The sequence below is a fragment of the Vibrio sp. NC2 genome (assembly GCF_025195005.1).
GTDB classification, from domain to species: domain Bacteria; phylum Pseudomonadota; class Gammaproteobacteria; order Enterobacterales; family Vibrionaceae; genus Vibrio; species Vibrio splendidus.
The window spans coordinates 1-46,330 of sequence record NZ_JANVFC010000031.1; the positions used below are offsets into that span (position 1 = coordinate 1).

47 protein-coding genes and 1 pseudogene are annotated in these 46,330 nt (G+C 44.4%); 30 read left to right on the forward strand and 18 right to left on the reverse strand.

The genetic code is table 11. The annotated features are described in order from the left end of the window. Positions 1-134: 134 nt before the first annotated feature. Both NX845_RS22345 and NX845_RS22350 read right to left on the reverse strand, forming a co-directional pair. On the reverse strand, positions 135-896 hold the full coding sequence (locus NX845_RS22345) for a transporter substrate-binding domain-containing protein (protein WP_004736414.1): 762 nt from the start codon (positions 894-896) through the stop codon (positions 135-137). A gap of 253 nt (positions 897-1,149) precedes the next feature. Beyond that, positions 1,150-1,782 carry a LysE family translocator gene (locus NX845_RS22350; RefSeq protein ID WP_260257173.1) on the reverse strand — a complete coding sequence of 211 codons (633 nt, stop codon included), beginning with the start codon at positions 1,780-1,782 and terminating at the stop codon, positions 1,150-1,152. Between the two features lie 90 nt (positions 1,783-1,872). On the opposite strand from NX845_RS22350, the gene NX845_RS22355 reads away from it, so the two are divergent. Further along, positions 1,873-2,790: a LysR family transcriptional regulator gene (locus NX845_RS22355; protein ID WP_260257174.1), complete on the forward strand. Its 918-nt coding sequence runs from the start codon at positions 1,873-1,875 to the stop codon at positions 2,788-2,790. A 33-nt stretch (positions 2,791-2,823) separates the two neighbouring features. On the opposite strand, the gene NX845_RS22360 is transcribed toward NX845_RS22355, so the two are convergent. Then, positions 2,824-3,162, reverse strand: a complete 339-nt coding sequence (locus NX845_RS22360) for a hypothetical protein (protein WP_017084570.1) — start codon at positions 3,160-3,162, stop codon at positions 2,824-2,826. Between the two features lie 237 nt (positions 3,163-3,399). On the opposite strand from NX845_RS22360, the gene NX845_RS22365 reads away from it, so the two are divergent. From NX845_RS22365 to NX845_RS22385, 5 genes are all read left to right on the forward strand, one after another. Continuing rightward, positions 3,400-4,233 carry an AraC family transcriptional regulator gene (locus NX845_RS22365; protein ID WP_029222252.1) on the forward strand — a complete coding sequence of 278 codons (834 nt, stop codon included), beginning with the start codon at positions 3,400-3,402 and terminating at the stop codon, positions 4,231-4,233. A gap of 177 nt (positions 4,234-4,410) precedes the next feature. Beyond that, positions 4,411-5,139, forward strand: a complete 729-nt coding sequence (locus NX845_RS22370) for an AzlC family ABC transporter permease (RefSeq protein ID WP_260257175.1) — start codon at positions 4,411-4,413, stop codon at positions 5,137-5,139. Between the two features lie 2 nt (positions 5,140-5,141). Further along, entirely contained in the window at positions 5,142-5,471 is a 330-nt protein-coding gene (locus tag NX845_RS22375) for an AzlD domain-containing protein (protein WP_108189044.1), read from the forward strand. Positions 5,472-5,790: 319 nt separating this feature from the next. Further along, the gene (locus tag NX845_RS22380) at positions 5,791-6,282 is read left to right on the forward strand and encodes a DUF2059 domain-containing protein (protein WP_017065236.1); all 492 of its coding nucleotides are present in this window, start codon (positions 5,791-5,793) and stop codon (positions 6,280-6,282) included. A gap of 192 nt (positions 6,283-6,474) precedes the next feature. Then, positions 6,475-7,248: a viroplasmin family protein gene (locus NX845_RS22385; protein WP_017087185.1), complete on the forward strand. Its 774-nt coding sequence runs from the start codon at positions 6,475-6,477 to the stop codon at positions 7,246-7,248. A gap of 159 nt (positions 7,249-7,407) precedes the next feature. Here NX845_RS22385 and NX845_RS22390 read toward each other — a convergent pair whose 3' ends face one another. After that, entirely contained in the window at positions 7,408-8,556 is a 1,149-nt protein-coding gene (locus tag NX845_RS22390) for a glycosyltransferase family 4 protein (protein ID WP_017100983.1), read from the reverse strand. Positions 8,557-8,849: 293 nt separating this feature from the next. Here NX845_RS22390 and NX845_RS22395 point away from each other — a divergent pair, with 293 nt between their 5' ends. The 5 genes from NX845_RS22395 (at position 8,850) to NX845_RS22415 (ending at position 12,927) form a co-directional block, all read left to right on the forward strand. Continuing rightward, positions 8,850-9,776 (forward strand): glycosyltransferase, encoded by a 927-nt coding sequence (locus NX845_RS22395; protein WP_260257176.1) that lies wholly within the window; start codon positions 8,850-8,852, stop codon positions 9,774-9,776. 16 nt (positions 9,777-9,792) lie between these two features. Beyond that, the gene (locus NX845_RS22400; protein WP_260257177.1) at positions 9,793-11,229 is read left to right on the forward strand and encodes a lipopolysaccharide biosynthesis protein; all 1,437 of its coding nucleotides are present in this window, start codon (positions 9,793-9,795) and stop codon (positions 11,227-11,229) included. Positions 11,230-11,366: 137 nt separating this feature from the next. Continuing rightward, positions 11,367-11,699, forward strand: a complete 333-nt coding sequence (locus NX845_RS22405) for a hypothetical protein (RefSeq protein WP_183091202.1) — start codon at positions 11,367-11,369, stop codon at positions 11,697-11,699. A gap of 130 nt (positions 11,700-11,829) precedes the next feature. After that, entirely contained in the window at positions 11,830-12,444 is a 615-nt protein-coding gene (locus NX845_RS22410) for a LysE family translocator (protein ID WP_260257178.1), read from the forward strand. A 48-nt stretch (positions 12,445-12,492) separates the two neighbouring features. After that, positions 12,493-12,927, forward strand: coding sequence for an N-acetyltransferase (locus NX845_RS22415; protein ID WP_260257179.1), 435 nt, complete (start codon positions 12,493-12,495; stop codon positions 12,925-12,927). A 42-nt stretch (positions 12,928-12,969) separates the two neighbouring features. Here NX845_RS22415 and NX845_RS22420 read toward each other — a convergent pair whose 3' ends face one another. The 4 genes from NX845_RS22420 to NX845_RS22435 all read right to left on the reverse strand — a co-directional run bounded on the left by NX845_RS22420 (position 12,970) and on the right by NX845_RS22435 (position 16,181). Then, complete coding sequence (locus NX845_RS22420) at positions 12,970-13,437, reverse strand: DUF3429 domain-containing protein (RefSeq protein WP_208775039.1); 468 nt, start codon at positions 13,435-13,437, stop codon at positions 12,970-12,972. Beyond that, a complete protein-coding gene (locus tag NX845_RS22425; protein WP_260257180.1) occupies positions 13,434-13,979 on the reverse strand; it encodes a glutathione peroxidase in 546 nt (181 codons plus the stop codon). Before NX845_RS22425 ends, NX845_RS22420 begins: the two co-directional genes overlap by 4 nt. 110 nt (positions 13,980-14,089) lie before the next feature. Then, on the reverse strand, positions 14,090-15,409 hold the full coding sequence (locus tag NX845_RS22430; protein WP_260257181.1) for an AarF/ABC1/UbiB kinase family protein: 1,320 nt from the start codon (positions 15,407-15,409) through the stop codon (positions 14,090-14,092). Between the two features lie 385 nt (positions 15,410-15,794). Further along, on the reverse strand, positions 15,795-16,181 hold the full coding sequence (locus tag NX845_RS22435; protein ID WP_065681147.1) for a thiol-disulfide oxidoreductase DCC family protein: 387 nt from the start codon (positions 16,179-16,181) through the stop codon (positions 15,795-15,797). A 162-nt stretch (positions 16,182-16,343) separates the two neighbouring features. Between NX845_RS22435 and NX845_RS22440 the strand changes: the two genes are divergently transcribed. The 4 genes from NX845_RS22440 (at position 16,344) to soxR (ending at position 20,141) form a co-directional block, all read left to right on the forward strand. Continuing rightward, complete coding sequence (locus NX845_RS22440) at positions 16,344-16,901, forward strand: DUF1439 domain-containing protein (protein ID WP_102320548.1); 558 nt, start codon at positions 16,344-16,346, stop codon at positions 16,899-16,901. 226 nt (positions 16,902-17,127) lie between these two features. After that, positions 17,128-18,690: a glutamate synthase-related protein gene (locus tag NX845_RS22445; protein WP_260257182.1), complete on the forward strand. Its 1,563-nt coding sequence runs from the start codon at positions 17,128-17,130 to the stop codon at positions 18,688-18,690. A gap of 324 nt (positions 18,691-19,014) precedes the next feature. After that, positions 19,015-19,536: an NADPH-dependent FMN reductase gene (locus NX845_RS22450; protein ID WP_102491498.1), complete on the forward strand. Its 522-nt coding sequence runs from the start codon at positions 19,015-19,017 to the stop codon at positions 19,534-19,536. A gap of 164 nt (positions 19,537-19,700) precedes the next feature. Continuing rightward, positions 19,701-20,141: a redox-sensitive transcriptional activator SoxR gene (gene soxR / locus NX845_RS22455; protein ID WP_004736387.1), complete on the forward strand. Its 441-nt coding sequence runs from the start codon at positions 19,701-19,703 to the stop codon at positions 20,139-20,141. Between the two features lie 16 nt (positions 20,142-20,157). On the opposite strand, the gene NX845_RS22460 is transcribed toward soxR, so the two are convergent. Together NX845_RS22460 and NX845_RS22465 are read right to left on the reverse strand one after the other, a co-directional pair. After that, positions 20,158-20,922, reverse strand: a complete 765-nt coding sequence (locus NX845_RS22460) for a carbohydrate deacetylase (protein WP_260257187.1) — start codon at positions 20,920-20,922, stop codon at positions 20,158-20,160. Positions 20,923-21,053: 131 nt separating this feature from the next. Beyond that, positions 21,054-22,382 carry a 6-phospho-beta-glucosidase gene (locus tag NX845_RS22465; protein ID WP_260257183.1) on the reverse strand — a complete coding sequence of 443 codons (1,329 nt, stop codon included), beginning with the start codon at positions 22,380-22,382 and terminating at the stop codon, positions 21,054-21,056. A 104-nt stretch (positions 22,383-22,486) separates the two neighbouring features. Between NX845_RS22465 and NX845_RS22470 the strand changes: the two genes are divergently transcribed. The 3 genes from NX845_RS22470 to NX845_RS22480 all read left to right on the forward strand — a co-directional run bounded on the left by NX845_RS22470 (position 22,487) and on the right by NX845_RS22480 (position 24,420). Continuing rightward, entirely contained in the window at positions 22,487-23,371 is an 885-nt protein-coding gene (locus NX845_RS22470) for a LysR substrate-binding domain-containing protein (RefSeq protein ID WP_017098729.1), read from the forward strand. Positions 23,372-23,447: 76 nt separating this feature from the next. Next, entirely contained in the window at positions 23,448-23,828 is a 381-nt protein-coding gene (locus NX845_RS22475) for a VOC family protein (RefSeq protein WP_017092556.1), read from the forward strand. Between the two features lie 172 nt (positions 23,829-24,000). Then, positions 24,001-24,420, forward strand: a complete 420-nt coding sequence (locus NX845_RS22480; RefSeq protein WP_029406066.1) for a globin — start codon at positions 24,001-24,003, stop codon at positions 24,418-24,420. 96 nt (positions 24,421-24,516) lie between these two features. Here NX845_RS22480 and NX845_RS22485 read toward each other — a convergent pair whose 3' ends face one another. Beyond that, entirely contained in the window at positions 24,517-25,284 is a 768-nt protein-coding gene (locus NX845_RS22485; protein WP_260257184.1) for a hypothetical protein, read from the reverse strand. Between the two features lie 137 nt (positions 25,285-25,421). Here NX845_RS22485 and NX845_RS22490 point away from each other — a divergent pair, with 137 nt between their 5' ends. Further along, positions 25,422-25,811, forward strand: coding sequence for a DUF4345 domain-containing protein (locus NX845_RS22490; RefSeq protein WP_017087160.1), 390 nt, complete (start codon positions 25,422-25,424; stop codon positions 25,809-25,811). 9 nt (positions 25,812-25,820) lie between these two features. Further along, positions 25,821-27,323 carry an arylsulfatase gene (locus tag NX845_RS22495; protein WP_017092553.1) on the forward strand — a complete coding sequence of 501 codons (1,503 nt, stop codon included), beginning with the start codon at positions 25,821-25,823 and terminating at the stop codon, positions 27,321-27,323. A 149-nt stretch (positions 27,324-27,472) separates the two neighbouring features. Here NX845_RS22495 and NX845_RS22500 read toward each other — a convergent pair whose 3' ends face one another. From NX845_RS22500 to NX845_RS22515, 4 genes are all read right to left on the reverse strand, one after another. Next, positions 27,473-28,504 carry a LacI family DNA-binding transcriptional regulator gene (locus NX845_RS22500; protein ID WP_004736374.1) on the reverse strand — a complete coding sequence of 344 codons (1,032 nt, stop codon included), beginning with the start codon at positions 28,502-28,504 and terminating at the stop codon, positions 27,473-27,475. A 263-nt stretch (positions 28,505-28,767) separates the two neighbouring features. Continuing rightward, complete coding sequence (locus NX845_RS22505) at positions 28,768-29,862, reverse strand: porin (RefSeq protein WP_004736373.1); 1,095 nt, start codon at positions 29,860-29,862, stop codon at positions 28,768-28,770. Between the two features lie 199 nt (positions 29,863-30,061). Further along, positions 30,062-31,078, reverse strand: coding sequence for a nuclear transport factor 2 family protein (locus tag NX845_RS22510; protein WP_004736372.1), 1,017 nt, complete (start codon positions 31,076-31,078; stop codon positions 30,062-30,064). Positions 31,079-31,240: 162 nt separating this feature from the next. Continuing rightward, on the reverse strand, positions 31,241-32,536 hold the full coding sequence (locus NX845_RS22515) for an MFS transporter (protein ID WP_004736371.1): 1,296 nt from the start codon (positions 32,534-32,536) through the stop codon (positions 31,241-31,243). Positions 32,537-32,884: 348 nt separating this feature from the next. Here NX845_RS22515 and NX845_RS22520 point away from each other — a divergent pair, with 348 nt between their 5' ends. Continuing rightward, complete coding sequence (locus NX845_RS22520) at positions 32,885-34,426, forward strand: sodium:solute symporter family transporter (RefSeq protein ID WP_065681158.1); 1,542 nt, start codon at positions 32,885-32,887, stop codon at positions 34,424-34,426. A 43-nt stretch (positions 34,427-34,469) separates the two neighbouring features. Continuing rightward, complete coding sequence (locus NX845_RS22525; RefSeq protein ID WP_065681159.1) at positions 34,470-35,840, forward strand: L-serine ammonia-lyase; 1,371 nt, start codon at positions 34,470-34,472, stop codon at positions 35,838-35,840. A 117-nt stretch (positions 35,841-35,957) separates the two neighbouring features. On the opposite strand, the gene NX845_RS22530 is transcribed toward NX845_RS22525, so the two are convergent. After that, a complete protein-coding gene (locus NX845_RS22530) occupies positions 35,958-36,443 on the reverse strand; it encodes an Lrp/AsnC family transcriptional regulator (protein WP_004736367.1) in 486 nt (161 codons plus the stop codon). Positions 36,444-36,565: 122 nt separating this feature from the next. Between NX845_RS22530 and NX845_RS22535 the strand changes: the two genes are divergently transcribed. Continuing rightward, positions 36,566-37,165, forward strand: coding sequence for a LysE family translocator (locus NX845_RS22535; protein WP_004736366.1), 600 nt, complete (start codon positions 36,566-36,568; stop codon positions 37,163-37,165). Positions 37,166-37,279: 114 nt separating this feature from the next. On the opposite strand, the gene ahpF is transcribed toward NX845_RS22535, so the two are convergent. Both ahpF and ahpC read right to left on the reverse strand, forming a co-directional pair. After that, the gene (gene ahpF, locus NX845_RS22540) at positions 37,280-38,872 is read right to left on the reverse strand and encodes an alkyl hydroperoxide reductase subunit F (RefSeq protein WP_260257185.1); all 1,593 of its coding nucleotides are present in this window, start codon (positions 38,870-38,872) and stop codon (positions 37,280-37,282) included. 199 nt (positions 38,873-39,071) lie between these two features. After that, entirely contained in the window at positions 39,072-39,629 is a 558-nt protein-coding gene (ahpC, locus tag NX845_RS22545; protein ID WP_004736364.1) for an alkyl hydroperoxide reductase subunit C, read from the reverse strand. 476 nt (positions 39,630-40,105) lie between these two features. Here ahpC and NX845_RS22550 point away from each other — a divergent pair, with 476 nt between their 5' ends. The 7 genes and pseudogenes from NX845_RS22550 to NX845_RS22580 all read left to right on the forward strand — a co-directional run. Beyond that, positions 40,106-40,597: a VOC family protein gene (locus tag NX845_RS22550; protein WP_029224669.1), complete on the forward strand. Its 492-nt coding sequence runs from the start codon at positions 40,106-40,108 to the stop codon at positions 40,595-40,597. Between the two features lie 280 nt (positions 40,598-40,877). Then, entirely contained in the window at positions 40,878-42,254 is a 1,377-nt protein-coding gene (locus NX845_RS22555; RefSeq protein ID WP_102456880.1) for a uracil-xanthine permease family protein, read from the forward strand. A gap of 350 nt (positions 42,255-42,604) precedes the next feature. Further along, on the forward strand, positions 42,605-43,057 hold the full coding sequence (locus NX845_RS22560; protein ID WP_260257186.1) for a septal ring lytic transglycosylase RlpA family protein: 453 nt from the start codon (positions 42,605-42,607) through the stop codon (positions 43,055-43,057). Between the two features lie 478 nt (positions 43,058-43,535). Next, the gene (locus NX845_RS22565) at positions 43,536-44,549 is read left to right on the forward strand and encodes a manganese-dependent inorganic pyrophosphatase (RefSeq protein ID WP_102456881.1); all 1,014 of its coding nucleotides are present in this window, start codon (positions 43,536-43,538) and stop codon (positions 44,547-44,549) included. A 353-nt stretch (positions 44,550-44,902) separates the two neighbouring features. Further along, positions 44,903-45,355, forward strand: a complete 453-nt coding sequence (locus NX845_RS22570) for a hypothetical protein (RefSeq protein ID WP_050712177.1) — start codon at positions 44,903-44,905, stop codon at positions 45,353-45,355. Positions 45,356-45,737: 382 nt separating this feature from the next. Beyond that, entirely contained in the window at positions 45,738-45,941 is a 204-nt protein-coding gene (locus NX845_RS22575) for a hypothetical protein (protein WP_004736343.1), read from the forward strand. 99 nt (positions 45,942-46,040) lie between these two features. Then, positions 46,041-46,258, forward strand: a pseudogene (locus NX845_RS22580) (DHHA2 domain-containing protein); the annotation flags it as partial. Between the last annotated feature and the right edge of the window lie 72 nt (positions 46,259-46,330).

Here is a 46,330-nt window from a genome sequence, read left to right on the forward strand (position 1 = left end):
AAATAAGATGCATGAAAAAAGCCAGCAACTTGCGTTACTGGCTTACTAAAATCGTCAACGTATTTTAGGACGAGACAAGCTTTCAAAAAGTGAACAACAGTTCGTGATTGGTGGTGTTCACTTTGTACATCAGCCTATTCGTAAATGCTGTATGAAAAGTATTTACTTGCGATTTTTTGATGTTGACCATTGTCGATCAGTCTTTGTATTCCACTATCGATAAGATCTTTTAATTCGTCATCTTGTTTTCTAACAGCGACTCCAATACCACGACCAAACCACTTCTCTTCTGTAAATTTAGGGCCTGTAAAGTGATAGTCCTTACCCTGATCCGTTTCAAGAAAGCCTGCGTTGAGCCCCATTGAACCACCAAACACGCTATCTAAGCGGCCGTTGAGTAAATCGGTAAAGGCTTCATCGAATGAGCCGTAACGTTTGATATCTACATCTGGATAGATCTCAGAAAGGTACTTGTCACCAATAGTTGCTCGTTGAACCCCAATTGTTAGTTCATTTAAGCTGCCGTCATCCATATTGATTTCACGCCCCTTTTCCATGACAAAACGAGTGGGAACTTTAGCGTAAGGCATAGTGAAATTAACTTTCTTTTCACGTTCTTCGGTAATGGTCATAGCCGCTATAATTGCATCGTTTTTACGGCTTAAAAGTGATGGGATAATACCGTCCCAATCAGTTTTTGAGATGATACATTTTACTTCTAATTCGATACACAAGGCGTTGGCTAAATCGACTTCAAACCCCTCTAATTCACCATCTTGCGTTGTCCAACTGAACGGTGGGTAGGCCCCTTCAACAGTAAAGCGAATTTGTTTCCAATCTTTTGCGTATGTGAACACAGAGAAAACACTGACGAATGCAACAAGTATCCATTTCATTGGTTATTTCCTTATAGTAATAATGGATATGGATAATTAACCAATTGTTAACATTTATCAATGCAAATGCATATTGATGTGAGCAAAGGCATGCAGATCAATTAGTTTGCTCCAGTTTTATTGCCAGAAGTACTGTTAGCGTATTTAAGGACGTTAACAATACTTATCCGATTAATCCGCAGGTAGCGTTACAGCAGACGATTTTTCCCCTCGAATGAAACTCAATTTATTGTTTTTCCCTTTACTGGCTCGACTATAGGTTGGAGCTGTGACTTGTTACTGCGAGTGCGATGGCTGCAGTTAAAAGCGCTGAGCCACCGATTTTATTCAGGTACGTTGGGTGATCTTGCATAAACCCAAGAAGCTTCTTGGCAGAGATGACGTAAATCATCACCCACGTAAAATCCAACACTGCCATTGTGGGGCACATCACCAACATTTGTGATAACAGGGGCTTGGTTGGGTCTATGAACTGGGGGAAGAATGCAGTGAAAAAGACAATCGCCTTGGGGTTACCCGCTGCAACGAAGAAACCACTTAAATAGAGTCTGTGGCCTGAAATCGCGGTGGGTGAATTGGTGGTTATTTGTGCATCACACTCAGGTTTATCACGCAAAATCTTGATACCCATATACAGCAATGTTGTGACTCCAAGCCACTTGATAACGGCGAACGCTAGTTCAGACGTTGACATTATGATGCCAAGTCCAACTGCAACAATGATCATCTGTATGAAGTTTGCTGAGATATCGCCTAGTGCCGTAAAAATAGCTTTATTAACGCCATATTTCATTGAATGAATGACGCCCAACAAAATGCTGGGACCTGGCGTCATGGTTAAGATAAGTGAAGCGAGGCAGAAGGTTAGCCATGTTTCTATAGTCATTTGTTTTCTCCGGGTGACTGGTATCTATTTTTCGGAAAAAGTAGTCTGCTAGCATAGAGATAGATATCAAAATAACCTGAGGTTATATAAATGGTTGAAGACTTGGAAAGCATCCCATCATTAGTTCCCAAATTACTTCTGCAGTTACTAGCGCTCGGAAGTATCACTGATGCCGCTCTGGTATTAGGAGTCAGCCAACCCGCAGCAAGCAAAGCTCTTCGACGTGCTGAAGATGTGTTAGGTTTCGCTTTAGTCCGAAGAGACAGTCGCCCCTTATTGTTAACAGAGGAAGGGAGGTTGATTGCTGAGTTCGCTAAAAAGCAGGAATTGCAGGGAGAGGTGTTATTGAGACAGCTTCGACTTATTCAAAAAGATGGCGCTGGACAGGTGAAAGTGGCTTCTTTTGGCGCATCCGCTTCCACACATATTTTACCCAGCCTAATTCATGCGATCAGCCAACACCTACCTCAAGTTAAAATTGAAATAGGCGAGTTTACTGACGAAGGAGCATTATTGGCATTGCGAGAGGGGCGCGTAGATTTTGCAATCGCGGTTGATAAAGAGTATTTGGATCTAGATATCATCCCAGTTTTTACTGACCGTATGGTGGCTTTAGTTCATGAAGATGACCCTTTATCCCAGTTGCCAGTTTTGTCGGCTGTGGATATCGAAGATCGAGATTTTATACTGAGTAAAGGGGGCAGCGAGGCGCTCATTAGAGAATGGTTTAAGCTATCAAAATCCCGCCTTAGAGAAAAACACACCATTGTTCAATTGACCTCGATACTTGCTTTCATTAGAGCAGGCTTAGGTGTTTCTATTGTTGCAGAGCTTGCCGTTCCAGAATCTCATCCCAGCGTAAATGTTATTCCTCTTGCGCCGGAGTACCCTCGTAATATTTGTGTAGCGAAAAGAAGTGGTTGTTTTTCTTCGAACGCAGCCAGGTTAACTTGGGACTTTTTGAGTAAAAATAGGTCACACAGTTACCTAAGCAAGCGAGGTCATTAAGTGCGAACAGGCGTTTAGCTGTCATTGCCTCATTTAATTCGCAGGCAACACAACGGCAGACGCTTCTTCCTCCGAATCTTCTTTGTCTTCTACTTGGTCAGCAACCCAATCAATCGTCTTTGTTAGATAAAGCTTATTGGTTTCGGTGTCACACCAACTCTTGGATAATCCTCTTCGATTGAATTCACTGCCAATTGCTGCGAGTGTCTGGTTGCTTGATCGCCCGTAATACAAGGTGTCGCACAATTGCAGGTTCGACATGGATTGAGGGTACGTATTGACCGACGAGGAGTTCATGCTCAGTGCTTTTGATTGGTTATGAGTGCACCCAGTTAGGCTCAGGAAAAAGAAAAGGATTAGCGTATTTTTCATGGTGTATCAGGTCTATTGCCGATGATTTGAAGACAGTATTGCCATGATTGCCACACTAATTTGTCAATTTTTCGCCAACTAGTTATAGACCAAGACTTTCCTCCCAGTTAGAAAGCGTTATTAAGCCAATGATAAAAACAGTATTAACAAACAAAAGAGCAATTTTGTACAAAAGCTGAAAGAGCCTATAGAGTAGACTGATAAGTCGCTCGATAATTAACAGGCTTGGGGATTGTTATGGAGAACAAGAAACGCTCTAAAGAAAAGGCCGAATATAAGATCACAGAAGAGCTCGGTGGCCTTGAAACCCTTAATGCAGAATACGAAAAGCAGAACTTCTCGCGCCACAGCCATGAGGGCTATACGCTTGGGGTTATTGAGCAGGGCGCTCAGCGTTTCTATCGAACGGGCGGACATCATATTGCACCACAAAATGCGATTATTCTGGTCAATGCCGACGAAGTTCATAGCGGTCACTCTGCCACTGAAGGCGGTTGGGCGTATCGAGCCATGTATCCACTCCCAGAGCAACTTGCCAAGATCACTCAAGAGCTTAACCTACCGAACTACGGCGCGCCTTACTTCCCAAGAGCGGTTGTTGAAGACCCTGAACTCGCTAATCAATTGAGATTAGTCTTTAACACGATTGATGAATCTGACAATCGCTTGTTAAGAGAAACCTTGATGTACGGGATGTTGGTTAAACTGATTAGCCGACACGGAAAATCGCCGCTTAACCCTCAACTCGACGGGAAAACTCAGCGCCAGCTTGTCTTGGTGAAAGAGTTCTTAGATGATTTTCCACAAGCCGATGTGTCCCTAGAAGAGCTATCTAAGCTCGCGGCATTGAGCCCGTTTCACTTAGTGCGTTCTTTTCAGAAAGAATTTGGTCTTCCGCCACATGCGTATCAGATCCAATCTCGATTAAGGCTTTCTCGTAAGTTATTGAAGCAAGGGCATACCATTTCTGATACCGCGCAAGAGTGTGGCTTTCACGACCAAAGCCATTTTCATCGACACTTCAAAAAGGCCAATGGCTACACGCCGGGGCAATACATCAAAATGCTCTAAACTTGCATGGCTAAGGCATGGCTAACTCGTGTTAAGTGCGGTTAAGTGCGGTTAAGTGCGGTTAAGTGCGGTTAAGTGTGGCAAACAGAGGGGCATGAAATCGAGCAAGTTTGTACAATCGAACCGACTCAACTCCTCTTACATTGAATAGCCAATGTGAAGAGAGAAAAGAACTATATGGATAGTGAAACAATGGATAGACGAACACAGTTATGGAAGGGCGTTTTAGCGGGAATGCCGTTGAGCATTGCGGTAATCCCTTGGGGGGTTCTGGCCGGTTCATATGCGATAGATGCCGGATTGAATCAACTTCAAGCGCAAGCGATGTCGGCTATTTTGTTTGCTGGCTCAGCGCAACTTGTCGCCGCGGGTATGTTTAAAGCGGGTATTGGTCTAGGCACCATGTTGTTGACTACCTTATTCATCACGTCTAGACACTTTCTGTATAGCGTATCGATGCGTGACAAAATCAGCCATCTTCCTGCGCGTTGGCGCCTATTACTTGGATTTTGGCTCACCGATGAGCTGTTCGCGATTTGTAGTGGGCAGTCTCAGAAAGAATTTAATCGTTGGTACGCTGCGGGTGTAGGCGGCGGTTTTTATCTCGTTTGGAATATTGCGAGCTTTGTCGGCATTGTCGCGGGAAGCCAAATTCCTTCACTCAATGAAATTGGGCTCGATTTCGCGGTCGCAGCAACCTTTATCGCCTTGGTGTTCCCATTAATCCGAACTCTACCCGTCGTAGTGTGTGTGGTGGTTTCATTGGTCACTTCGGTTGCCATGTCGGTTAACAATATTGAGGGCGGGCTAATGATTGCAGCGATTGCCGGTATGTTAGCGGGCTTTATCAGCGAATCGTTCCAAGAGCGAAACAACGGCAACAAGACAATTGTGGAGGAGAAATAGAGATGATTTGGTTAACGATATTACTCATGACTGCGATTGTTTTCTTTAGTCGGTACCTGTTTCTAGAGCCAGCAATCCCGCTTCGATTAAATCAAACCACGCGTCGCCTGTTACGCTATTCAAGCCCAGCTGTGCTTACCGCAATTTGGGGGCCGATTGTATTTGCACCAGAGCAGACATTTTGGCCAAGCCTTGAAAACCCATACTTGATAGGCGCGCTGGTCACAGGTCTGTTGATTTGGAAAACAGGCAATGTGCTACTGACTATCGGCGTTAGCATGGCGGTGTTTTTGTTCTATAACCTTGTCGCGGTTGATTACCTTTTTAACTGATACGTAGCTCAATTGATACGTCGTGTCACGCCATTAGTTATCCTCGTTTCAAGTGTATGACTCATTACTTGAAACGAGTGCTTTTAGGCTCTAGTTCTCTTGTGGTTCTTTATTCAAAAGCACTCTGTTCCTCTCTTCGCCTTCCTCATATCTGTCCAATAAACTCCTGACATTCAAATGCAATTGATTTTATATTATTTTGTACTGTTTAATTCGTTTTACTTATGGATAAAAAGTGAGTAAATTTGCAAATAATTCAATGTGTTGAGATGTTTGGAAAGATATTTCAGCTGTTTTACCAAGCTAAAGGGACCTCAAAATGTATAGATTTTTCGCAATTTTATTTCTACTCGTACCGCTGCAATTATCAGCGGCACAAGATGATAGGCAAGCTCTGATAAAAGAGCTTCTTCAGATTATGGATGTCGATTCCACGTTGGACGCGGTATACGTTCAAATGGATAGCATGATGGCTAATATGTCTAAAGACCTAGGGGTTTCAGAGTCAGAACAAGCTATTTTTGATGATTACTATCAGGGCATGAACGACTTAATGAAAGAGGAGGTTAGCTGGCAAAAGCTAGAGCCAGGAATTGTAACGATTTACAGCAATCAATTCACTGAAGAAGAGCTCAGTGCAATGATCGATTTCTACAAAACAGAACATGGAAAAAGCATTCTGAAAAAAATGCCAACCGTGACAACAGAGTCAATGATCATGACTCAGTCGTTAATGCAACAAGTTCTCCCAAAAGTTCAAAAGTTAACGACTAAACTAAAACAAGACCTTGAAGCACATAGAGGTTCTTGATCAGAAGCCGTTAGGTTTGTGATTAGAAATAACGCTCTATACTTGGTCGATAACGTAGATATTCTTGAAACACACGCTGCATTTCATGCAATGATTTATGTGTTTCAAGCGTAATCAGGCATAATTACTACCCCACAGCTGAATCATTTTAGGTGTGGGTATTGTGTATTTAGGTTTTGGTAAGGAGTTAGTTTGGCTAAGAAATATTATGTGGTTTGGAAAGGTCGCACACCGGGTATTTTTACCACTTGGAACGAGTGTAAAGCGCAAGTCGATGGCTTTGCTGGTGCGAGATATAAATCGTTTCCAACACTAGGCGAGGCTGAGTCTGCTTTCGGTGGTAAAACGTCGTCTGCGTCAGGTTCTACAGCGACAAAGCCAAGCTCTGCGGGTAAGGCGACGAAAGTGAAGGTGCCGCCTCTTTCGGAGCAGCAAATCACAGATATGCCTTTTGATATCAAGATCTTTACCGATGGTGCTTGTGAGCCAAATCCTGGTGAAGCGGGGACGGGTTTAGCGGTATACCAAAACAACCAATTAACAGAATTGTGGTATGGCTTGTATCAGCCTGTTGGTACCAACAATACCGCCGAGTTACATGGGCTTAAGCAAGCGTTTATTCTCGCGAAAGAGAAGTTAAACGCGGGTCTGTCTGTTGCGATTTATTGTGACTCTAAGTACTCAATTGATTGTATTACTAAATGGGCAACGGGCTGGGAGAAAAAGGGCTGGACTAAGTCGGGCGGCGAGATCAAAAACCTCGATATTATTAAGCCTGCGTATGCTCTCTACCAAGAACTGGCTTCAAAAATCACCATCTACCATGTGAACGGACACGTTGGTATTGAAGGTAACGAATTGGCCGATAGAATGTCGATTGTGGCTATTTCATCGAAAGAGCAGGAGCTAGCTCAATATCGTGACATCGAAGATCTTGAGTCTATTTTGGCACTTCGAGCCGGCTAGCTAGGCTTCTTAATGAAAAGCTAATAAAAGTTACTGAAAGCATAAGTTGCTATCATTAAGCAGTGCTTAGTTGAGCGCTACATTTCAAATGGATGTAGCGCTCTTTTGATCTTGTGGTGCTCAGTCGTTTTTGTGAGGCATAGCTGTCTGAGTTAATTCTTATTGAGCTGGGTTCTCTATCCAACGAGATAATTGCTGAGCTTGTTTGATCGAATTAAAACTGTCTTTCACTCTCTCACGTGCCTTTAACCCCATCGATGCTTTATCGTTACTGCTTAGCTGCGCGAAACGCTCAATCGCTTCTCTTAATTCTTCCACGTTCTTTTCGCTAACCACAAAACCTGTCTCTGGTGAGACGATCTCTTTGCATCCCATGATGTTGGTGGTAATGACGGGTGTGCCCACGGCCATCGCTTCTTTTAAAACCAGTGGCCCTGTATCCACACACCCAGTTTCGGAAAAACAGAAGGGCGCGATTAGGCTGTCATAGTTCGATAGTTTCTCTTTCACCCACTCGTGAGGTTTAGCGCCAAGAAAGGTCACGTTTCGAGTGAGCCCTTGCTCTTTGACCTGCAATTTTAATTGTTGCTCTAAATCGCCAGTACCGATGATATCGAGATGAATGTCGAGAGGTTCGGCAATCGGCGCTAAAGCATCAATAAGATGGTGGATGCCTTTTTGCTCCACTAATCGGCCAAGAAAAACGAGACGAAGTTGCTTAGCTTCGGTTTTTGGGTGTAGTTGAAATTGTTTGGTATTTACCCCACAGTGCAGGAGTTTAATGTTGCCTTTAGCCATGGTATTGAAGTCGGTGAGCATGTCTTTGCACACTGCGACCACAAAATCACTCGACGAAATCTTCTGTTCAATATCATAAGCGAACTCGTAAACATCATGACCGTGAGCAACGAACGAGCAGGTTATGTTCAGAAGCTTTGCCGCGACGATGGCGTGAGCTGTAGTGTGCTGACAGAAATGCGCATGAACGTGTTCGACGTCGTTCTCGGCGAGTTGCAGCGCCAGTTTGAATCCATAAGCGAACAGTGATTTTTTGGGCATACTAGTTTGCTTGGAAACAAAGGATACCGCCCGGAGAAAGCCAAACCAATTGATGCTGGCTATCTTACCCGCCCGAACATCCTTACCAATTTTTATGATGTCATAGTCAAATGACTTTTCACTCTCTTCTATCTCAAATGCCATCACGCAAACATCGTGTCCACAAGCTTTCACCGAGTCGACTTCTGTTTGGATGAAGGTCTCGCTGAGTACAGGATAAGTTGGTGCTATAAATGCTACTTTCTTCATTTTTTGCTCCTTTGACTAATGCTATTAAAGTCAAATAAGCAAAATACGAACCAAGATAAAATCGTAGCTTTGGAGGGCTTTCGATGGTTTTCCGAAGGTTATCCCCCCAGAAGTCGCTCATTTTCTCAAATTGATAATCAAATTGGAGTTTTGACGCTCATGTCTGATCACCCTGTTCGTCATTTTGAGAGTGTCTGCGTAGGCGACTGATCTAAAAGTGATTTCATAGCAATACACTCTCGGCATAGAACCTGCAACGTCATCCATATAACGTATAATTCTGGGGCGTCATTATGGCTAAAGTAAGTGTTGTTATCCCGACCTACAACTGTTTGGATTACCTGCCGAAGGCAATTGGCAGCGTACTGAAGCAGACACATCAAGACGTGGAGTTGATCATTATTGACGACAACAGCAACGATGGAACGTCTACTTATCTCGCGTCAATCCATGATGAACGCATCATTAAATTATCCACTTTGGGTGTTGGCGCGCCTCAAGCGAGAAACCTAGGGATTGAAAAGGCGACCGGTGAATACATTGCTTTTTTAGACGCTGACGACTTTTGGTTTCCAGAAAAAATCGAACGACAACTCGAGTTCCATCAGCGCTACTCAGATCTTGCGATGAGCTTTACTAACTACGAGCACCTCACTGAAGACTACCAAGTGATAGTCGACTGTTTTAGTTACTGGTCGCAGTTTCAAGACCAAGACGATCTGTTCATCAATATCGAGAACCCGTTGGAGTTCATCATTGAAAACAATGTGATTGGAACATCGACGGTCATGGTGAAAGCGGATGTGTTCTCTCAAACAGACAGTTTCAATGCTGACATTAAGTATGGGGAAGATTGGGAACTGTGGCTTCGAATGAGTGAAAGCCATCAGATCGGTGTGTTGAACTCCGTGCAGGTTGGTTACTTGATGAGAGCGAGTTCCGTTACCCAAACTGAAAGTCTTAAATTGAGAAATTTGCAGTCTATCGAAACCATTCTTCAACGTTACCAAGATGACAGTCTGAGATGGAACTTACGGACGTCCAGTTTCAAAATTGCAAATGCAAGAATACTAGAAGGTTACGCCGACTATTACAGAGGCTTACAACAGAACCGACGGGCCATGTCTTATAGCATCCGCTCGTTAGCGCTGGCTCCTCAAAAAAGAACCTTACGACATCTTCTTGGGGACTGTAAAAGTTTCCTAATGCCTGCATTGTAAGGAATAGGTGACTTCTATGGGTTCATTAAAACAGTCGGCCTATTACGCCATTGGCATCGTGATGATGAAAGGGATCTCGCTCGTGATGATCCCCTATATCACCCATAAGATGACGTTGGTTGAATACGGTTCTTTAGAAGCCATTGTCTTATTGGCTGACATCGGGACGATCCTATTTAGCTTTGGGATTGTTGAGGCAATGTACCGGTATGTGGGCGTCGCTGAGGGTGAAGAAAAGAGAAAGCTTGTCTCGAACTGTTTCACGTTGAGTGTCTTGGTCTGTGTGCTAGGTGGGGCTTTAATTGCTCTTAGTATGCCGTTGTTGTTACTGATGTTGCCCGTCGAGTTTCAACCTTATCAAATCCTACTTTTGCTAATACCGACCATGTTAGATGGTGCGATTTCTATCCCGCTAACATTGATGCGAATGAATGCGATGGCTAAGCGCTTTTGTATGCTCAATGTAATGAAGGCGAGTGTGCAAGCTGCTATGACGTTTGCATTGCTTGAAGCAGGTTATGGCATTGATGGTGTACTAATATCTGCCGCTGTTTCGAGTGTGTTGCTGATGCTGTGTTTACTGCGTTATCAATGGCAGGAGATGGGCTCATTTGGCAGCCTCAAGTACTCCGCTAAGATCCTAAAATTTGGATTGCCTACTTTAGTTGGTGGTGCTTCTATTTACATGATTACAGGCCTAGACCGTTGGGTGATGGCAAGCTTTGTTGGTGTTGAAGAACTTGCAATCTATGCGGTCAGTGGCAAGTTTGCATTGCTGCTTGGCTTGCTACTGCAGCCTTATGCTCTGTGGTGGTTTCCAAATCGGGTGGCCATGCTGCAACAACCTGATGGTAAGAAAGAGTGTGCGGACAGAGCGCTAGTCGGCGTTAATTTAGCCATTGTGTTGGGTTGTTTGATGATCCTCACCGTGCCGGGTTTTATTGCTTTGATTCTACCCAGCAGTTATCAATATGCGGGTACCATCGTCGTGGCACTCTTGGCCATTGGCGTGATTAAGAATGCAGGGGATTACCTTAACCTCGGTTGTTTTAGCGGTGACTCAAGTCAGTCGCAAATGTGGATACAGGGTGGTTGTGCGATCTTAGCAACCATTGGCTATCTTGTTGTGACACCGATTTATGGCGTGTGGGCCGTGGTAGTGGTGCTTTGTGGTACTTATGCCGTGAGGCTGTCACTGCTCTATATCGTGAGCCAAAAAATGGAATATTTACCTTATGATCACCGTAAATGGATAGCAGCGCTGAGTATCGCAATACTAGCCATCATTGGTGATCGAGTTCTTGGCTTGGTGCTGGTTGATGTTCATGACTTTGTTTTAGGCAGTTTTGTGGCAATAGTGACGTTAGTCGTCTTTGTTCGATACTCTGTTATTCCTGTTCCGCAAGCGCTGCTTGATAAGTTTACGCTAGGTAAGCAATCACATGTAAGTTGAACTCACTTCATCCAGATCGCGGGATATCCTGATAAGCGTCTAGAAATATATGAATTATTAATAATAAAACACTGTTCATAATTATTTTAATTAGATAGTATTTATAAATATAACGAATACTAACGATGGAAAGATATATGAATAAGTGGATGTTGCTCCTTTCTCTGTTTTCAGCGGCCTCATACAGCGCCTCTAATTTTTCAACCGAGGGTATTGCTGCTCCCGACTTCAATTCACCGGATTTCAAGCCGCCTGAAGTTTCTCGACAGGAACAAAACAATATCGTTTGTGAAAGCGTGGTCTGCAAATCAACGTCTGCACGTCAGTCGGTTCCTGTTGTTGGTGAAGTACCTGATAGAGAGCTTAATCAAACCATCGAAACCCTTGCGAGTGCTATCTATATTGTCGGTGAAATTGGCGTCGCGGAAAATTTGTCTACGCCAGAATATGAGAAATTTTTTGAGAACTAATTAGCACGGTGCGTCAGAGAATGGTTACTGCTTTCAAATGTTGCTACCAAAGATATTAAATGCTGTTATAAAAGGTAAAGTCTCGTTCAACGATTCAATCACCGCGGCACCTGGCAATTAGGAAGCACCAATGGAAATCTGGAAGTTACTGCTGTTCATCCCCGCTTGTTTTGCGCTCAACATGACACCGGGCCCAAACAATTTGTTATCAATGAACAACGCCCGTTGTTATGGGTTTCAGGCCGCCTTTGTAGCGGGCTTGGGACGAATCCTCGCTTTTTCTGGCATGATTGCTTTGGCTGCATCCGGCTTGGCTGTCGTGCTTTATACCTCTGAAACTTTGTTTTTCCTTATTAAGCTATTTGGCGCGATGTATCTGTTGTGGATCGCGTTCAACCTATGGCGCTCACAAGCCAGCCCGGTCGCGGATATCGAGCGAAATAAGAACTGGTTTGGTCTGGTTAAACAAGAGTTCGCACTCGCGGCGGGCAATCCAAAAGCGATACTCATTTTCACTGCATTCCTTCCTCAATTTGTCGATGTTTCAGCGAACGTAAATACGCAATTCTTTGTTTTAGGAAGCACGTTTCTTGTATTAGAAATGCTCGCGATTTCTATCTATGCGGCCTTTGGTTTATATCTACGAAATTGGTATTCAAAACCTCAAATGGCCAAGCGCTTCAATAAAGCATGCTCTGTGTTTCTTGCCTTATCTGGTGCTAATTTGTTAGTGAGCCGTCAGTAGTTCTTATTTTGCTTTTTAGTTTATAGTTAATCTTTTTAAGGTCGATGTATGAATGTTGTTTGTGCGGAAAAACAAGAACTGGCTGATATCTACCAGCTTGAACATGTTTTGTTTGGCGATCACGCCTATCCGCTGTTTTTCTTTTGTCAGGCATTTGATTGCTGGGGGAAGGGCTTGCTGGTGGCGAAACAGGATTCGCAGGTTGCGGGCTATGTATTGATGACACCAACCGACAAACAACAAGAGTACTGGGTGTTGTCACTGGCTGTTGATACTGCTTACCGAGGCATGGGAATTGGCCGTTCATTGATGCAGCAGGCAATAGAAACCTTGCCACAAGATTCCAAGCTGTTGCTTACTGTCGATCCAAATAACAGCTCGGCTTGTGAGCTGTATTTGTCGATGGGCTTCGTGACCATCAAAGAAGAGAGTAATTATTTCGGAGACGATGAGCCTCGTTTGGTCATGCAGCTCATCGTCTAGTTCCCGTTTCATTGTGTCTATTTAGATGCAGGCATCACGCGCTTAGGTCAACATCACGATACCGTGCATCAACACCACGCTAGAGGTCAGTCGGGTTCGCATATCAAAATAGCCATCGGGGCCTTCACTTTGATTCTCTTCTCTCATTGACCTTTCCGCTCGCCAAACCGCAATGTAGCCTAAGATCAGAATCAGAGTGGTGAGGAACTCTTGCTGCTCACCGAGTAGCACCGCTAGCCACGCTGCCAACACAATAACATTGCTTAGAATCAGAGCCTTGTTGCTGGATTGGCTTTCGAAGTTCTCTATCCCATTACCCCACAAGATACCCGACAAAAAGCTCAAGATAACCACGCTGTAGGTGATGAAGAGTGTTTCGCCGCTCAAGCTAAAGAATTGGCTGTCGGTGAGTGATAACAGTAGGCCGAATAAAAAGGGGATTAAACCCATATAACCGAGCTTGGCCATGGTGTTGCGTGTTTGAGTTGTGTCCAAGTAATCTGACCTCATAACTGTTGCTCTATTGCATTTTTGAGGGTACTACTGGTTGGCGATGTAGAACTCGGGAAGGTTGCTATCACTTTGCCTTCTTTGCTGACCAAGAACTTGTAGAAATTCCATTTCGGTTTGATACCGGCTTGTTGTTGAATTTCGGCAAAGACTGGATTTGCGTCAGGCCCAGAGAGTGAAGCGCGCGCCATCATCGGAAAAGTCACACCATAATCTAGGTAGCAGATTTTAGCGGATTGCTCCTCGCTTCCTCTGTCTTGGCGAAAATCATTACTTGGGAAACCAACAACCGTGAAGCCTTGATCTTTATACGTTTGGTGAAGCTGCTCAAGTTGTTCGAACTGAGGCGTGAAACCGCATTGGCTTGCCGTATTCACGATTAATAAAGTCTTGCCTTGAAACTCTTCACACAGCTCAATTTCTTCGTTTGAATTTAACAGCCTTTGTTTGCCGTTGAGTATATCAGGGCAGCTTGCTGAAAAAGCGAGTGAACTTGTTAGGCTCGCTATTAGGGCGGTGGAGCACAGCAGTGAATGTTTCATAAGTCTGACTCATTTTAGTTGGCGTAACTGTTATTACTGTTTAGCGACTTGAAATGATCACTTTAAAGACCAGAATTGCTTCAGTATCAGTATCAGCTATCGCTTAAGTGTCATTTGTTGCTTAGCAAATAGGGCTCCACCAAGCGCCTGATGTTTACCTTGGCTCCAAGGCGAGATGCCAGTAGGTACATGCCTCCAATCTTTCGGTGGAGGAATAGAGCGTCTGCTGGTGGCGTGTGCCAATACTCTTGTTCCATGCTGAGTATGGTTCCTGCTTCACGAAGCCTTTGTGCTAAACCACTGGCTTTGAAGTCGTAATCTTCATCGACAAGCATGGGTTCACAGGCCATTTTCACTAAGTTGAGAATCGCTTGGCGCTGGTCTGGGAGGATGGTCTCGCTAAAAAATCCAATCTGCTCTAACGCCTTGTTGAGTCCTTGTTCATCGTGAGTAATCACAGAGGTAAAAGCCAAACGATAGCCATCACTGAAGCGGCCGCTGTATTCTCGGGTTGCTCCAAAGTCTAAAAGCCCAATCTGTCGCGTGTTTTCAACGTAAAGATAGTTGGCGAAGTTGGGATCGGTTTGCACCATCTTGAAGTCGAATAACTCTCTGAACAGAAGCTCGAGCAAGCTGTGCATCACAAAATCACGGGTGCTTTGATCGTAACCTTCTATTTGCTCTATCGAGACGCCTTCAATGAAGTCCATTGCGAGCACTGATTCTGAAGACATTTGAGGGTGAATTTTAGGTACAACGAAGTGAGCGTGTTCTATTAATGCATTGTGATAACGAGTCGCATAGTCAGCCTCGCGAGCATAGTCGGCTTCATCATGTAGTTGTTTTTTTGCTTCTTCTAATAAGCCTTTGTAATCGACAGACTTGGGAATCAAACCAACGATGTTCAGCAATGTGCCTACGTTGTCTACATCACTGTCGATGCTTTTTCGAATGCCTGGGTATTGGACTTTGATGGCAAGTTTGTCTCCCGCATCACTGTAGGCTTGGTGAACTTGTCCGATGGACGCACTGGCGATCGGTTTAAAGTTGAAGGAAAGAAATTCTGCTTTCCAGTTGATGTCGAGTGAGCTTTCTAACACTTGGTTGAGCTGCTTTGTTGGCAGAGGATCTGCGTCTGAGCGCAGGCGAGAAAGAATATCGGCTAATTCAGGTTCTAAGACATCGCCTGCATCCATTGATAGCATCTGCCCCAGTTTCATTGCTGCACCGCGCAGGTGTGCGAGTTGATCGGTGAGCCGAGCAATGTTTTGTGGCGTTAGCAGTAAGTCTTTTGCTTTGGGCCTGTTGCCTTGTGCTATTTGCTTGGTGCCTTCCGTCAGCACATTACCCGCGACCCTTGTTGCCAGCGAGGCGAACTTACTGAATCTTGAAATTCGATGAGTGGGAAGGTTTCTCTCTTTTGCCGACATAAAGGTTCTCACTTAGTTATCAAGATTGATACCAATCGTAGTAAATAACTGTTCACCCTAGCTTGTTAAAAATCTCGATAACGTCGTTAGATTTTTTGATTGTAGAATAACTACTTATCGAAAAAATCCGCCTTGTTCTCCAGCTTTTTCCCTGCGCTATTTTTGACCACTTACTTACTGTGATTGGTATGACTACAAAGTTCTATAAATCATTACCCAACCGAATGTTTTGTTGTGGTAACTTGTCTCGCGAAACAGTAAACAGAATTTAAAGGACAAAACATGAAGTTTATTTGGTTAAAAGCCGCGGTTACCGTTTTAGTTTTTGCTGCGCTGTTTGGTGTGGTGTATTACAAAGTCGCAAGTGGTATGTCTTAACCAAGTACTATTTTGTGCAGCTGTTACCATCGCAGCGTGACTTTCCAGTTAGCCAGAAAGAGACTTTGTATCGGTTCTTGGCAAACCGAAGATAACACCAGTCGGCCACTGGCTTGAATATCGCCCAACGTAAAGGGGCGTATAGCCAACCTTTTCCTACTAAGCGCCACGCTTGGTAGGTCACGTCTAAACCTAGCAGCAGTTTTCCATTCTCATCCAGTGCATGCAAAACGGTGTTGGCTGCGTCGGCATCAATCTGAGGGTAGTCTGAAAAGGCTTCACTGTAGATATCGATGGTTTGAATCTTATTCTCGACATCATGCTTTGCAAGTGCCGCCATCTCCTTTGCGCACAACGGGCATGTCCCATCGTAGAATATCGTTAATGAAGTCATTGCTTCCCTTACTATTTTTACCAATTCCCAACTATACGCAATCACCGATTAGGTGGATCATTTTACTCAGTTATCCGACACTGTAATTGTGACGACTATTTTACAGTACCATCTCGAGGTAAAATCCGTTCCATGCAATTACATATTAAGAGTCGATCCCCAATGACAACGAAATCAATGAGCCGCTTCATTATAGCCTTCATAGCCCTAATGCTAAGTGGTTGTGTTAGCTACAGCGTGACCGAGCAAGAAATGACGAACTACCTTCAAGATTCGGTGATGTTAGAGCAAGAAGTGGGTGTACAAAACGTTATGTATGCGCAAGTCGCTGTCGATGACTTAGCGGTGCAAATTGGCCGAGCTGATGCCGAGCGCGTGTCTGTTCTGGCGAATACCAATGCACAAGTTCAGGTGTTTAACGTGCCGAATATGAGGTTGGATCTTGATATCGAGTTCAGTGCGATTCCTGAATATGACAAAGAGAGTGGCGAGATTTATTTGAAATCACTGCGTTTAGAGCGCTTTGAAGAAAAAGATAAACAGCTTTCGCCTGAGGTCGCCAAACTACTTAAGCCTGCCGTTTCTATGATTGGCTTTGCTTTGTCCCAGTCACCGGTTTACAAACTGGACAGCAACAAGGTTCAAGAGTCATTGATCAAGTCATCGGAACCTAATCTAGTGATTAAAGACAACAAGCTGGTCATCGAGTTATTCGATTAACCTTTCACGTTTAGCTTAGACTCAGATTTAAAACACAATGGCTGCCTATTTGGTGGCCATTTTTGTTTGTGTTGAATCAGCAAGATTTCTGTTTTTAGGCTGTCTATCCAGCTTGTTTTCTCTGGCTCATTTATTGAATTAGCCGCGTATCTCACCTTTACTTTACTCTTGTGAGCAAGTCATCGCTTCAGTCATCAAATCATAAGAAAGAAAAGGTGAGCGAACTATGAAGAATCCAGTAATAGCGGATAACAAACCCGTTAAGGTCGAGCTAACAGAAGGGGAGGAGTATTACTTCTGTACCTGTGGGAAATCGAAAAACCAACCGTTTTGTGATGGTTCTCATGCAGGAACGGGCTTCAAACCGAAGAGTTTCGTGGCCGAAGAAACCGGCGACGCTTACCTGTGCCGCTGTAAGTATTCGAACAATCTCCCTTTCTGTGATGGCACCCATAAACAGTTTACGGCTGAGCAAGTGGGCCAAGAAGGCCCCGATGTTCACATCCAAGCGGCAACGCCCGATCTCTCACTTGCGGCTTCTGCAACCAAAGAAGAGCCCACGGTCGAATTCATTCATCAATTAGCACGAGATGGCTTATCCAAAGTGGGTCACCATGGGCCAATGACTTCGATGGGCGTTCCAAGATATCTATTGCCTCACTGGGATGATATTCAAGTGATGGTTGCTCAAATGGCGACCAAACCTCTGTTGGAACATGTGCCCGTCGGTACTGAGCTTATTATTGGGCCAAAAGCGAAAAAGCCGCTCAAATTGAACATCTCTTTATTTGTGTCTGATATGAGTTTTGGGTCGTTATCTGAAGAAGCGAAAATCTCTTTAGCGACGGGCGCGGAGCTTGCGGGAACGGGGATCTGCTCGGGTGAGGGCGGCATGTTGCCCGAAGAGCAAGCGGCAAACTCACGTTACTTTTACGAACTAGCCAGCGCACAATTTGGTTACGATGAATCTAAGCTCAAAAATGTCCAAGCCTTCCATTTTAAGGGTGGGCAGGGTGCTAAAACCGGAACAGGTGGTCACCTACCGGGGGCGAAGAATATCGGAAAAATCGCTGAGGTGCGTGGTATTGAAGCAGGTACAGCCGCGATTTCTCCACCCACCTTTGTTGATCTAAAAACCGTCGAGGATTTCAAAAAGTTCGCCGACCGAGTTCGAGAAGTGACTGGCGGGATCCCAATTGGCTTCAAGTTGAGTGCCAATCATATTGAAGAGGATATTCAGTTCGCATTGGATGCTAGTGCCGATTACATCATCTTGGATGGTCGAGGCGGTGGTACTGGGGCGGCGCCAGAAATGTTCCGTGACCATATTAGTGTGCCAACTATTCCTGCGCTTGCTCGTGCCAGAGCTTATCTAGACAAGCAAGGCGTCAGTGACAGAGTCACCTTAATCATTACTGGTGGGCTTCGTGTTCCGATGGACTTTGTAAAAGCGATGGCGCTTGGCGCTGATGGAGTCGCCATCTCAAACAGTGCCATGCAGTCGATAGGGTGTGTTGCCGCCCGAATGTGCAACACCAATAATTGCCCGGCGGGCATCGCGACTCAAAAAGCCGATTTACGCCAACGGTTAAATGTCGAGAAGGCATCGAACCAATTGAAGAACTTCTTCGAAGCTTCGACTGAATTGATGCAAGTGATGGCGAGAGCGTGCGGTCATGACCATTTGAATCAGTTTAATCCTCACGATTTGGCTACATGGAATCGCGAAATGGCCGAGCTATCCGGTGTCGCTTACTCTGGTGTCAGTTCACTAAATCAACTTCAGTAAATAGTATTTCGATAAAGCACGCTCACTGTATTTTGGGTGTGCTTATTTTTGTCTGTGTAATGCCAACCTATGTTTAACCTTTCGTAATTAACTGCTTTATAAGTGTTTTTAAGTTATTTCCTATTTTTTAAAATATCGCTTTACCTAAAGTTAACTTGAGGTTTTATCATCGTCCCCAATCTAAAAACACAATCTATCACCTTGTCGCCTAGTGCAGGTTTTGATGTTATCAAACAGACGTTACGAATCTTCAGTTATGAACTTTGAGCTCCATAATTGAAGTCATGAGTGCATAAAGGTGAGAAAAATGAACAGGGATCAACAATGAAAGTATTAGCGATTGGCGCGACCAACAGTAAAGCATCGATTAACCAACAATTGGCAGCGTACACCGCAAGCTTAGTTGAGGGCGCACAAGTAGAGGTGCTCGATCTTAATGATTTCGAGATGCCTATTTATAGTGAAGACAGAGAAAAAGAGTCTGGCGTTCATCAACACGCACAGCGCTTTTTCAGCAAGATTAGCGAAGCAGATGCTATTGTCATCTCTTTTGCAGAGTACAACGGCTCATACACCGCAGCCTTTAAGAATGTGTTTGATTGGACATCACGAATCGACATGAAAGTGTACCAAGGCAAACCTGTTGTTATGCTCTCCACATCACCAGGCCCAGGCGGCGCAAGCTCTGTGTTGTCGTCTGCGGTAAATTCGGCACCTTACTTTGATGCTGATGTGAAGGGCTCGATGTCGGTGCCGAGTTTCTACGACAACTTTAATGTAGAAACGGGAGAGATCATCAATGCCGAAATGGCCGAGAGCCTGAAATCTATCATGATTCAGATTTAGAGAGCGAGAACACCACAATAAAACACAGCAGCTATTTGCGTGGTTTCTTTTCATTGCGCCCGTTGTCAAAGTTTAAGGACATTAACTGGTTAAGGTAACAATAGGTCGCTATTCTAAAGTTAAAGTAAGCTTTAAATATTTATGATCTCAGGGATAGTGTAACAATGAGAAACATCGTATACCTCACCATAGGCCAGTTGGCTGAGCGCAGTGGCGTGGCTCCTTCGGCCCTACGTTTTTACGAAACCAAGGGGTTGATTGCTTCGATTCGTACTAACGGAAATCAACGCAGGTATCAGTCGGCGATGTTGCGTCGAATCGCGCTGATACAAGTCGCGCAGTCAATAGGCTTCACGCTGGAAGAGATCACCGAAGAGTTATCGACACTGCCGATGAACCATACCGCGACTAAGCGAGATTGGGAGCGCGTTGCTAAGAAGTGGCAGGGGCAACTCGACAGTAAAATGGCGCAGATTAAATCGCTACAAGAGAACTTAACAGGTTGTATCGGCTGTGGGTGTTTGAGTATGCAGAAATGCCACTTGTTGAACCCTGAAGATATTCTGCATGACCAAGGACAGGGCGCACAACGGATCGTTGAGTAGCCCTGAATTAAAAAAACTATCTGAGATCGTTGAATCCAATGCACTCAATCTGATGCTCAGCCAACCACTGTTTTAGTGCAGGGCTAGTGAGAAGCTGATGCTCTTCGACGCGTTTACCACTGTAGCTTGATAGGGACTTAAGCTGTTCACTTGCCACTGATGAAGGGTGGCACATTAACTCAAGCACACCGTCAGGCATCATAGCTTGGTAGCTCAGTAATAAATCTTGCAGGCCATTCAGTGATACGCCTTCGTCAAAGAAACGCATGTCGAAAGCGTCTGGCGTTGGCACTTGTAGTGCATCTTGGCCACTTAGGATGTTATCGATTCGTCTAACTGGCAAACCAATGCGATTCACTGTGCGGGTAAACGCTGCTTTTAGAGATTTAAATACACCACCAAAGTGATGGCTGTCGATATGGTTAATCTTTAAACCGGCATCGACAGCGGCTTGATATTGCGCGTTGAGTTCGAGCATCACCTCACCTTCATCCACATCTGATTTATCGAACAGGGTGACGTTGCTAAAGAAGTGTCCGTGTTCGTCGACTAAGCTCGGAACCTGCCCTGGTGAAGTCAGTGGTTTGCCTGCGGTGACCGTAAAGTGCAAGCCAACTTCAGGGACTAAACCTTGATGATAGAGCTCAATCGCGTGCTGTGTACCCGGTTGATTCATCATGATGGTGGTCGACTTAACCAACCCCGCCTTAAAGCAGTCGACGATGCCGTGGTTCACGCTTTCAGTGAGGCCGAAATCATCGGCGTTGAGTATCAATTTCATCATGACCTCTTATTAAAAGATTTGGATTCAATATCTTGAATTAGCTCTGCTGTCATTGAGCTCATTAGCTTGTTATCACTGAGCTTATTAGCTGTTATCACCGAGCTTATTAGCGGCTAACAAAGGCCACATTAAGCGAGTCGATGAGCGAACGCAGGCATGAAGTCTAAGTTCTCGCGAATGGTTTCTTGCAAAGCCTCGTCGATATGCGAACCACTATCGACGATAGGGTTTAAGATCAGGGCACGTTTTGCTGTTGCGATGTCACCCGTCATCGCCGCTTTAACGGTCAAGGTTTCAAACTCTTTCATCTGCTGAATCAAGCGCAGCGTGTCGCTATCAAAAGGTTCAACGTTCAGTGGCAGGATTGCACTGCTGGTGATTACTGAACTTACTTCTACCGCACAGTCATCGGGTAACCCTTGAATCGCACCATTGTTGCGAGTGTTGACGTGCATGATAGAACGTTTGTTATTGTGAATACTGCTCATCAGCTCGCAGGCCGCTTCAGAGTAGTAAGCACCGCCTCGTTCTTCTAACAATTTAGGCTTGGTATCGAGCATGGGATCTTTGTAGATTTCTAACAACTGCTGTTCAACCTTGGCAACTAAATCTGCGCGATTGGTGCTGTTTTCAGACGCAGCAAACTCTTTGTCTAAGATGTCTCTGGATTGGTAGTAGTAACGTAGGTAAGCACAAGGAACTATGTTCAGAGAACGAATCAATTCTGCGTCCCACTCAAAGGGAGGGATGTTCTTTGGCATCATTTGATCGTTACCACCAAGGAGTTGTTCGATGAGTTCTGCCAACTTGTCTTCACCTTTATGAAGCACCTTATGAGCCCACACTAGGTGATTTAATCCGGCAATTTGCATCGTGATATCTTTACGTTCTGCGTCGAGCATTTTCGCCGCGCCTAGCTCCATGTTGACGGGAACGTTACATAGACCAACGGTTTTAATGGTTGAGTGCTTAATCAGTGCTTCCGTTACCATGCCTGATGGGTTGGTGAAGTTGAGTAACCACGCATTCGGACACAGTTCTTCCATCTCTTTCGCTATATCGAGTGCAATCGGAATGGTTCGGCACGCATTAGAGAAGCCACCCAAGCCATTGGTCTCTTGGCCGATCATGCGATACTTCAGAGCAATCCTTTCGTCACGTAATCTTGCTTCCATTCTTCCTGCGCGAAATTGTGAGCAGACAAAATTAGCGTCTTTCAGGGCTGATTTTCGATCTGTGGTGAGGTGAACATTAATCTCACAGCCTGCTTTGTTTATCATTCGCTTGGTGAGCGCCGCGATTATCTCTGCTTTTTCCATGCCTTGTTCGATATCGACCAACCACAGATCAGAGATAGGTAATTCGTGATGGCGCTTGAGCAGTCCTTCAATGAGCTCTGGGGTGTAGCTTGAGCCACCACCAATCACGGTTACTTTGAGTTTTTGTTTCTGTTGCATGCTGTTCACCATTTTATGTTGTAGATTACTTGGTTTAATTTATATGATGGTTACATACACCGACAAACCAGTTATGACGACTTATGAATTAGTGGGGTTAATGCATGGGGCTATTCGAAAATCGCCAACAAACATTGTCACTGCTGCACACCTTTAGTGTTGCGGCTAAACATTTAAGTTTTACACTTGCCGCCGATGAGCTCTTCTTAACTCAGGGAGGGGTCAGCCATCGGATCAAAAAACTCGAACAACAATTGAAGTTCAACCTGTTTGTGCGCAAGACAAGAAAGCTCGAACTGACGCCAGAAGGTCAGCGCGTGTTATCCATGTTGAACGTCTCGTTTGAGTCTATCTTTTCCGAACTCATGGATATTCAAACGGGTGAGCTAAGTGGGGAGTTGTACATCGCGACATCGCCTTATTTTGCTTCCTCGTGGTTAATGCCACGTTTGCCAGAATTCAGACGCTTGTATCCGAATCTAAGCATCAAACTGCAAACTAAACAGAGCCAGTCAGACTTCCAGTTTGAACCTTATGACGTGGCAATTTTCTATAGCGAAGGCCATTACCCAAACCATTACAGCGAGCGATTATTCAGTGGAGTAAGAACTCCTGTGTGCAGCCCTGAATACGCGAAACACTTCAAACTAGACCAAGGCATTCAACACTTAGACGATGTTCGCTTCATTCACAGTGGCGATATCACTGCGTGGCAGCGTTGGTTGTATGAAGCTCAAAGTGATACCAACTGCGCACTTCAGTGTGACTATTACAGCGATAACCGCTTGGCGATGGATGCGGCGATATTATCGATGGGACTGGCACTAGGGCGGCTAGAGTTTATGACACCGCAGATTGAACAAGGCTTGTTGGTCGCGCCTCTTATGAGCATTGAATCGGGCAAAGGGTATGATCTAGTGTGTCCGAAAGGCATGGAGCAGCGAACTAAGTTTCAGGTGTTTGCTCAATGGGTTAAGCAACAGTTGTGACCGAATAGCGTGCCTAGACAAACACGAATTATAGGTCTAGTTTAGGTGGCTCTTTCAATAAAAGAAGAGGTTAGTTATGTTCAGCCATGTTTTTCTCGGTACCGAAGATATTGAACGCGCGAAGGCTTTTTATGACCCAATCATGAAAGTGCTTGGTTATAGCGAAGGTTCTGTTGACCCTAAAGGGCGCTGTGTTTACGTTAGCCAAACGGGTGTGTTGGGCTTAACGAAGCCGATTGATGGTCAGCCTGCGACTCACGGCAACGGCATGACGGTGGGTTTTCTTGCGTCTTCTCCTGAAGTTGTAGATGACTGGCATCGAGTTGGCGTCGAAAATGGCGGTACCAGCATTGAAAATGGCCCCGGAGCGAGAGGTTCTGATGAGCGCCGCTTGTACATGGCTTATTTGCGAGATCCTGATGGAAACAAGATCTGTGCAACTCACTTTATGCCATAGTTCGCTTTATGTCATAGTTTACGTTATGCCACAGTTCGTCTTATGTCATCGTTCAAAATATGCCACAGTGGCGTATAATTAGAGTGTGTTGATAGTTCGGAGTTAGTTTATCGCTGCTCTGAACTAACCTGTTATTTTAAAAACCTGCTGACTATTGCAAAGGACTTGCTAGATGAAACCGAACGAACTGTTTTATGAAAGCTTTGAGCGCTGCCGGATTGACCAAGAATTTTTGGAGAGCTTTCTGGCGGATTTTTGCGAGCATAATCCAAGGTTTTCAGAACGTTTTGAAAAGATAGGGTTAGAGCAGCAAACCAAGATGCTTAAAGCCTCGATCATTCTTATCTATAATTCTGCTGGTCTGCCGAGCGTGCGTAACTCAGTAAAGAAATTGGGTAAAAGGCATAAAGACTTAGGACTGGATATTTCCGAGATTGAGCTCAACGAGTGGTTCAATTCGTTACTCAATACGGTTAAAAAATACGATCCTCACTATGATGAAAGCGTTGAACAAGCTTGGACAGAAACTCTCGAAGCTGGCTTAACTATCATGAAGAAAGAATGTATTGTGCCACACCCTGTGAATCCATAGGTAAGTCACCAGCAGCTTTTCGTGAAAGGTAGACTTCGTTTGAAAGGTAAGCCATGAATCTGGCTTACCTAAATTTCTAACATCCTGACTCTCTAATTAAAAGTGAGCAGCCCAACCAATCAGGAACCCTTGCGAAGCGGTATCGTATTCAAAGGTACCTTTGTTTTCGTAATCAACCCAAGTGGATTTGTATGCGATATTTAAGTCAGACCAACTGTTTATCTGGTATCGAGCGCCAGTTAACAGGGATGAGGTAAAGTCGGTATCGCTTCCTAAGCCCATATCTAAGCTCGTATGCACAGTCCAATTTTTGTTGAGTTCCTTGATCCAGCGAACGCCTATCAGATAATCAATCCAATCTTCTTCTAAAGATCTTGAATTCAGGGTTGTCCCGCTGTTTGTGTAGAGTTTGGAATCAATATCGTTATCCCACCAACGTAATCCAACCATATAATCAATGGTACCAATGTCGTATTGGTAGCGTTTAAAGCCTTTTGCTTCTAAAACGCCTTGTCTGATCTCAAGCTTGCCATTAAGAATACCTGTGTTGCCGATGATTGAATCTGACTTTCCGCTCAGTTTCATGTAGCTGTAGTCAACGTAATAACCCCACTGATTGTTATAGACCCCCTCTAGTCGAAGCATCGCTCCCATATCCAAATGATCCACGATGAACGCTGGGTCAACATCAACATCACTGGACAAATTACCAATGGTGGTATCGCCACGAATATTCAGCGCCAGTGCGTAAATTTCAATGCTGTGTTGCCATTTTTTAGTGTCTGTTTTTGAGTCGGCCTGTTGCGCATTTACGGTTGAGCTAGCGACCAATGCTGATGCGAGTAGGTAATGCCATTTAGCCATATTGATATCCTTATCCGGTTTGAAGAAAACATACTATAAATGTATGTATTCATTATCCATTTTTCATATATGCAACTTGTATATTGCTGATTGTAGACTATGTTTTTTAAAAAGAGCCAAATTTAAAGAGTGAGGATATGAAGTTACAGAGTATTTTTTTGTTCGTCGCGGTTTTGGGATTAACGCCTATTGCATTGTCTTACGGGTATGCACCAGCTATTTCTCTGGATTACCTTTTCGGAATCGATGCTAGCCCTATCAATGTCACACATATCTTTCGTGCAGTGATGGGGTTGTACTTAGCATTGGCTTTGTTTTGGATAGCAGGAGCGTTATTAAAGAAATATCGATTGCCAGCACTTTACAGTTTGGTGGTCTTCATGTTGGGTTTGGCTGCCGGCCGAGTCATTAGCTTGGTGATAGATGGCATGCCTCACTGGCTACTTGTCGTCTATCTACTATTGGAGCTTGGCTTTGGTTTGGTAGGAATAAAAATGATTCATAAAGAACAATCTGAAACAGTATAAGGACATTCTATGAAAAGGATTTTTCACCTTGTTACTCTGAGTGTGTTGAGTAGCTTTTCGCTATCAGCATGGTCAGCCCAAGAGCAACCGAATATTTTTGTTATCTTCACGGATGATATTGGGATCTCAAACCTGAGTGCTTATCACAATGGTGTGATGAGCAGCGAAACACCGAACATCGATAGTATTGCTGAAAAGGGCATGCTACTGACTGATTATTACGCACAACCCTCTTGTACGGCGGGGCGTTCCGCATTCTTAACTGGGCAACTTCCTGTTCGAACAGGCATGCACTCAGTTGGGTTACCGGGTGGCCCAGTTGGTTTAAGTGCCGACACGCCAACGCTTCCTGAGGTTCTTAAAACCATGGGTTATGTCACGGGGCAGTTTGGTAAAAACCACCTTGGTGATAGAGATGAATTCTTACCGACGATGCACGGTTTTGATGAGTATTGGGGTTGGTTGTATCACTTGAATGCAATGGAATACACGGAAGATCCAGATTGGCCAAAAGATGGATCTTTGGATGCCTTTGCACCTCGTAATGTCATTTACGCAAGATCAGATGGCAAAGGCGGTCAAACGATCGAAGATGATGGTGCATTGTCGATTGAGCGTATGCGTACACTCGACGATGAAGTTAATAAACACGCGATCAACTTCATCGAAAGGGCGGTTGAAGCGGATAAGCCATTCTTCACTTGGTACTGTCCATCACGTGGTCACGTTTGGACGCACCTGTCACCTGAATACGAAGCCATGCTTGGCCAAAACGGTTGGGGACTTCAAGAAGTGGTCATGAAAGATCTTGATGACCATGTTGGTGAAATGATGGCCAAAATGGAAGAACTCGGTATTGCCGATAACACCATCATCATTTTCACTGCGGATAATGGTCCTGAGATCATGACGTGGCCAGATGGAGGTATGACACCATTCCATGGCGAAAAAGGCACAACTTGGGAAGGTGGCGTTCGCGCTCCTGCACTTGTGAGTTGGCCGGGTAAAATTCCTGCAGGCACTGTAGGCAATGGCATCTTTGATGGTATGGACTGGTTACCAACTCTGGTCGCTGCGGCTGGTGGTCCAACGGATCTAAAAGAGAAAATGCTGAAAGGTCACGATGGCTTTAAAGCGCACCTTGATGGTTACAACCAAGTGGACATGCTAACAGAGAAAGGCGAGTCAAATCGTAAAGAGATCTACTACTACGAACGAGACAAGCTACAAGCGGTTCGTATTGGCGATTGGAAGGCGCACTTTGTGGTCCAAAACCATGGCTGGAGTGGTCCGAAAGAGGAGCTAAACGCACCATTGCTGTTTAACTTACGTCGTGACCCATACGAGCGAGCGGCAGAAGAGTCGGGCATGTACTTGAAATGGATGGGGCAGAAAATGTGGGCATTTGGTCCTGCTCAAGCTGCTGTTCAACAACATCTAGCAACCTTCCAAGATTGGCCCCCAGTGACACCAGATTTACCAGCTGAAAAAACAGGTGGTGTAGGTAATTAATACGCACTTGTCTCAAGTAGTTGGGGCAGAAAAGGCTGAGTAGAAATACAAAATCCCGTTGGAGACTCTAATCGTCGCCAACGGGATTTTTTGTATTTTGGTTGTTTAAAAGCGTGTTTTAATCATGCAAACAAAGGCTGAAGAAAACGCTATTTTACTTTCAATGTAGTGTTACGTTCTACAAATTGAACCGGCACCATTAATTTCACTAAGCTGGTGTCTTGTTCTTGAATCTGGCTAACGACAATCTTCACGGACTCACGTGCAAGGCGTCGGAAATCCTGCTTGAAAGTGGTCAATTGGTAGTTCAGCCACTGAGTTTGTGGGATGTCATCAAACCCAATCACTTGTAGGTCTTCTGGGATACGGAGCGCGAACTCTAAACGAGCCACGTCCATCACTGCCATAGCGAGATTGTCCGTCGCACAAAATATGGCTTCAGGATGAGAAGCTTCTTTGAACATGGCTCTGATGATCTCGAGTGAATCAAGGTAATCGTAGTCAGCTTCAATCACGCGAGCCTGTTTGCCAGTTAAGTCTTCAAATTCTGTGCAGAAACCCACTTGGCGCTCGCCATTGGTAAATGTCGGGACGTTACCTGTGAGGTAAGTGGCTGACTTGATACCAAGTTTATGAAAGTGCTGAGCAGCAAATTGACCTGCAGCGTAGTTGTCGCTCACCACATGGCTACTCTTAGTCCCCTCAACAACACGCGCGAACTGAACAATAGGGATATCGAACTCTTCACATTCTTCATAAAGCGACTTATTAAAGGTCGCAGAAGCGGCAATCACGCCATCAACACGGTACTGGAAGATGTTAGGAATAGAGTGGTTATCGTTTCCATCAACTTGCCAAGGAATCAATACCGCAGAGTACCCCTGTTTTTGTAGCTCAGTAGAGATAAGCTGCAGTGTTTTCATGTGAATAGGGTAGTCGGCATCTGGGAAAACTAAGCCAATCAATTTGGATTCATTTGTCGTCAGACTGCGGGCAAAGGCATTGGGACGATAATTCAACGATTTTGCTGCATCGAACACTTTCTGCTTGGTCTTTTCAGACACTGAACTGCCCGGTACAAATACGCGAGATACAGTTGATTGAGAAACGCCAGCAAGCTTAGCGACATCTTTAGATGTGACGGTTGGCTTTGACGCCGTGGAGTGTTTTGGAGAGTTCATAGACCATACTTTTGAACCAAATTGACTGCGCACAGAGTAACATGATTAGGTACGTACTCATAAAGTAATGCCAACGAATGATATGAAAAATAAGGAATAATGGTTATTTTGAATTCTATGTTGGGTACAACCCATTAACTGTGTCGCTACAAATGTCGCTACAAAAATGTAGCTTTAAATAAATAGTGACTAAAAAGCTCTGCTTAGAAGCAGAGCTTTAGATTACGAATTTACTCAAAAATGAATTACATACCGCTACATCGTTAGAAGTAGTAACGAATGCCGGCAGCGAACTGATCATCGTTGTTTTCGTATTTCACACCATTGTATGAATCTTTACCGTTGTCGAATTGGTACTCCGTCCATACTAAGAACTTGTTCTTCTTAAAGTGGTACTCAAGGCCAGGGATAATCAACTGACGCTCATAGCCATTTGCGTTGTCGTCTGTATCCGTTAAGTAGTTAACGTTAAAGGTTGGACGTAGACCATTTTCAAAGTGGTAGTAGGTGAAGAATTCAGCACCACGGTGGTCGTAGAATTCAGATTGGCTGGTGGTCTCCCAGTTTGAACCTTGGCTGTAGGTGAAACCAACAAATAGTCCATCATTAGTGTAGTTTACACCTAATAAACCTATGCGTTGTGTGTCGCCATCTTTGATGTTTTGAACTGTGCTATCCACATCATCAAACTCATTCTGATGGTACGCTAAACCAATCGTTAGGCCATCCATAACGGTGTACAGCGTTGAAGCACCGATACCGTTTTTCAGCGTAACAGTATCTGAATTCGTTTGGTTGAATCTTGTTGATACAGCGACATCTTCACGAGTTGTTTGGTAAGTGAAGCCGTATTTCCAGTTGTCGTTAATGCTGTTGCGGTAAGTTATCGAGTTTTCAGCACGGCCTGTGCCTGATGAAATGCCCCAGTCAGATAGGTTGTAGTAACCAGAACCACGTGAACCAAACACACGACCCATATCGGTAAACCAAGCCACATCGTAGAAGGTAGACCACTGCTTAGTACCTGCTGCGATCTTGCCGTATTTCTCGTGCTCTACGCCTGCGTATAGAAGTCGGTCGTAAATGTTATCGCCGTTAGCGCCCGAGTTATAACCCCATTCGGCATGGCCAAAGCCAGTCCAATCGTTGTCTAGTCCCATTTGACCTTTAAGGCCGAAACGAGAACTACCGCTGTTCCATTCGCCATTATGATCGCCACCTTTGTCTTGGTAACGAACGTCGAAACGACCGTCTAAAGTAAGGCTATCGCCCGCGTCATTGGTAAAAGTGTGTGCAGCAAAAGCTGAACCTGATGTAAGTGCCGTCAGGATCACTGCAGAAAGTATCGACTTGTTCATTGTTGTTCTCTTTATTCAGGCCGCAGAAAGCCACCGTGCTTTCAAGCCCGTTATATAGGTAATGGTTTGGCAGGGTGTGCCCATCCGTGAGGCACAAGTTGGTTATCTTGGGTGGAGCAAGTTGCCGAGGGCGAGAAGGAGCCCTCGGCAGTCATGCCTGCCTAGCGTAGGTAAGGACTAGGTAGACAATAGGACATGGTTACAGCGTAGGGTTCATGATAGATGAAGTACGTTCGAACACGTCCAGACCTTGCTGTTGTAGCCAGTAAGGAAGGTCGATAAGAACCCAGTTCTCAGACAGTTTGTCGCCGTCACGGTAGTAAACGTCAACCACTTGCATGTTTGCACGCACTTCGCCGCCAGTCATACCTAGGAAGCCACCTGTTGGTGTGTTTGATAGGTTTGGCCAACCGAAGAAACAAGAGAAGTTACCTTCAGCGAAACGACAAACGTGACCGTTGAACTTCTTGTCTTTCAGGTTGTTACGGAAAGGAAGTTGGTGTTGCTGTTGGTAGCGAGGAATAGTGTAAGACGCGCCGATACCACATGGGCCGTACCAAATCATGTCTTTTGACCAGCTCTTCGCTAGTACTTCTGGTGGGCAACCCATCGCGCCGCTGTCGTTAAGAGCAGACAGGTCATCAACCATTTTGTTTACTAGAGCAAGCGTTGCAACGCCTTCTTCTGGAGCCGCATCTTCAAACAACAGACCATCGTGATTACGTGGGCCAGGGTAAACGAAGTGCTTACCTGTTGATGGTGGAAGTGGGTAGCAACCCGCTTGGTCCATCATGCCTAGAAGATCTAGGAACAGGCCTGTCTTTGTGATTTTGCCATCAACCACACAGTTAAACTCTGCGTAGCGAACGTTCATGATTTTGCCAGTAGGGCGCATGCCTAGGTATTCAGCGTCGAACAGACCCATGAAGTGACCCATGCTCATTACCCAAATTTCATCTGGGTTAACTTCGTTGTTACCACCGATGAAGATATCTTGACGACGCTGCATGCGTGTCATTGATTTCATCATTGGCGCCCAGAATACGTCAGCCGCTGCTTGTGCGCCTTCTTGCTCGCGGAATGGGTAAACACCGCGCCATAAGTAATCTTCAGACGTGTGCGCTTTTAAAACTTCAGCAACGTTCTCGTGTGTTGCGTTTTCGATAGCGTCAAAGTAATCGCGAACAATGCGTTTAGCTTCTTGATATTTAGACATAGTAAATTCTCTTTTTTGTTGTCGAGCCAACATTCGGAACAGGACTCGATTCGGATTTTGTTACCGGCTGACTTCTCAGCCGGATTGATGTTTATTTCGTGTCTTTAGAGGTCTTCAACTTCTAGAGGTTTTCAACTTTTAGAAGTCTTCAACTAAAGGGGATTAAGCTTTTGCTGTTTCCGCTTTTTTGCTCTTGTCGAAAATGCCGCCTTTCAATGTTTCTGGTAGAGATAGCCACAGTAGACCAGCCAGAATCCATACGATTGGTGAACCCCACATTGCTGTCGCAAGGTCGCTGCGCTCTTGGATGAATACCAACACCATTGGAGCCCACATGCCGATGATACGACCACCGTGGAACAGCGCTGCACCGAAGCTACGTAGGTGAGCTGGGAACAATTCAGAGAAGTAACCACCCCATACTGCAGAAGCAGACAGACCGAAGTTGTAGATAAGACCTAGGATAGCCAGCATGTTTAGGCTGCCGATCATCACGTCGCTTGGTGCGACGAAGAATACTGAAGCCATGACACCCGCAAGGATGAAACCAAACGCGTTCACTTTACGGCCGTATTTGTCGGCGATTGCACCCCATACCCAAGCACCGAATAGAGAACCGAATGCAGAGATAGAGAAGATGATGCCGATAGTTGAACCGTCAAATTGGCGAACTTCTTTCAGGTACGTTGTCACGAAGCCAGAGAAGAATTGGTAGCCATAGAAGTTAAGGCCAGCCAGTAGTAGACAAGTAATGGTTAGCTTGCGGTAAGGCGCGCTTAGCATTTCACCCCAAGAACCTTTCTTCGCTGGTTTATTCGATGCTTCAGCCGCGGCTTGATCTTCTTCACCGTAAGCGATCACTTTCTTGTCGCTAGGCAGGATGAAGATCATCAGTGCTGCAGCAACGAGAGGAGGAATACCACCCACCCACATTAGGCTCTGCCAAGGTGCATCAACGCTAGAAATGAACGCCGCGTACGCACCCATTGCCATCAGAGCAACCGAGAACATAGACGAAGCGAATGCGGTTAACTTACCGCGAACCGTTGGTGTAAATAGGCCTATCATCAGGCTTACCGCTACCGTGAAGTAACCACCTAAAGAAATACCGATGATGAAACGCATTGCTGCCCACATCGCGTAGTCAGTAAACATCATGTTGATGATGGTTGCGCCACCGTTCAGTGCAGTGATGACAATAAGAGTCGATTTCTTACCAAAGTTTGATGCCACCCATGCACAGCTCAGAGCACCAATCAGTGCACCAACCGACTGCCATGTATAGAACTGAGCGGTATCCGCCAAGTTAATACCATCATACGCATCAACGATGTATGGGCGTACGTAGTCAATAATTACAAAGTTATAACAATAGAAAAAGTAGCCAACTAGAATTGCAAGATAAGCAGCTACCCTTTGAATCATAGGAACTTCGCTCATGTGTTTTTTAGTAGTCATGACCGATAAACCTTTATTTTTTATAGGGTGTTTTTAGTTTCGATTATTGTGTGACGGTTATTGAATATCACCACACCATCTTCATTTCGGGAGAGATAATAGAATTTTTGTGGTTATTAGATCCGTGATCAAAGTCAATTTTAAAATGAGTGCGTACCCATTTTGTGCATTTTAGTGATCTTGATCTCATTAGATCGTTGTTTTGGGACTTTTTGGCCATTTAGAGTGTTTAATCATCTATCTTAGTGACAATACTCACACTTATTGTGGGTTTTTGAGGGAAAATATCCATTTTTGAGTACTATTGGCGGCGAATGAATTGCGAAATATAATAAACGGAATCTAAAAATGGTTACGTACTCAAGTTTTGTGGTTATTGCTCTTTATGTACTAACTACTCTATTTATCAGTTACTTAGTGAACAAGCGTTATAGCGTTGGTGGCGATTTCTCAACGGGCGGAAAACAATTTGGTTGGTTTACGGCAGGTGTGTCGATTCTTGCCACCTACATCAGCGCAATGACGTTCGTGGGCATGCCGGGCTGGGTTTATAGCTCAGGCATGGAAGCGATGAGCGTCCATTTGAATTATCCAATAGTGATCTTTTTCGCTGTGGTTTTCTTTGTCCCTGTGTTTTACAAACTCGGCCTGACTTCGATTTATGAATACCTAGAGCACCGCTTTGGCGTTGTTGCTCGCACGATCAACTCTATCGTGTTTATTGTGGTTCAGTGTATTTCGGCAGGTGTGATTTTGTATGCGGTTGCACTGATCTTGGTGCAAGTGTTGCCGGTGAGTATCTCCGAGGCAATCATCTACATCAGCTTATTTACCGCTTTGTATACCTATGCGGGTGGCATCTCAACCGTCATATGGACAGACATGTTGCAGTCGGCGGTATTGATCATCGGCAGTATTGCTATTTTTGCCTTATTGCTAATGAAGATTGATGCAGGTGAGGTGTTGTCTCCTGAACATCTAAACATCATCAATCTCGATTTCGACTTGGGAGTTGATACTACATTGTGGGCGGGTGTGGTTGCCGTGAGCTTCTTACATCTAAGTGTGTATGGTACTAACCAACTGATTATTCAAAGAACGTTGGCAACAAAGAACGTAAAGACAGCACAAAAATCGATGCTGCTTTGTGGTTACGGCGCGTTCTTTATTTATCTGTTTTTCTCGGTAATGGGCGTTCTATTGAGTGTCTTTTATCAAGAGCAAAGCTTTGAAAACAGCAACGAAGTAATTCTCGATTTTGTGTTTAACCATACCAACCCAATCATTGTTGGTTTGGTGATTTCCGCACTATCGGCAGCGGCTATGTCGACACTGGATTCTACTTATAACTCAATGGCGACAGTCGCAACGTTCGATTTCTATAAGCGCTTTTTCCGTAAGAAAGCTTCCGATGCACATTATGAATCGGTGGCAAGAAAGATGAGCTTGGTTGCTGCGGCTTCAGTTGTAGTACCGGCTTTGATGGCGGTTTCTAACGAATCTGTGCTTAAGACGATTGCCAGCCTGACGTCCATTTTTGTTGGTATTCGCCTTGGCTCTTTCATCCTTGGTTTGTTCTTTAAAAAGGCAAATGAGAAAGGGGTGATTGCAGGCAGTATTGGCAGCGTAGTTGTGGTGTTCATTGCTAAATACAGTGGCATCTCTTGGCCTTGGTTTGCCTTGATTGGCACTGTGGTTTTCTTAGTGTTAGGTGTTGTCGTCAGTCGTTTCTGGGGAGAGGTTACCGAGCAACAAAACGAATTTATTGCCAAGCAGAAGCATTTGTTCGCTAAGCCTACGGCGAGTCATTACGGCTTGTTGGTCTTTGCTGTTGTGACGATTGCTGCTTGTACTGTTATCCCTGATTGGCTTTATGCCGCTCTTTCTTAATGAGTAAACTTTCTCAACTGGTTAATTTTTAACAGGTAAATCTATGCTGTCCATTTTTGATATCTATAAAATTGGTGTTGGCCCTTCAAGCTCACACACCAACGTCCCAATGATTGCGGGTTTCCATTTCACACAATTAATCGCCGATAGAATCGCAGAAGTCGTTCGTGTTCAAGTTGATTTATATGGTTCGTTATCGTTAACCGGAATAGGGCATCACACTGACAGAGCAACCATCTTGGGTTTACTCGGCAATAAGCCAGACACCATTAAAATCACCAGCGCTAATGAAGCGATGCGCCTTGCTATCAACAGTGGTGAAATGCAGCTGAGTGGCAGTCACACCATTGGCTTTAACTACCAAACCGACATGCTATTCCACGAAGACAATCTGCCTTTGCATGAAAACGGCATGATGATTACCGCGTTTAACCAAAGTGGAAATGTGATTGTAGATGAAACCTATTACTCGATTGGTGGTGGTTTTATCGCAACCGCGGATGAACTGCAGAATGGCACTCAAACCCAAGCCGTAGAAGTCCCTTTCCCATTCAAAAATGCCGATGAAATGCTTGCTCAGGCGGATCAAAACGGCATGAGTTTGGGTGGCATGATTCTACAAAATGAATCGGCTTTCCAAAGCGCGGATGCTATTTCAGAAAAGGCCGATCAAATCTGGCGAGTAATGACTCGTTGTATGGAACGTGGCTTTGAAACTGAAGGTATTCTTGATGGTGGCTTGAACGTCACTCGTCGTGCTCCAAACTTGTTGAAGAAGCTTGAAGCGAATGCGGCCGTTGAAAACGATCCAATGGAAATCATGGATTGGATTAACTTGTTCGCCTTTGCGGTGAGTGAAGAAAATGCGGCTGGTGGCCAAGTTGTGACATCACCAACTAATGGTGCCGCGGGCGTCATTCCAGCTGTATTGATGTATTACCATCGCTTCATTAAAGAGTTGGATACTAAGCAGTTAAAAGACTTCTTAGCCGTATCGGGCGCGATTGGTATTTTGTACAAAACCAACGCTTCTATTTCTGGTGCCGAAGTGGGGTGCCAAGGTGAAGTGGGTGTTTCATCTTCTATGGCAGCGGCGGGTTTAACCGCTCTACGTGGTGGCAGTAATGAGCAGATTTGCATTGCGGCAGAAATTGCGATGGAGCACTCATTGGGTATGACATGTGACCCGATTGGTGGCCTAGTACAAGTGCCATGTATTGAACGTAATGCGATGGGCTCGATGAAAGCGATTAATGCTTCACGAATGGCACTCAAACGTAACAGCAAAAGCCTGATTTCATTGGACAAAGTGATCGCCACTATGTATCAGACGGGTAAAGACATGAATAAGAAGTATCGTGAAACGTCTCTAGGTGGTTTGGCGCTGATTCATTTAGCTCACCCTTGTGAATAGCAAGCGTAAATAAACGATATCTGTTTCAAAATAACAAAGCCCAGCCCCTAAGTTTTAGAAATCTATGGAGCTGGGCTTTTATTTTGCTTAAAGAAAAGGGCTGTCAGGAGAAGTGAACTAGTCCCCAAGAGGCAACTTATAGCTGTTTTTCAACTCTTTAACCGAGATATTCGACTGAATCGCACTTACGCCTTTTACTCGCCTGATTGAGCTAATACGCTCAAAGTACTCTTCCAAATCTTTCGCTAGCACTTGAATCATATAGTCGGCGCCGCCTGCAATACAGTGACACATAGGAATCCAATCGGTTACTTCGACAAACTCTTCGAACGGTTCCGTGTTTTCAACTTCATGGTTACCCAATGTCACAAGAGTAAAACCAGCTACATGAAAACCAAGCTTTTTGCGGTTTAGCTTCGCGGCGTAACCATCGATATAGCCAGTTTCTTCCATGCGTTTCCAGCGGCGCCAACATGGAGTTTCACTGAGGTTCACTTTCTCTGCGAGCTTACTGTTGCTCATGCGTCCGTCTTGTTGGATATGTTCTAAGATGGCGATATCTGTGTCATCTAACACTTCTTTGGTGGATTCTTTCTGTTTCATGGTGTTTTTAGAAAAGTCTTGCTCAAATTTGCATTAATATTAGCCTATATAGCAATTTAATTCCTAGTCGAATCTGTAAACTCTCTCCGTATAAATACTTTACTTATTAGGAGTGAGAGGAAATGAGCTCTCAATTAATGCTGGCGTTCTTGCTATTTTCAACATCAATTGCAATTACCCCTGGGGCAGGCAATATCGCATTACTTGGGATTTCAAGTCGTTATGGGTTTGCTGCGACTTTACCTTTTATCTCTGGGAACGCTGTTGGCATCATCATCGTACTGGCCGGTTCCAGTGTCGGTTTGGTGAGCCTATTTACCCTTTATCCAGAGCTATACAACATTTTGAAATACGCTGGTGCGGCTTATTTGCTGTTCATGGCGTGGTCGATTGCTAACATGCAAATCGAAGAAAGCACCACAGATAAACGTTCAGGTTTTATGTCAGGTGTGTTGGTGCAGGTGTTAAACCCTAAAGGTTGGATAGCTTCATTAACCGTGTTTTCACAGTTCATTACTCCGAATGCAGATTACTTGATTCAAGTAGTGACCATTATCGCGGGTATGGTGATTACCGGTGTGCCGTGCATGTTGGTGTGGGCGTACTGCGGCACCATGCTGAAAAAATTACTGCAATCACCAAAACAGATGATGTTTGTGAACCGTTGCTTGGGTGGAAGCTTAGCGATGGTGGTTGCCTTTATGCTTTATCAACCGGCATAAATCACAAAGAAAAAACCCACTCCTAAATCCATAGGAGTGGTGTCTAAATGTCGACTAAGTCGTTAACAGTAAAGAATTAAGTTAACAAATATTTAAGGAACTTGAGTTAAAAGCTTAAGCCGTTTCAGCCTCTTTAACTGGAGCTGAGTTACGGATTAGGTGGTCAAATGCACCTAAGCTTGCTTTTGCACCTTCACCCATCGCAATGATGATCTGTTTGTAAGGTACGGTTGTTACATCACCCGCCGCAAACACACCTTTCATCGATGTTGCGCCATGAGCGTTAATTTCAATTTCACCGCGTGGTGAAAGCTCAACTTTCGAACCCTTCAACCATTCGCTGTTTGGCATTAGGCCGATTTGAACAAAGATACCCGCGAGTTCGATCTGTTTAAGTTCATCGGTGTTGCGGTCTTTGTATTCCAGACCGGTTACACGGTTGCCATCACCAATCACTTGTGTGGTTTGTGCCATCTTGATGATTTCGATGTTTGGTGTTGCATTTGCTTTGTCGATAAGCACTTGGTCGGCACGCAATGTGTCTGCAAATTCAAGTACGGTTACGTGTTCAACGATACCCGCTAAATCAATTGCCGCTTCAATGCCTGAGTTACCACCACCAATAACCGCTGTTTTCTTACCTTTGAATAAAGGGCCGTCACAGTGTGGGCAGTAAGCGACGCCTTTGTTGCGGTAGTCTTGCTCACCCGGAACGTTCATTTCACGCCAGCGAGCACCAGTACTTGTGATAACCGTGCGAGATCGTAATGTTGCGCCGCTCTCTAGCTCAACGTGGATGTAACCGTCTTCTGTGTCTTCGGCTGCGATGATGTTCGCAGCGCGCTGCTCAGTCATTATCTCAACACCGTACTCTTTTACGTGCTCTTCAAGGCTAGCGACTAGCTTAGGACCTGTCGTCGCTTTCACGGAGATAAAGTTCTCAATCGCCATCGTATCCATCACTTGGCCACCGAATCGGTCTGCAACCACACCGGTACGAATGCCTTTACGTGCTGCGTAGATAGCCGCTGAAGATCCCGCAGGGCCACCACCGACAACCAATACATCAAACGGTGCTTGTTCGTTTAGGTTGGCCGCTTTCTTTTCTGCTGCGCCTGAATCGACTTTGTTGAGGATTTCTGCCAGAGACATACGGCCTTGACCAAATAGCTCACCATTAATAAACACGCTTGGAACTGCCATGATGTCGCGAGACTTCACTTCGTCTTGGAATGCTGCGCCATCAATCATCGTTGTCTTAACCAGCGGGTTAATCGCCGACATCATGTTGAATGCCTGAACCACTTCTGGGCAGTTTTGGCATGATAATGAGATGAAGATTTCTACATTGAGCTCTTGATCGAGTTCTTTAATTTGCTCAATTACGTCCGCTTCAAGCTTGATAGGGTGGTCACCACTATGAAGCAGTGCTAGAACCAGTGACGTAAATTCGTGACCCATTGGCAAACCGGCAAAACCGATCGCGGTGCCTTTCTCTTGGTTCACGACCTGCATGATAGGGCGGCGAGTGCTTGCGCTATCATCTCGAGTCACTTCAATTTTGTCGGTTAAAGACGCGATGTCATTCGCCAGATCTTGAAGTTTGTTCGCGGTGTCGCTGTCATCTAGACTAAGGACTAACTGAACATTGGTTTTTAGGTTTTCTAGGTATGCTTTTAGCTGCTGCTTCATTGCTTGATCTAACATAATCGTGCCTGCTCTTAAATTCTGTGTCTTGGTATTGACCAATACCTTCTTGCTGAAAAAGGAAAATAAAAAGGGGGCGCAAGTCGGCAAATATTGTGGTGTTGATGTTTTGAAAGGGTGGCGCGCAACTGCCCTTTAGGAGGGAGGCCGAAGCGCGCCTGTAGAACCGTTTTATTTGTTCTTTTTAGATAGGCTTAGATTAAATCTTACCTACTAGGTCTAGAGATGGCGCTAGAGTCTCTTCGCCTTCTTTCCATTTAGCTGGGCAAACTTCACCTGGGTGGGCGGCTACGTATTGTGCTGCTTTAACCTTGCGTAGTAGGTCTTCAGCGTCACGACCGATACCTTCAGCAGTGATTTCCATTGCTTGGATAACGCCTTCAGGGTCGATTAGGAAAGTTGCACGGTCTGCAAGGCCTTGACCTTCACGCATAACGTTGAAGTTATTTGTGATGTTGCCTGTTTGGTCGCCTACCATGAAGTATTCGATAGTGCCGATTTTGTCAGAAGTATCGTGCCATGCTTTGTGAGAGAAGTGAGTGTCAGTTGATACAGAGAAAACTTCTACGCCGCGAGATTGAAGCTCTGCGTATTTGTCCTGTAGGTCAACTAGCTCAGTTGGACATACAAACGTGAAGTCTGCTGGGTAGAAGAAGAATACAGCCCACTTGCCTTTAACGTCTTGCTCAGTGATTTCTACGAATTCGCCGTTTTTGAATGCTGTTGCGTTGAATGGTTTGATTTCTGTGTTGATCATGATTCGACTCTCTTTCTAATTTGTAGTGTTTAACGCTATCCCGCGTCGATGGAGCTATATTGCATTCGCACCGAAAATTAGTGAAATCGGACATTTCTATAGATTCAATAGGCGAATCCTATCTTCGAAAGGAAAGGACTATCGGTAAAAGCTATCAACAAAAACGATTAACAAAAGCCATCAAACATCAGCAACCCCAATTTGAGTAGCTATGCTTTTTAGGTTGATCTCCATTTAGGTAAGCAGTATTTGGTTCAGTATCTATGTAGGTAAGGGGAAGTACGGTTTCTTTACGCGAGTTGAGTTGAGTTGAGTTGAGTTGTTATACCAATCTGTAAATAACAAAAAATTATCATTAATATAATTTATGATAATTTCAGTTAATCGTCATATCTCCATATACTCTCTCCATCGAAACGAAACATCGAAGCCAGTCTTCGAAACGCACAGAATTAAAAACGAATTTGGAGCAAGTTATGAAAATGAATCACGTAGGCATCATGGTTGGCGATATGGACAAAGCCGTTGAGTTTTATACGAAAGCTCTGGGTCTAAGAATCGTAATGAACAATACCAAAGTGATGGAAGAGCGCGAATCAGCAATCGGCCGTATGTGTATCGCAGTATTTGGTGAAGGCTTCAAAGGCTTCAACATTGCACACCTAGTCACATCTGATGGCATCGGTGTTGAGCTGTTCGAAATGAAAGAACGCCAAGAGCGTCACGAAGTTGATTTCTCTCGCTTAGGCATCTTCCACTTCTGTCTACAGCTTCCAAAAGAGCAGTTTCATTCAGCTATTAAGCGCGTTGAAGAGTTTGGCGGTAAGGTTCGTATGGACATCATGCGTTACCACCCAGAAGACGAACTAAAACAAGCGCAAATGGTTTACCTAGAAGACCCGTTTGGCAACCTATTCGAATTTTACTCACATACGTATGAAGACACGTACGCGACTGATTACGAGTAATAGCGTTACTGCCTTCCATAGGTAGAAAAACCGAAACACCCCCTAAAGAGGATTGGTAGCGATACCAATCCTTTTTTTGTGTCTGTAGGGCTTAATTTAGGAACATCGGATAAACTATCGGTTGCACTAAAACAAGCCGACATTGTTGCTCTATAGTGCAACGTTGGACTGATTGAAAACTTAACTGATTGATAAATATGATGTTAAACCATTGGCATATATGTTGCTCTATTGCCTTTATGTAAATTGTATACAATAAAAAATACATAAAGGAAGTCACATGGAACAGAACAGTGAATTGATCTACGGATTAGACGATCGACCATCAGTCAAAGCAGCCAGTTACGCGGCGCTGCAGCATGTATTAGCCAGCTTTGTTGGCATTATCACACCCACGCTCATTATTGGCGGTGTTTTAGGGTTGGGTGAACACATCCCTTATTTGATCAGCATGGCACTGATGGTGTCTGGGGTTGGAACTTTTATACAAGCTAGAAAAATAGGGCCAGTTGGCGCAGGGATGATCTGTGTCCAAGGGACCAGCTTTGCGTTCTTAGGTTCTGTGTTAGGTGCGGGTTTTCTTGTTAAAGCGAATGGCGGTGGCCCGGATGAGATGCTGGCGACCATTTTTGGCGTTTGTTTCTTCGGTGCGTTTGTCGAAATTGTCCTATCGCGTTTTATCGAAAAGTTGAAAGTGGTGATCACGCCCGTTGTGACCGGCATCGTTATCACGACGATTGGTGTCTCTTTGATTAAAGTCGGCGTCACTGATATCGCTGGTGGTGTTGGCGCAGAAGATTTTGGTTCTGGAAGCAATTTGATGTTGGGTGCGATTGTGCTCGGAACCATAGTGGCACTTAACCTAAGCAACAACACCATGGTAAGGCTGTCGTCGATTTTAGTCGGATTGGTTGTAGGGTGGGGCGTTGCTATTCTGATGGGCAAAGCGCCAATGGTTTCTTTTGCATCTCAACCGCTATTGAGTATCCCAGTCCCATTTAAATACGGTTTCGCTTTTGATTGGCAAGCCTTCCTCCCTATTGCTTTTATCTACTTGATTACTGTTATTGAAACAACCGGTGACCTTACCGCCAATAGCATGTTCTCAGGCCAACCAGTTAAGGGGCCAAAATACATCAATCGACTCAAGGCGGGCGTGCTAGGTGACGGTGTGAACTCGCTTATCGCCGCTGTATTTAATACTTTTCCGAACACGACTTTCAGCCAGAACAATGGCGTGATCCATTTTACTGGGATTGCGAGTCGTTACATTGGCTACTTCATTGCGGCAATTCTTTTTCTATTAGGTCTATTTCCCATCTTAGGCGCGGTATTAATGACGATTCCAAAGCCAGTATTAGGCGGAGCGACATTGGTGATGTTTGGTACGGTTGCTGCGGCGGGCATCAAGATTATGGCTAGTGAGAAGCTTGATCGTCGCAGAATCATGACGATTGCCATCTCATTAGGTTTAGGGCTGGGGGTAATGCTGGTACCGGATTTATTGAAAGAAGCACCCAAGCTAGTGCAAAGCATATTTGGCTCACCAGTAACGATGTCGGGTGTTGCTGCTCTTGTTATTACCGGGTTGATGTCTTTGGTGCCTGAAACTAAAGCCAAATCGATGACGAATTCGGTACAAACCAGTAAAGCGTAACTTATACAGCCGAGAAGAAGCGTAGGTGACTGATTACGAGTAATAGCGTTATCTACCTACCATAGGCAGAAAAACGAAACATCCCATAGAGAGGATTGGTCGAGATACCAATCCCTTTTTTGTTTGGATTTTTTGGAACAGTAGCTTATCTATATGCGGGTGATTGAGAAATGTACAAATTTAAGACGTTGTTAAAGTTGACGTTTTGACGATAAAACCTTTCATGAATATGACGGAAGAAAGTGTCGTTCATGAAAACATTCCGTCATCATACCGAATGGTAGCCTTGGCTGAGCAGTGACTATACTCAGCATTATATTGCTAACCAACAACAACGAAAATAGAGAAACATGCAGAGATTAGCGCACACAAACCACATAAAAAAATTACATATTATCTTTACCGCTCTTGTTCTTATGATATTAGCCGGATGCACCTCAACGTCGGCTGTCGGCAGTTCTAAAACAAAGGAATATGCCAAGTCACATGCTCTTGCTGGTAAAGCTTCTTGGTATGGCGATAAATTTCATGGAAGGCTCACAGCAAGTGGTGAAACCTATAATATGAATGCGAATACTGCGGCTCATAAAACCTTGCCATTCGGTACTATCGTGAGAGTGACCAATACAGACAATAATAAGTCTGTTGATGTGAAAATTAATGATCGAGGCCCTTATGTAAAAGGCCGAGTGATCGATCTGTCGCACAAGGCATTTGCAAAAATCGGCAACGTTAAACAAGGCACAGTGCCTGTTAAAATCGAGATTGTTGATGATAGTAATACCTTTCGATACAAACACTAGAATCCCCTCCTAACCTCCCCTTGGTTTACATCTACGATCCCTTACCAGTAGTGGGAAAGGGGAGGAACAGAACCTCGATATCGGTGAATCAATAGCTTATTTATGCTGACTCAATAAGGCTGCTTTGTAGCCTTTTTTGTGCCTTTCGATAATCCATTTTTAATAAGATTATCTTATTTCTAATATGTGGGTTGATGATGTTATGTGGTCAATAAATCAGTGTCTTAGTTTTCTTATTATTAGGGTTCATTGAAATTCATTGTGAAATAATGAAAAGCTGAACTAATCCAAAATTGGTTGTGGCGGGCGTGTAATAGAAAGGGGGAGGTACAATTGATGGGAGAAGAAGACTCTCAAAGAGAGGAAAATTACATTTCCTTACCAACTGAAGTAAATCTGAAATATTAGTGACACGGTTCTGAAATTTTTGGTGTTTAGCTTATGGGCTTCTATATCGCATTCAAATAAGGAAATACCCGTGAAGCTAACCCCTGTCGTTGCAGCCCTAATTATGTCTTTTAGCTCAGCAAGCTATGCTTTCAGTCTTCAACAATCTGCCAATGAAAACAGTGAAGATCTCGTATGGACAGGGCACCTAAGCCCAGACAGCGACACGGTAATGTCTGCGATGCTCGCGGCTCATATCTATGGCGGTACAGCGACAGTACCAGAGCCTATCAATCCAGAATCCACCTTCATCTTGAACTACTGTAATGCTGAATCACCACGCGTAGAGACAGATTACTCTTCATATCGAGTGGGGCTGGTGGACTTCAACCAAGTCACTCAGCTAGCGCCAACTATCGACCAAGCATCGATTGTTGCTGTGGTTGATCATCACGCGATTGGTGGCTCACCGATTAACACCCCGCAGATTGTCGAGATGGATATTCGAGGTTGGGGATCGGCTGCCACTATTCTTGCTGACAACGCTGAAAAGTTGGATGTGACCCTACCTAAGCACCTTGCTTGTGTAGGCTTAGGCGCAATTCTCTCTGATACAGTGGTATTCCAATCATCAACCACCACTGAGCATGATCGTGAATACGCTGAAAAGCTGGCAAAAGTTGCAGGTATTTCAGATATCGAAGATTTCGGCCAACAGATGCTGATTGCTAAGTCGGATCTCAGTCATCTTTCTTCTGAAACCATTCTGACGCTGGATTACAAAAACTTTAAATACGGTGGCAAACAGGTGGGTATTGGTGTGGCTGAAACGCTAACGGCTCAACAACTGATTGACCGTAAAGGTGAGCTTTTGGCAGCTATGAAAGCCTACAAAGAAGAGAACGGGCTAGACTATCTGTTCTTCTCTATTACAGACACTAAGAACAAAGAAGCTAATTTATTGTGGGTGGATGAAAGCGACTATCAAGTGATTAAATCGGCTTTCAACGCTGAACCAACAAGCGACATGTTGACGCTAGAAGGTGTAACTTCGCGTAAGCGTCAGATTGGCCCTGCGGTACAAAAGGCAATTGAGAGCTTGTAGAGAGCAAGCCCCGTTACTTTATAAACAAGTAGTAAAGGGGTTGGTAGAGATACCAATCCCTTTTTGTTTTGGGTGTGTTGAATTAGATTTGGATAAAATTGAGTTATTTTTTTTTCTAATTTGACAAAGTTTATGGATAACCCGGATCTAACATAGCCCTTTATGATACGAATCCCAAAGGACATTCACGACCAACCACGTGAAGAGTTAGACTTAGAGCAGCCTTAAACAAGTAACCAATCCTAGTCGCGGCTTTCTATTATCGGTAAGTTAGTATTCATAGTTTGAACTAATAATACAGTGTTTTATTGTTTATAGTAAACCCCAGACAGAATGACTAACAGGACAATGAAATGACCTCAATCAAAACCATTGGTTTAACAGCTATCGCACTTGCACTTATGACAATTACTGGCTGTACCAGCTTAAAGGTAAAGGCTGCGAACGTATTCGTGTCTGACCCAATTATCACACACGCAGACCACGACCAACTTACCGAAGCCAGTTCGAAAATCGATGGTATCCGTTATACATCAATGACGACGACGATCATCACGACCAAAGCAGCAAAGCGCACAAATGGAGTTGCTCGCGTAGACATCGAGGCTGATGGAATCGAAGAGGTGCAATCAAAATGGCATGGTGAAGAACACGTTTGTCAGATGTACCACGATCGCATGAACAATCCAGAAACTGAGGGCCTGTCAGACATCGTTGGTAATGGATTGGCGCTGAACTACCAGATCGCTATTCGTGGTGTTGATGGTCAGTCCTATACTTGTTCTGGGCATGTAGATCCACAATAACAAAAAATAACACTGCGCTTTACTGGGTCTATTTCAAAATTTGGAAACGAATTTTTTTTATCGCTGTTTGGTGAGCAATGTGCCTGTTTTTCACATTAGCTAGTTGTATTACTCGTGCCATACCTAATGAAACGTTTGGGACACTTTCGAGAAAGGAAGTACCAAAGGTAAAAATTCATCCTACGAAGCATCTGGACAGAAATGAGTTTCGGAGAACCAAGTATTAGCAAATCACGAATTAGCATAAGTATGGAAAGTCACTAAGCTCACTGTCCAGTATTGTTTTTACACAAATCTGACATTGATGAATGCCATAAGCTATCGATATAAACATCAATATATTGTATTATTATATCCGTATTTATACTTATTAGGATTTTCTATGTTGATTCACGAATTTTCGAATAAGGACGTTACCGCTGAGCATGTAATTTTAGCTCAAGCAATACTAGCAGGGACTGCTCAAGGTGATAAAAGTAAAGCACAGCGCTTTATGATTTTTGTAAATGAGATTCCCGATGCGCCGACTGTGCAAAACCTGATTCCACGCTTTAGTCAATTTATGAAGCGCTTTAAAGCCAGCTGACATTCAGAATACGTTACACAGGGATGTGTAATTAAGATCACCAATTCCCCCTAACCACTACCTACTTTTAAACTCTATCTGACCCTCTGCTCGCTCTATGACGATCTTCTAGCAGCAATGAAGACTTACAAAAAAGAGAACGGCTAGACCATCTGTTCTTCTCCATCACAGACACTAAGAACAAAGAAGCAAACTTACTGTGGGTAGATGAAAGCGACTATCAAGTCATCAAGTCGGCTTTCAGCGCTGAACCAACAAGCGACATGTTGACCCTAGAAGGTGTAACTTCTCGCAAGCGTCAGATTGGCCCTGTGTAGTGGTCTAATGATCCCGGACACCAAATTAGGTGGTAAAGTCTCCACCATAAATGAGGTGTTCAATGACAAAAC

What these genes read in the sequence shown, in the direction of transcription:
- NX845_RS22345 (WP_004736414.1), bottom strand. Translation starts at nt 896, where the DNA reads ATGAAATGGATACTTGTTGCATTCGTCAGTGTTTTCTCTGTGTTCACA.
- NX845_RS22350 (WP_260257173.1), bottom strand. Translation starts at nt 1,782, where the DNA reads ATGACTATAGAAACATGGCTAACCTTCTGCCTCGCTTCACTTATCTTA.
- NX845_RS22355 (WP_260257174.1), top strand. Translation starts at nt 1,873, where the DNA reads ATGGTTGAAGACTTGGAAAGCATCCCATCATTAGTTCCCAAATTACTT.
- NX845_RS22360 (WP_017084570.1), bottom strand. Translation starts at nt 3,162, where the DNA reads ATGAAAAATACGCTAATCCTTTTCTTTTTCCTGAGCCTAACTGGGTGC.
- NX845_RS22365 (WP_029222252.1), top strand. Translation starts at nt 3,400, where the DNA reads ATGGAGAACAAGAAACGCTCTAAAGAAAAGGCCGAATATAAGATCACA.
- NX845_RS22370 (WP_260257175.1), top strand. Translation starts at nt 4,411, where the DNA reads ATGGATAGTGAAACAATGGATAGACGAACACAGTTATGGAAGGGCGTT.
- NX845_RS22375 (WP_108189044.1), top strand. Translation starts at nt 5,142, where the DNA reads ATGATTTGGTTAACGATATTACTCATGACTGCGATTGTTTTCTTTAGT.
- NX845_RS22380 (WP_017065236.1), top strand. Translation starts at nt 5,791, where the DNA reads ATGTATAGATTTTTCGCAATTTTATTTCTACTCGTACCGCTGCAATTA.
- NX845_RS22390 (WP_017100983.1), bottom strand. Translation starts at nt 8,556, where the DNA reads ATGAAGAAAGTAGCATTTATAGCACCAACTTATCCTGTACTCAGCGAG.
- NX845_RS22395 (WP_260257176.1), top strand. Translation starts at nt 8,850, where the DNA reads ATGGCTAAAGTAAGTGTTGTTATCCCGACCTACAACTGTTTGGATTAC.
- NX845_RS22400 (WP_260257177.1), top strand. Translation starts at nt 9,793, where the DNA reads ATGGGTTCATTAAAACAGTCGGCCTATTACGCCATTGGCATCGTGATG.
- NX845_RS22405 (WP_183091202.1), top strand. Translation starts at nt 11,367, where the DNA reads ATGAATAAGTGGATGTTGCTCCTTTCTCTGTTTTCAGCGGCCTCATAC.
- NX845_RS22410 (WP_260257178.1), top strand. Translation starts at nt 11,830, where the DNA reads ATGGAAATCTGGAAGTTACTGCTGTTCATCCCCGCTTGTTTTGCGCTC.
- NX845_RS22415 (WP_260257179.1), top strand. Translation starts at nt 12,493, where the DNA reads ATGAATGTTGTTTGTGCGGAAAAACAAGAACTGGCTGATATCTACCAG.
- NX845_RS22420 (WP_208775039.1), bottom strand. Translation starts at nt 13,437, where the DNA reads ATGAGGTCAGATTACTTGGACACAACTCAAACACGCAACACCATGGCC.
- NX845_RS22425 (WP_260257180.1), bottom strand. Translation starts at nt 13,979, where the DNA reads ATGAAACATTCACTGCTGTGCTCCACCGCCCTAATAGCGAGCCTAACA.
- NX845_RS22430 (WP_260257181.1), bottom strand. Translation starts at nt 15,409, where the DNA reads ATGTCGGCAAAAGAGAGAAACCTTCCCACTCATCGAATTTCAAGATTC.
- NX845_RS22435 (WP_065681147.1), bottom strand. Translation starts at nt 16,181, where the DNA reads ATGACTTCATTAACGATATTCTACGATGGGACATGCCCGTTGTGCGCA.
- NX845_RS22440 (WP_102320548.1), top strand. Translation starts at nt 16,344, where the DNA reads ATGACAACGAAATCAATGAGCCGCTTCATTATAGCCTTCATAGCCCTA.
- NX845_RS22445 (WP_260257182.1), top strand. Translation starts at nt 17,128, where the DNA reads ATGAAGAATCCAGTAATAGCGGATAACAAACCCGTTAAGGTCGAGCTA.
- NX845_RS22450 (WP_102491498.1), top strand. Translation starts at nt 19,015, where the DNA reads ATGAAAGTATTAGCGATTGGCGCGACCAACAGTAAAGCATCGATTAAC.
- soxR (WP_004736387.1), top strand. Translation starts at nt 19,701, where the DNA reads ATGAGAAACATCGTATACCTCACCATAGGCCAGTTGGCTGAGCGCAGT.
- NX845_RS22460 (WP_260257187.1), bottom strand. Translation starts at nt 20,922, where the DNA reads ATGAAATTGATACTCAACGCCGATGATTTCGGCCTCACTGAAAGCGTG.
- NX845_RS22465 (WP_260257183.1), bottom strand. Translation starts at nt 22,382, where the DNA reads ATGCAACAGAAACAAAAACTCAAAGTAACCGTGATTGGTGGTGGCTCA.
- NX845_RS22470 (WP_017098729.1), top strand. Translation starts at nt 22,487, where the DNA reads ATGGGGCTATTCGAAAATCGCCAACAAACATTGTCACTGCTGCACACC.
- NX845_RS22475 (WP_017092556.1), top strand. Translation starts at nt 23,448, where the DNA reads ATGTTCAGCCATGTTTTTCTCGGTACCGAAGATATTGAACGCGCGAAG.
- NX845_RS22480 (WP_029406066.1), top strand. Translation starts at nt 24,001, where the DNA reads ATGAAACCGAACGAACTGTTTTATGAAAGCTTTGAGCGCTGCCGGATT.
- NX845_RS22485 (WP_260257184.1), bottom strand. Translation starts at nt 25,284, where the DNA reads ATGGCTAAATGGCATTACCTACTCGCATCAGCATTGGTCGCTAGCTCA.
- NX845_RS22490 (WP_017087160.1), top strand. Translation starts at nt 25,422, where the DNA reads ATGAAGTTACAGAGTATTTTTTTGTTCGTCGCGGTTTTGGGATTAACG.
- NX845_RS22495 (WP_017092553.1), top strand. Translation starts at nt 25,821, where the DNA reads ATGAAAAGGATTTTTCACCTTGTTACTCTGAGTGTGTTGAGTAGCTTT.
- NX845_RS22500 (WP_004736374.1), bottom strand. Translation starts at nt 28,504, where the DNA reads ATGAACTCTCCAAAACACTCCACGGCGTCAAAGCCAACCGTCACATCT.
- NX845_RS22505 (WP_004736373.1), bottom strand. Translation starts at nt 29,862, where the DNA reads ATGAACAAGTCGATACTTTCTGCAGTGATCCTGACGGCACTTACATCA.
- NX845_RS22510 (WP_004736372.1), bottom strand. Translation starts at nt 31,078, where the DNA reads ATGTCTAAATATCAAGAAGCTAAACGCATTGTTCGCGATTACTTTGAC.
- NX845_RS22515 (WP_004736371.1), bottom strand. Translation starts at nt 32,536, where the DNA reads ATGACTACTAAAAAACACATGAGCGAAGTTCCTATGATTCAAAGGGTA.
- NX845_RS22520 (WP_065681158.1), top strand. Translation starts at nt 32,885, where the DNA reads ATGGTTACGTACTCAAGTTTTGTGGTTATTGCTCTTTATGTACTAACT.
- NX845_RS22525 (WP_065681159.1), top strand. Translation starts at nt 34,470, where the DNA reads ATGCTGTCCATTTTTGATATCTATAAAATTGGTGTTGGCCCTTCAAGC.
- NX845_RS22530 (WP_004736367.1), bottom strand. Translation starts at nt 36,443, where the DNA reads ATGAAACAGAAAGAATCCACCAAAGAAGTGTTAGATGACACAGATATC.
- NX845_RS22535 (WP_004736366.1), top strand. Translation starts at nt 36,566, where the DNA reads ATGAGCTCTCAATTAATGCTGGCGTTCTTGCTATTTTCAACATCAATT.
- ahpF (WP_260257185.1), bottom strand. Translation starts at nt 38,872, where the DNA reads ATGTTAGATCAAGCAATGAAGCAGCAGCTAAAAGCATACCTAGAAAAC.
- ahpC (WP_004736364.1), bottom strand. Translation starts at nt 39,629, where the DNA reads ATGATCAACACAGAAATCAAACCATTCAACGCAACAGCATTCAAAAAC.
- NX845_RS22550 (WP_029224669.1), top strand. Translation starts at nt 40,106, where the DNA reads ATGAAAATGAATCACGTAGGCATCATGGTTGGCGATATGGACAAAGCC.
- NX845_RS22555 (WP_102456880.1), top strand. Translation starts at nt 40,878, where the DNA reads ATGGAACAGAACAGTGAATTGATCTACGGATTAGACGATCGACCATCA.
- NX845_RS22560 (WP_260257186.1), top strand. Translation starts at nt 42,605, where the DNA reads ATGCAGAGATTAGCGCACACAAACCACATAAAAAAATTACATATTATC.
- NX845_RS22570 (WP_050712177.1), top strand. Translation starts at nt 44,903, where the DNA reads ATGACCTCAATCAAAACCATTGGTTTAACAGCTATCGCACTTGCACTT.
- NX845_RS22575 (WP_004736343.1), top strand. Translation starts at nt 45,738, where the DNA reads ATGTTGATTCACGAATTTTCGAATAAGGACGTTACCGCTGAGCATGTA.